Origin of the sequence: Microbacterium sp. (genome assembly GCF_048259935.1) — a bacterium.
In the GTDB taxonomy this organism is placed as follows: Bacteria; Actinomycetota; Actinomycetes; order Actinomycetales; family Microbacteriaceae; genus Microbacterium.
The window spans coordinates 56,227-112,515 of sequence record NZ_JBLXHF010000005.1 but is presented as its reverse complement, the minus strand read 5'-3'; the positions used below and the strand labels follow the sequence as shown (position 1 = coordinate 112,515).

At 64.4% G+C, this 56,289-nt stretch carries 56 protein-coding genes (2 of these 56 cut by a window edge); 12 read left to right on the top strand and 44 right to left on the bottom strand.

Annotated elements, in window-relative coordinates:
* The 7 genes from ACN0RC_RS10190 to uvrB all read right to left on the bottom strand — a co-directional run.
* On the bottom strand, positions 1-1,233 hold the 5' portion of the coding sequence (locus ACN0RC_RS10190; RefSeq protein WP_417511340.1) for a DUF58 domain-containing protein. 33 nt of this gene lie to the left of the window's left edge; only the first 1,233 of its 1,266 coding nucleotides appear in the window; the start codon lies at positions 1,231-1,233; its stop codon lies beyond the left edge, outside the window.
* A complete protein-coding gene (locus tag ACN0RC_RS10185; RefSeq protein ID WP_417511338.1) occupies positions 1,230-2,195 on the bottom strand; it encodes an AAA family ATPase in 966 nt (321 codons plus the stop codon). Before ACN0RC_RS10185 ends, ACN0RC_RS10190 begins: the two co-directional genes overlap by 4 nt.
* Positions 2,192-2,668: a hypothetical protein gene (locus ACN0RC_RS10180; protein ID WP_417511336.1), complete on the bottom strand. Its 477-nt coding sequence runs from the start codon at positions 2,666-2,668 to the stop codon at positions 2,192-2,194. Before ACN0RC_RS10180 ends, ACN0RC_RS10185 begins: the two co-directional genes overlap by 4 nt.
* Positions 2,659-3,345 (bottom strand): DUF4129 domain-containing protein, encoded by a 687-nt coding sequence (locus ACN0RC_RS10175; protein WP_417511334.1) that lies wholly within the window; start codon positions 3,343-3,345, stop codon positions 2,659-2,661. Before ACN0RC_RS10175 ends, ACN0RC_RS10180 begins: the two co-directional genes overlap by 10 nt.
* 65 nt (positions 3,346-3,410) lie before the next feature.
* Positions 3,411-3,830: a MarR family winged helix-turn-helix transcriptional regulator gene (locus ACN0RC_RS10170; RefSeq protein ID WP_417511684.1), complete on the bottom strand. Its 420-nt coding sequence runs from the start codon at positions 3,828-3,830 to the stop codon at positions 3,411-3,413.
* Positions 3,831-4,161: 331 nt separating this feature from the next.
* Positions 4,162-4,509 carry a TfoX/Sxy family protein gene (locus ACN0RC_RS10165; protein ID WP_417511332.1) on the bottom strand — a complete coding sequence of 116 codons (348 nt, stop codon included), beginning with the start codon at positions 4,507-4,509 and terminating at the stop codon, positions 4,162-4,164.
* Positions 4,506-6,581, bottom strand: coding sequence for an excinuclease ABC subunit UvrB (gene uvrB, locus ACN0RC_RS10160; protein WP_417511330.1), 2,076 nt, complete (start codon positions 6,579-6,581; stop codon positions 4,506-4,508). Before uvrB ends, ACN0RC_RS10165 begins: the two co-directional genes overlap by 4 nt.
* Positions 6,582-6,635: 54 nt before the next feature.
* Here uvrB and ACN0RC_RS10155 point away from each other — a divergent pair, with 54 nt between their 5' ends.
* Positions 6,636-7,241, top strand: a complete 606-nt coding sequence (locus tag ACN0RC_RS10155; protein ID WP_417511329.1) for a DUF4126 domain-containing protein — start codon at positions 6,636-6,638, stop codon at positions 7,239-7,241.
* Here ACN0RC_RS10155 and coaE read toward each other — a convergent pair.
* The 5 genes from coaE to rpsA form a co-directional block, all read right to left on the bottom strand.
* Positions 7,228-7,818: a dephospho-CoA kinase gene (gene coaE / locus ACN0RC_RS10150; RefSeq protein ID WP_417511327.1), complete on the bottom strand. Its 591-nt coding sequence runs from the start codon at positions 7,816-7,818 to the stop codon at positions 7,228-7,230. The genes ACN0RC_RS10155 and coaE overlap by 14 nt on opposite strands.
* Positions 7,819-7,849: 31 nt before the next feature.
* Positions 7,850-8,413 carry a CoA-binding protein gene (locus tag ACN0RC_RS10145; protein ID WP_417511325.1) on the bottom strand — a complete coding sequence of 188 codons (564 nt, stop codon included), beginning with the start codon at positions 8,411-8,413 and terminating at the stop codon, positions 7,850-7,852.
* Positions 8,410-9,714: an O-acetylhomoserine aminocarboxypropyltransferase/cysteine synthase family protein gene (locus tag ACN0RC_RS10140; protein ID WP_417511323.1), complete on the bottom strand. Its 1,305-nt coding sequence runs from the start codon at positions 9,712-9,714 to the stop codon at positions 8,410-8,412. The genes ACN0RC_RS10145 and ACN0RC_RS10140 overlap by 4 nt, the downstream gene beginning before the upstream one ends.
* Positions 9,715-9,745: 31 nt before the next feature.
* A complete protein-coding gene (acs, locus tag ACN0RC_RS10135; protein ID WP_417511322.1) occupies positions 9,746-11,779 on the bottom strand; it encodes an acetate--CoA ligase in 2,034 nt (677 codons plus the stop codon).
* Between the two features lie 112 nt (positions 11,780-11,891).
* On the bottom strand, positions 11,892-13,355 hold the full coding sequence (rpsA, locus tag ACN0RC_RS10130; protein WP_417511320.1) for a 30S ribosomal protein S1: 1,464 nt from the start codon (positions 13,353-13,355) through the stop codon (positions 11,892-11,894).
* Between the two features lie 211 nt (positions 13,356-13,566).
* Here rpsA and ACN0RC_RS10125 point away from each other — a divergent pair, with 211 nt between their 5' ends.
* The 3 genes from ACN0RC_RS10125 to ACN0RC_RS10115 all read left to right on the top strand — a co-directional run bounded on the left by ACN0RC_RS10125 (position 13,567) and on the right by ACN0RC_RS10115 (position 15,892).
* Positions 13,567-14,106 carry a hypothetical protein gene (locus ACN0RC_RS10125; protein WP_417511318.1) on the top strand — a complete coding sequence of 180 codons (540 nt, stop codon included), beginning with the start codon at positions 13,567-13,569 and terminating at the stop codon, positions 14,104-14,106.
* 203 nt (positions 14,107-14,309) lie between these two features.
* Positions 14,310-14,912, top strand: coding sequence for a hypothetical protein (locus ACN0RC_RS10120; protein ID WP_417511316.1), 603 nt, complete (start codon positions 14,310-14,312; stop codon positions 14,910-14,912).
* A gap of 44 nt (positions 14,913-14,956) precedes the next feature.
* Positions 14,957-15,892: a 5'-3' exonuclease gene (locus ACN0RC_RS10115; RefSeq protein ID WP_417511314.1), complete on the top strand. Its 936-nt coding sequence runs from the start codon at positions 14,957-14,959 to the stop codon at positions 15,890-15,892.
* A gap of 1 nt (position 15,893) precedes the next feature.
* Here ACN0RC_RS10115 and ACN0RC_RS10110 read toward each other — a convergent pair whose 3' ends face one another.
* Both ACN0RC_RS10110 and trpD read right to left on the bottom strand, forming a co-directional pair.
* On the bottom strand, positions 15,894-16,880 hold the full coding sequence (locus tag ACN0RC_RS10110; protein WP_417511312.1) for a PHP domain-containing protein: 987 nt from the start codon (positions 16,878-16,880) through the stop codon (positions 15,894-15,896).
* A 6-nt stretch (positions 16,881-16,886) separates the two neighbouring features.
* On the bottom strand, positions 16,887-17,951 hold the full coding sequence (gene trpD / locus ACN0RC_RS10105; protein WP_417511310.1) for an anthranilate phosphoribosyltransferase: 1,065 nt from the start codon (positions 17,949-17,951) through the stop codon (positions 16,887-16,889).
* Between the two features lie 143 nt (positions 17,952-18,094).
* Here trpD and ACN0RC_RS10100 point away from each other — a divergent pair, with 143 nt between their 5' ends.
* The 5 genes from ACN0RC_RS10100 to ACN0RC_RS10080 all read left to right on the top strand — a co-directional run bounded on the left by ACN0RC_RS10100 (position 18,095) and on the right by ACN0RC_RS10080 (position 23,049).
* A complete protein-coding gene (locus tag ACN0RC_RS10100) occupies positions 18,095-18,787 on the top strand; it encodes a cytochrome c oxidase subunit 3 (RefSeq protein WP_417511308.1) in 693 nt (230 codons plus the stop codon).
* A gap of 20 nt (positions 18,788-18,807) precedes the next feature.
* The gene (locus tag ACN0RC_RS10095) at positions 18,808-19,611 is read left to right on the top strand and encodes a c-type cytochrome (protein ID WP_417511306.1); all 804 of its coding nucleotides are present in this window, start codon (positions 18,808-18,810) and stop codon (positions 19,609-19,611) included.
* Between the two features lie 36 nt (positions 19,612-19,647).
* Complete coding sequence (locus ACN0RC_RS10090) at positions 19,648-20,724, top strand: Rieske 2Fe-2S domain-containing protein (protein ID WP_417511304.1); 1,077 nt, start codon at positions 19,648-19,650, stop codon at positions 20,722-20,724.
* Positions 20,721-22,532, top strand: coding sequence for a cytochrome b (locus ACN0RC_RS10085; RefSeq protein WP_417511303.1), 1,812 nt, complete (start codon positions 20,721-20,723; stop codon positions 22,530-22,532). The genes ACN0RC_RS10090 and ACN0RC_RS10085 overlap by 4 nt, the downstream gene beginning before the upstream one ends.
* 97 nt (positions 22,533-22,629) lie before the next feature.
* Positions 22,630-23,049 (top strand): rhodanese-like domain-containing protein, encoded by a 420-nt coding sequence (locus ACN0RC_RS10080; RefSeq protein ID WP_417511301.1) that lies wholly within the window; start codon positions 22,630-22,632, stop codon positions 23,047-23,049.
* Between the two features lie 109 nt (positions 23,050-23,158).
* Here ACN0RC_RS10080 and ACN0RC_RS10075 read toward each other — a convergent pair whose 3' ends face one another.
* From ACN0RC_RS10075 to ACN0RC_RS10055, 5 genes are all read right to left on the bottom strand, one after another.
* Positions 23,159-23,593, bottom strand: coding sequence for a cytochrome c oxidase subunit 4 (locus tag ACN0RC_RS10075; protein WP_417511300.1), 435 nt, complete (start codon positions 23,591-23,593; stop codon positions 23,159-23,161).
* A 3-nt stretch (positions 23,594-23,596) separates the two neighbouring features.
* Positions 23,597-25,345: a cytochrome c oxidase subunit I gene (gene ctaD / locus ACN0RC_RS10070; RefSeq protein ID WP_417511298.1), complete on the bottom strand. Its 1,749-nt coding sequence runs from the start codon at positions 25,343-25,345 to the stop codon at positions 23,597-23,599.
* A 5-nt stretch (positions 25,346-25,350) separates the two neighbouring features.
* Positions 25,351-26,259: a cytochrome c oxidase subunit II gene (gene coxB / locus ACN0RC_RS10065; RefSeq protein WP_417511296.1), complete on the bottom strand. Its 909-nt coding sequence runs from the start codon at positions 26,257-26,259 to the stop codon at positions 25,351-25,353.
* A 95-nt stretch (positions 26,260-26,354) separates the two neighbouring features.
* Entirely contained in the window at positions 26,355-26,717 is a 363-nt protein-coding gene (gene erpA / locus ACN0RC_RS10060; RefSeq protein ID WP_417511294.1) for an iron-sulfur cluster insertion protein ErpA, read from the bottom strand.
* Between the two features lie 79 nt (positions 26,718-26,796).
* Positions 26,797-28,200: a dipeptidase gene (locus tag ACN0RC_RS10055; RefSeq protein ID WP_417511292.1), complete on the bottom strand. Its 1,404-nt coding sequence runs from the start codon at positions 28,198-28,200 to the stop codon at positions 26,797-26,799.
* A 45-nt stretch (positions 28,201-28,245) separates the two neighbouring features.
* Between ACN0RC_RS10055 and ACN0RC_RS10050 the strand changes: the two genes are divergently transcribed.
* Positions 28,246-28,809, top strand: coding sequence for a DUF3043 domain-containing protein (locus tag ACN0RC_RS10050; protein ID WP_417511290.1), 564 nt, complete (start codon positions 28,246-28,248; stop codon positions 28,807-28,809).
* Position 28,810: 1 nt separating this feature from the next.
* Here the strand turns inward: ACN0RC_RS10050 and ACN0RC_RS10045 are convergent, their stop codons facing one another.
* The 24 genes from ACN0RC_RS10045 to ACN0RC_RS09930 all read right to left on the bottom strand — a co-directional run bounded on the left by ACN0RC_RS10045 (position 28,811) and on the right by ACN0RC_RS09930 (position 54,518).
* Positions 28,811-29,824, bottom strand: coding sequence for a quinone-dependent dihydroorotate dehydrogenase (locus ACN0RC_RS10045; protein ID WP_417511288.1), 1,014 nt, complete (start codon positions 29,822-29,824; stop codon positions 28,811-28,813).
* 10 nt (positions 29,825-29,834) lie between these two features.
* Entirely contained in the window at positions 29,835-30,311 is a 477-nt protein-coding gene (gene nrdR, locus ACN0RC_RS10040) for a transcriptional regulator NrdR (protein ID WP_417511286.1), read from the bottom strand.
* 4 nt (positions 30,312-30,315) lie between these two features.
* Positions 30,316-31,644: a histidinol dehydrogenase gene (gene hisD, locus ACN0RC_RS10035; RefSeq protein ID WP_417511284.1), complete on the bottom strand. Its 1,329-nt coding sequence runs from the start codon at positions 31,642-31,644 to the stop codon at positions 30,316-30,318.
* Position 31,645: 1 nt separating this feature from the next.
* Positions 31,646-32,683 carry a hypothetical protein gene (locus ACN0RC_RS10030; protein WP_417511282.1) on the bottom strand — a complete coding sequence of 346 codons (1,038 nt, stop codon included), beginning with the start codon at positions 32,681-32,683 and terminating at the stop codon, positions 31,646-31,648.
* An 11-nt stretch (positions 32,684-32,694) separates the two neighbouring features.
* A complete protein-coding gene (gene dnaE, locus ACN0RC_RS10025; protein WP_417511681.1) occupies positions 32,695-36,162 on the bottom strand; it encodes a DNA polymerase III subunit alpha in 3,468 nt (1,155 codons plus the stop codon).
* Positions 36,163-36,265: 103 nt separating this feature from the next.
* On the bottom strand, positions 36,266-37,186 hold the full coding sequence (locus ACN0RC_RS10020) for an RluA family pseudouridine synthase (protein WP_417511280.1): 921 nt from the start codon (positions 37,184-37,186) through the stop codon (positions 36,266-36,268).
* A 2-nt stretch (positions 37,187-37,188) separates the two neighbouring features.
* Positions 37,189-37,782, bottom strand: a complete 594-nt coding sequence (gene lspA, locus ACN0RC_RS10015) for a signal peptidase II (protein ID WP_417511278.1) — start codon at positions 37,780-37,782, stop codon at positions 37,189-37,191.
* A gap of 9 nt (positions 37,783-37,791) precedes the next feature.
* A complete protein-coding gene (locus ACN0RC_RS10010) occupies positions 37,792-38,415 on the bottom strand; it encodes a DivIVA domain-containing protein (RefSeq protein WP_417511277.1) in 624 nt (207 codons plus the stop codon).
* Between the two features lie 107 nt (positions 38,416-38,522).
* Positions 38,523-38,822 carry a YggT family protein gene (locus tag ACN0RC_RS10005; protein ID WP_417511275.1) on the bottom strand — a complete coding sequence of 100 codons (300 nt, stop codon included), beginning with the start codon at positions 38,820-38,822 and terminating at the stop codon, positions 38,523-38,525.
* Positions 38,823-38,825: 3 nt separating this feature from the next.
* Positions 38,826-39,296, bottom strand: a complete 471-nt coding sequence (locus ACN0RC_RS10000; protein WP_417511273.1) for a cell division protein SepF — start codon at positions 39,294-39,296, stop codon at positions 38,826-38,828.
* Positions 39,297-39,337: 41 nt separating this feature from the next.
* Positions 39,338-40,039, bottom strand: a complete 702-nt coding sequence (locus ACN0RC_RS09995; protein ID WP_417511272.1) for a YggS family pyridoxal phosphate-dependent enzyme — start codon at positions 40,037-40,039, stop codon at positions 39,338-39,340.
* A gap of 7 nt (positions 40,040-40,046) precedes the next feature.
* The gene (ftsZ, locus tag ACN0RC_RS09990; RefSeq protein WP_417511271.1) at positions 40,047-41,198 is read right to left on the bottom strand and encodes a cell division protein FtsZ; all 1,152 of its coding nucleotides are present in this window, start codon (positions 41,196-41,198) and stop codon (positions 40,047-40,049) included.
* 166 nt (positions 41,199-41,364) lie between these two features.
* Entirely contained in the window at positions 41,365-42,279 is a 915-nt protein-coding gene (locus ACN0RC_RS09985) for an FtsQ-type POTRA domain-containing protein (protein WP_417511269.1), read from the bottom strand.
* A gap of 3 nt (positions 42,280-42,282) precedes the next feature.
* Complete coding sequence (gene murC, locus ACN0RC_RS09980; protein ID WP_417511267.1) at positions 42,283-43,695, bottom strand: UDP-N-acetylmuramate--L-alanine ligase; 1,413 nt, start codon at positions 43,693-43,695, stop codon at positions 42,283-42,285.
* Between the two features lie 12 nt (positions 43,696-43,707).
* Entirely contained in the window at positions 43,708-44,781 is a 1,074-nt protein-coding gene (locus ACN0RC_RS09975) for a UDP-N-acetylglucosamine--N-acetylmuramyl-(pentapeptide) pyrophosphoryl-undecaprenol N-acetylglucosamine transferase (RefSeq protein ID WP_417511265.1), read from the bottom strand.
* Entirely contained in the window at positions 44,778-45,986 is a 1,209-nt protein-coding gene (gene ftsW, locus ACN0RC_RS09970; RefSeq protein WP_417511263.1) for a putative lipid II flippase FtsW, read from the bottom strand. The genes ACN0RC_RS09975 and ftsW overlap by 4 nt, the downstream gene beginning before the upstream one ends.
* Entirely contained in the window at positions 45,955-47,487 is a 1,533-nt protein-coding gene (murD, locus tag ACN0RC_RS09965; RefSeq protein WP_417511261.1) for a UDP-N-acetylmuramoyl-L-alanine--D-glutamate ligase, read from the bottom strand. The genes ftsW and murD overlap by 32 nt, the downstream gene beginning before the upstream one ends.
* A 13-nt stretch (positions 47,488-47,500) precedes the next feature.
* Entirely contained in the window at positions 47,501-48,610 is a 1,110-nt protein-coding gene (mraY, locus tag ACN0RC_RS09960) for a phospho-N-acetylmuramoyl-pentapeptide-transferase (RefSeq protein ID WP_417511259.1), read from the bottom strand.
* A complete protein-coding gene (locus ACN0RC_RS09955; RefSeq protein WP_417511257.1) occupies positions 48,607-50,019 on the bottom strand; it encodes a UDP-N-acetylmuramoyl-tripeptide--D-alanyl-D-alanine ligase in 1,413 nt (470 codons plus the stop codon). The genes mraY and ACN0RC_RS09955 overlap by 4 nt, the downstream gene beginning before the upstream one ends.
* 30 nt (positions 50,020-50,049) lie before the next feature.
* Positions 50,050-51,828: a peptidoglycan D,D-transpeptidase FtsI family protein gene (locus ACN0RC_RS09950; protein WP_417511255.1), complete on the bottom strand. Its 1,779-nt coding sequence runs from the start codon at positions 51,826-51,828 to the stop codon at positions 50,050-50,052.
* A 21-nt stretch (positions 51,829-51,849) separates the two neighbouring features.
* Entirely contained in the window at positions 51,850-52,437 is a 588-nt protein-coding gene (locus ACN0RC_RS09945) for a hypothetical protein (RefSeq protein ID WP_417511253.1), read from the bottom strand.
* Positions 52,434-53,372: a 16S rRNA (cytosine(1402)-N(4))-methyltransferase RsmH gene (gene rsmH / locus ACN0RC_RS09940; protein ID WP_417511251.1), complete on the bottom strand. Its 939-nt coding sequence runs from the start codon at positions 53,370-53,372 to the stop codon at positions 52,434-52,436. The genes ACN0RC_RS09945 and rsmH overlap by 4 nt, the downstream gene beginning before the upstream one ends.
* 99 nt (positions 53,373-53,471) lie before the next feature.
* Entirely contained in the window at positions 53,472-53,903 is a 432-nt protein-coding gene (mraZ, locus tag ACN0RC_RS09935; protein ID WP_417511249.1) for a division/cell wall cluster transcriptional repressor MraZ, read from the bottom strand.
* A 222-nt stretch (positions 53,904-54,125) separates the two neighbouring features.
* Positions 54,126-54,518 carry a DUF3040 domain-containing protein gene (locus ACN0RC_RS09930; protein ID WP_417511247.1) on the bottom strand — a complete coding sequence of 131 codons (393 nt, stop codon included), beginning with the start codon at positions 54,516-54,518 and terminating at the stop codon, positions 54,126-54,128.
* Between the two features lie 88 nt (positions 54,519-54,606).
* Here ACN0RC_RS09930 and ACN0RC_RS09925 point away from each other — a divergent pair, with 88 nt between their 5' ends.
* Positions 54,607-55,695 (top strand): polyprenyl synthetase family protein, encoded by a 1,089-nt coding sequence (locus ACN0RC_RS09925; protein ID WP_417511245.1) that lies wholly within the window; start codon positions 54,607-54,609, stop codon positions 55,693-55,695.
* Between the two features lie 24 nt (positions 55,696-55,719).
* On the opposite strand, the gene ACN0RC_RS09920 is transcribed toward ACN0RC_RS09925, so the two are convergent.
* Complete coding sequence (locus tag ACN0RC_RS09920; protein WP_417511243.1) at positions 55,720-56,070, bottom strand: Rv2175c family DNA-binding protein; 351 nt, start codon at positions 56,068-56,070, stop codon at positions 55,720-55,722.
* Positions 56,071-56,201: 131 nt separating this feature from the next.
* On the opposite strand from ACN0RC_RS09920, the gene ACN0RC_RS09915 reads away from it, so the two are divergent.
* Positions 56,202-56,289, top strand: the start of a protein-coding gene (locus ACN0RC_RS09915; protein WP_417511241.1) for a LysM peptidoglycan-binding domain-containing protein. Its footprint extends 836 nt past the window's final position; 88 of the gene's 924 nt are visible here — the first part of the coding sequence; it begins with the start codon at positions 56,202-56,204; its stop codon lies off the right edge, out of view.

Below are 56,289 nucleotides of genomic sequence, written 5' to 3'. Positions count from 1 at the left end.
GGTTGCTGCCTCGTCGCTCCAGGCGACGACATCGACGTCGGCTGCGCGCAGATCATGCAGCACGTCCTCTCGCTCCGCGAGCACCGTGCGCAGTGCGATCTGCTGCTCGCGGTTGATCCGGCTGGTATCGAGCGTCGGAAGAACATCGACAGCGATGACCCGGTGACCGGATGCTCGCCACATCAGCGCGATCTCGGATGCGGCTCCCGCGAAGAAAGTCGAGAGAACGAAAACCACCGAGGCGTGCGGCACTGGTGGTGTGCGCAGGAAACGCGCATCCTCCCCCGCCTGCCCCGTCGCGGCGATCGCGGCTTCCACACGTGCCAGGTGCCGTGACCCTGCACCGCTGCGCACAGATCGTCCACCGTGCGTGAGCACATGGAATGCGACGCGGTCGCCTCCGACGATCGATGCCGCTGCGATCGACCGGGCAGCATGACGCGAACGGTCAACGGAGGTGACTCCGCTGCGGACGAGGTCCCCGCTCCCCCACGTCGCCACGACGGTGCCCAGATCGTCTGCGGTATCCATCGCGATGACCATGGTCGCGTCGCTGAGCGTGTTCGTCCTGCGCACCATCAGATCGCCAGGGCGACGTGCCATCCGAGCCGTCGCCTTCCAATCGACCCGACGCAACTCATCCCCCCGGACGAACTGGTGAATGTCTCGAAAGTCGCCGCCCTGTCCGACTCTCCGACCCTCATGACTGCCGTGGGTGCCGGTGAGCCGGGGAGACAACGGCAGCCTCGGCAGTTTCGCCGACCGAGGCGCGATGTTGCGGATCCCTTCGACGACCGCAGTCGACGGCCCGAGGACAGCACCACCGGCATCCGCTCCCCGCGCAGCGGCCCGCACAGCAGCCACTGGCCCTGAGTGCAATGAGCGACTGAGTGAGGTCGCCACCGCTCCATTGGCAGGGACGATCAGTCGCCGCGTGCGCCGCTCTGACTGAACGACCACGAGCTGAGCGAGCTCTGCTTCGCCGGTCACGCGCACATCCGTGCGCAGCATCCCGTCGTCTTCCGCATCGGGAACGCTGCTGAGCTCGATCTCGACGCCTTCGACATCTTGGCGACGGGAGACAGCCACAACGCTGAGAATCGCCAACGGGAGCCCCATGGCGACGATGTCAGCACGAGAGAAGACGAGGCCTGCACTGGCGAGCGCTATCGCAGCGAGGAACCCGAGAACGACTCCGGGACCCCAGCGGCCGCGCACACCGCGGCTGGTCACTCGGGGACGCCCACCGTCGGCGGCACGGGCACCAGCGCGATGACGTTCCGGACGATCTGCTCCGCGCTGACGCCCTGTGCCCAGGCCTGTGGGGTGAGCGTCAAGCGATGAGCGAGGACGGGCACCGCGATCCGCTTGATGTCATCCGGTCTGACGAAGTCTCGGCCGTCAAGTGCTGCGAGGGCTCGGCCGAGCAGCAGGAGCCCGAGCGATCCACGGGGCGACGCGCCGACCGCGACGTTCTGCGCGTGCCGCGTAGCGCGTGCGATCTCGACGCAGTAGCGCGCAATATCCGGATGGACGTGGATCGCTTCGACCGCTCGCTGCACTTCCAGAAGGCGCGCGGTATCGATCACGGGCGCGACGTGGGTGGCCTCCTGCTGGCGGGCCATTCGGTTCAGCAGAATCTGCGTCTCGCCTTCAGTCTCCTGATATCCGACCGCCAGACGCACCATGAACCGATCCAGTTGAGCCTCGGGCAACGCGTACGTCCCCTCGTACTCGATCGGATTCGAGGTGGCGATGACATGGAACGGCGTGGGCAGGGCGAAGCTGTTCCCCTCGACAGTCACCTGCCGCTCGGCCATCGCTTCAAGCATCGCCGACTGGGTTTTCGGGGTGGTGCGGTTGATCTCGTCCGCCAGCAGCAATCCCGCGAAGATCGGCCCTGGGCGGAACACGAACTCGCCGGTATCGGGGGCATACACATAAGATCCGGTCACGTCTCCCGGGAGCATGTCCGGCGTGCACTGCAGACGCCGGAAGTCGAGGCCGAGTGCTGATGCCAGGCTCCGTGCAGCGACAGTCTTTCCGAGACCGGGCACGTCCTCGAACAGCACGTGCCCGCCGGCGAGGATAGTCGCCAGCGCGATCTCAAGGGGATCGTCCATTCCGACAACGACAGTGCGGACCGCCGCGAGAATCTGGGCGCCGGTTTCTGCGATGGAAGTGTCCTGCGTCATTGCTTCTCCTTGTTCGCCGCGAGCGAGTCGATGACCGTCAGCGCTCGCTCGATATCTTGAATCTTCGTACCCGGCCCCGAGAGCCGATCCCAGAGTCCTTCGCCGATGAGCGCATCGATCTGTGCACGATGCACGGGCTCGTCGATATCCAGACCGCGTCTGAGCAGCCGTCGTCTGAGCACACTGCGCACCCGCCTCGTCGCGAGCTCACCAGCCTCGCCAGTGCGAGGGTTCAAGGACCACGCCATACGAGAGACATCAGTGCCACGCTGTTCTCTGCGTATCGGAATGTCTGGCGCGTCGACCCGCGCGTCCTCGGGGATCACAAGCTGCGCGCTGACCACGACCATCCCGGCGATCACGGCCCATGAGAACGCGAAGACCGGCTCAACCCGGAGACCGAACAGCAGGATCAGAGCTGTGCCCGCAGCAACCGCTATCGCTGCGATGATCCGACCGCGCGTCATCGCCATCCCTCCTCGATCGCACGGAGGGCGCTACGGGCACCCGTGCGGTCATCCTCGTCTGCCACATGCCCGCCGAACCGGACACGCTCATACAGCTCAAGCAGCTCCTGCGCGGCAGAACCGATCCCCGCTCGACGCATGATGATGCGCAGCGTGAACTCCGACGGCGTCTCGCTCACCCCACGGGTGAGAGCGGCATCGGCCGCGCTCTCTTCGAGCCCCACCCACGCCGCAATGATCGCATCGGTCGGCTGCGCGCGCTCATCGACCGCGCGCAGCGCACCTTCGATCCCGCGTCGGATAACCGGTGCCGCCGCTTCCTCATCCTGCGGCACATCGTGCGCGCTCAGCTCATAGGCCACCTCGTCACCGCTGCGAATCGCGAGCGGCCGGTTGAGCCAAGCGCGGATCAGGGCCCGCACCAGCACGATTCCGAGTGCGATAAGAATCAATGCGCCGAGGATGAGGAGAACAATGCCGATGACTGCCGTCAGCACATCATTGACGGGCTGGGGCGTCGGCGTACCGCTCGGCGTGCTGGTCGGAAGGGGGATCACGGGCAGAGAATCGTTGATCGGCTGCGTGTCGAGCGGTTCGATCGTCGGCGTTCCCTGCACCGCCGCGGCAAACATCACGATGACGAACAGGCCCACCAGGCTCACAAGGGCGATGCTGCGCCTCATGTCCCGCACCATTTGGAAGACAGGAGCGGCGACGACATGCCTTTCAGACTATGGCGCAGTGCTGGTCATTCGGGGACGCGGCCAGCAAATGGGGATAGCCCATCACGAAGCGCGGCGATCTGTTCCAAGTCCATGTGCACAGCCGCCATCACCTGGCGCGGGACGTCAACCGCTCGATCGCGCAGCGCCCGTCCGGCATCCGTCAGCTGGATGTCGAGCCGTCGCTCATCCTCTTTGCTGCGGGTGCGATCGATCAGTCCGTCCTTCTCCAACCGTTTGACGAGCGGGGATGCCGTCGCTGGGTCGAGAGCCAGGTCCGCGGCAAGGCCGTTCAACGAACGCGGCGACCGGTCCCAGAGCGCGAGCATGACGAGATATTGCGGATGCGTAAGCCCGAGCGGCTCAAGAATGGGCCGATAGATCGCCACAACATTGCGTGCTGCCGTGACCAGCGCGAAGCACAGCTGGTTCTCGAGTTTGAGCATGTCGTCGGTCGTGGTCACGTTCTGATTATAGCTATACGCTAAACATTAGTACGCTAATGATTATGGAGAACGGCGACATGGAGAACGGTTCAGAACGAGCCCCGTTGCGCGCGCGCATCCGCGAGGCAGGCGGTCTGTACAGGTGGTTCAACACCAACTTGATCAAGCTGGCAGGACCTGCCGCTGTCGGCCCTTACGAGGCGACTCCTCCGCCGACCGCCGCGCAGCGCGCGGAGCGGGCGTGTCCTCTCTGCGGCCATGCGATGACTGAGCACGTGATCGACCGGACCGGGCCGAAGCCGCTTATGCACTGCCCTCAGTGACAGGGCGTTCAGCTCTGCGCGCTCTCCCTCGCAGCATCGACCCAGAACATCACTGACTCGTCGTCTTCGAGAGCTGTCGGTGCCACGTCGAGCCAACTGGGACCCATGGTTTTCGCGCCCATCACAGCGATGCTGACTCCCGCTTCGGTCAGCAGTGCGCTGCCCTGTTCATCCGTGACACGCACAAGAAGAGTGCCGCCCTTGCGCGCGCCGACGAGAATCCGACCGTCGAGCAGGAACGCTCGAGTCCCGAACATCTGTTTCTCCTCCAGCCCCGGCTCGGACATCAGCAGCGCGCGAACCCGGTCGGCCAGTTCCGTGGCAGCCGCATCCATACTCGACACGCTCACGCTCACGCGTGGCCTGCTCGCTCCATCGCCCGCAGCTCCTTTTTGAGGTCCTGCACTTCGTCGCGCAGCCGCCCGGCGAGTTCGAATTTCAGTTCCGCGGCTGCAGCGAGCATCTGCGCAGTCAGATCGTCGATCGTCGATTCGAGCTGTTCCGCGCCCTCTGCGGCGATGCCCTCGCGGCGAAGTCGAGGAGTGGGGCTCTTGCCCTTGCCCGACTTGTTATTCCCCTTGCCTCGGAGCATCTCTCGCGTATCGGATGCTTCGCGTGCGAGCACATCGGTGATATCAGCGATCCTCTTGCGCAGTGGCTGCGGATCGATACCGTGCTCTTTGTTGTACGCGACCTGCTTCTCGCGGCGCCGATCGGTCTCCTCGATCGCCTTCGCCATCGAATCGGTCATCTTGTCGGCGTACATGTGCACCTGGCCAGACACGTTTCGTGCGGCACGGCCGATCGTCTGGATCAGTGACGTTCCCGAACGCAGGAAGCCCTCCTTATCGGCGTCCAAGATCGCCACGAGCGAGACTTCGGGCAGGTCGAGTCCCTCACGCAGCAGGTTGATGCCGACCAGCACGTCGTAGATACCGGAGCGCAGCTCGCTGAGGAGTTCGACTCGACGCAGTGTGTCGACGTCGGAGTGCAGGTATCTCACCCGCACCCCGTGCTCACCAAGGAAGTCCGTCAGCTCTTCAGCCATCTTCTTCGTCAGAGTCGTCACGAGCACGCGCTCATTCTTCTCGACACGAATCCGGATCTCTTCAAGCAGATCGTCGATCTGCCCCTTGGAGGGCTTGACGATGATCTCAGGGTCGACGAGGCCGGTCGGACGAATGATCTGTTCGACGATGCCGTCGGCGATTCCCATCTCGTACTTGCCCGGCGTGGCCGAGAGGTACACGGTCTGACCGATGCGGTTCTTGAACTCATCGAATCGCAGCGGCCTGTTGTCCATGGCACTCGGCAGGCGGAAACCATGATCGACGAGCGTGCGTTTTCGTGATGCATCGCCCTCGTACATCGCGCCGATCTGCGGGACGGTGACGTGTGATTCGTCGATCACGAGCAGGAAGTCATCCGGGAAGAAATCCAACAGCGTGTGCGGCGGCTCCCCCGACTGTCGGCCGTCGAGATGGCGCGAATAGTTCTCGATTCCCGAGCAGAACCCGAGCTGCTGCAGCATCTCGAGATCGAACGTGGTGCGCATGCGCAGGCGCTGCGCTTCGAGCAGTTTGCCCTGCCGCTCGAACTCCGCCAGCCGCTCGGCGAGCTCTGCCTCGATCGTGCCGATCGCCCGCTGGATGACGTCAGTACCGGCCACGTAGTGCGACGCGGGGAAAATCGGCACCGCATCGAGCTTCTCGATCACGTCGCCGGTGAGCGGATGCAGCGAGTACAGCCCTTCGATCTCGTCGCCGAACAGCTCGATGCGAATCGCGTGCTCTTCGTAGACCGGGATGATCTCGATCGTGTCGCCGCGAACGCGGAAGTTGCCGCGCGAGAAGTCGACGTCATTGCGGTTGTACTGCATTGCGATGAACTGTCGGATCAGCGCATCGCGGTCGTATCTCTCACCCACCTGCAGCGCCACCATCGCACGCAGGTACTCTTCTGGAGCACCGAGGCCGTAGATGCAGGAAACCGTCGACACTACGACGACATCGCGACGGCTCAGCAGCGAGTTCGTCGTCGAGTGACGCAGACGCTCGACCTCGGCGTTGATCGATGAGTCCTTCTCGATGAAGGTATCGGTCTGCGGTACATACGCCTCTGGTTGGTAGTAGTCGTAATACGAGACGAAGTACTCGACAGCGTTGTTGGGCATGAGTTCGCGGAACTCGTTCGCCAGCTGTGCGGCAAGGGTCTTGTTGTGCGCCATCACCAGGGTCGGACGCTGCACCTGCTCGATCAACCAGGCAGTGGTCGCCGACTTTCCGGTACCGGTCGCGCCCAGCAGGACGACGTCGGTCTCACCCGCGTTGATCCGCGCGGCAAGGTCGGCGATCGCCTTCGGCTGGTCGCCGGCGGGCATGTATTCGCTGACCACTTCGAACGGACGGACGCTGCGGGTGGTTTGCATGAATCCAGCGTAAGCGGAGCATCCGACATTGGGGCCGCGTCCTATAGTGGGGCCGTGATCGAGTTCCTGATCGGCTCCAGTCTTGCGGCATCCGCTGGCCTCAATGCCTGGATGCCGCTGTTCCTGCTGGGGCTGGCCGACCGGTTCCTTCCCGCGGTGAACCTCCCGGCGGGATGGACGTGGATCGGCAGCGACATCGCGCTCTGGGTCCTCGGCGCGCTGCTGGTCCTTGAGATCGTCGCCGACAAGATACCCGCGCTCGATTCGGTCAACGACATCATTCAGAGCGTGCTCCGCCCAGCTTCCGGGGGGATCGCATTCGGCGCGGGGGCGAGCGCGCAGACTGTCGCCGTGGATGATCCCGCGACCTTCTTCTCGCAGAACACGTGGGTGCCGATCGTCACGGGCATCGTCATCGCACTCATCGTGCACGTCACCAAAGCGACCGGCCGGGTCGCTGCGAACACGGTGACCGGTGGGCTCGCCGCTCCCGTACTGAGCACCGCAGAGGATGGCGCATCATTCCTGCTCGCTGCGCTCGCGATCATCGTTCCCGTGCTCGCGGGGCTGCTGCTCATCGGTCTCATCGTGACCGTGGTCATGCTGTTCCGTCGCCGCCGACGCAAGCGGCACGCCGAAACGAGCGTTACGGACGGGTGAGCTCCGCCCAGACGGCATCCGTCTGATCGAGCGTGTGCTCCATGGTTCCGGACGTGTCGATCACGACGTCCGCAATCGCGAGGCGCGCCTCATCTGAGACCTGTGCGTCGATCCGCTCCTGCGCGGCCTCCGGTGCCATCCCCCGCACCTCGACGAGGCGTCGTAAGCGCTCTGACACGGGCGCGTGGGCGACGATGATCATGTCCCAGGGGTCGTCGGCCCTCGCCTCGACCAGCAGCGGCACGTCGTACACGACGAACGCATCCGGGGCGGCCGCGTCGAATCGGCGCTGAGACTCCGCGTGCACCGCGGGGTGCACGATCGCGTTCAGCGTCGCCAGAGCATCCGGGTTTCCGAACACCAGCGCGCCGAGCGCCGCGCGATCGAGTGCCCCCGAAGAATCGATCATGTTGCTGCCGAAAGCCTCGGCGATCGCGCTGAGCACGGGCGATCCCGGCGCCTGCACGTCGCGGACGATCTGGTCCGCGTCGATGATGACCGCACCATGCTCCTGCAGCCGGCGCGCGATCGTGGATTTCCCGGAGGCGATGCCGCCGGTCAAGGCGATGAGTGGCATGCGTCCATCCTGGCACGGGCGCCGGCGCAGCTCAGCGCGCGAGCAGCTGCCTTTTCGCGCTGATCACTCCGGTGTCGAAGCCTGCGAGGTGCAGTCCGCCGTGGAACCGGGCGTGCTCGATCTTGATGCAGCGGTCCATGACGACCGAGAGTCCTGCGGACTCGGCTATCGCAGCCGCCTCCTCGTTCCAGGAGCCGAGCTGCAGCCAGAGGGCCTTCGCGCCGGCGTCGACCGCTTCTTGCGCCACGCCGGGAAGATCATCGTGCTTGCGGAACACGTCGACGATGTCCGGAACCACCGGCAGATCAGCAAGCGACCTGTACGCGGGCTGTCCGAGGATCTCATCTGCCATCGGGTTCACGAAATACACGTCGTACGGTGAGCTCGACAGCAGGTAGGTCCCGACGAAGTACGACGCACGCGCGGGGTTGCTCGATGCGCCGACGATGGCGATCGAGCGCGATCGCCGCAGCAGGGCGAACCTCTCCTGCTGGCTGGGACTCGCCCAGGCCCCCGCAGTCGGCGTCGCCGACGGCAGCTCGCACGCGACAGCTGCGGCCGGAGGTGTGAACTCACATGCGTCATCCGTGCTCATCGGGTGGCTCCTGTCGCTGCGGTGAGGGCCTGGTCGAGGTCCCAGATGATGTCGTCCGCGTCTTCCAGTCCCACCGAGATCCGGATGAGATCGGCAGGCGCTCCGGCAGCGACGAGCTGCTCGGCTGACAGCTGACGGTGCGTGGTCGATGCGGGGTGGATCACAAGCGTGCGAGCGTCACCGATGTTCGCGAGGTGCGAGGCGAGCTGGAGGTTCTCGATCAGCGTCTCCCCCGCGGCGCGTCCGTCGTCGGCTGCCACGCCGAAGGCGAAGACCGATCCGGGGCCGAGCGGCAGGTACTTCGCCGCCCGCTCATGATGCGGGTGCGATTCGAGTCCGGCCCAGGTGACGTACGAGATGCGAGGGTCGGACTCGAGCCATTCTGCGACGATGCGCGCGTTCTCGAGGTGCGCATCGATGCGCTGCGGCAGTGTCTCGATGCCCTGCAGCAGGTTGAATGCGGACTGCGGGCTGAGCGCGGGACCGATGTCGCGCAACTGCTCGGAGCGGAGCTTGGTGAGGAATCCGTATTCGCCGAAGTTGTCCCACCATTTGATGCCGCCGTAAGAGGCGACCGGCTCTGTCATCTGCGGGAACTTCCCGTTGCCCCAGTCGAACGTCCCCTTCTCGATGACGATGCCGCCCAGAGTCGTACCGTGACCGCCGAGGAACTTGGTGACCGAGTGGAGGACGATGTCTGCGCCGTGCTCGAGCGGACGGGCAAGATACGGCGTCGCGAGGGTCGCATCGACGACGAGCGGCACACCCGCGGCATGCGCGACGACAGCGAGCCCCTCGATATCGGCGATCTCCCCGGAGGGATTGCCGATCATCTCGACATAGACGACCTTGGTCTCGGGCCGGATCGCCGCAGCGTAGTCGGCCGGATCCGTGGACGGGACGAACGTCGTCTCGACCCCGAAGCGGCGCAGGGTGACGTCGAGCTGCGTCACCGTGCCGCCGTAGAGCTGCGCGGATGCCACGACGTGGTCGCCCGCGCCGACCAGCGCTGCGAAGGTGATGAACTCTGCGCTCATGCCGGATGCTGTCGCCACCGCACCGATTCCGCCTTCGAGCGATGCGAGGCGCTCTTCTAGGGCTGCGACGGTGGGGTTTCCGATGCGGGAGTAGATGTTGCCGTACTTCTGCAGGGCGAAGAGGTTTCCCGCATCCTTCGCGTCATCGAAGACGAACGAGGTGGTCTGGTAGATCGGTACGGCACGGGCGCCCGTCGCGGCATCCGGTGTTCCTCCGGCATGGAGCGCGCGGGTGCGGAACCCGAAGCGGTGTTCTTCCGTCATGACTTCCTTCATTCGAGTATCGAGTCGAGGTCTAAAAAGCTGCGAGAGCCGCGGCGATGCCGTCCACGGCATCCGGATTCTGGAGAGAGGTCGTGTCGCCTCGCTCCTGCGGTTCTCGGCCGGCGCGGCGGTCCTGTTCGGCTTCCCACAGCTGCGCGAGAAGCCTGCGCAAGATCTTTCCCGAGCGGGTCTTGGGCAGGTCGGGAACGACGACGACATGGCGCGGTTTGGCAACGGGTCCGATCTCGCGGGCGACACGGTCGCGCAGAGCGGATGCCGCGATCTCGCCGTGTCCTGACGGCGTCACGAACGCGACGACCGACTGTCCGGTGAGCGCATCAGAGACTCCGGCCGTGCCAGCCTCCCCCACGGAGGGGTCGGCGACCAGCGCAGACTCGATCTCGATCGTCGAGAGGCGGTGTCCCGAGACATTCACGACGTCATCCAGGCGCCCCAGGATCCACACGTGGCCGTCGGCATCTCGCGTGGCTCCGTCACCTGCGACGTAGTAGCCGCCGTACTCGCCCTTTCCGGCGTAGTCGGACCAGTAGGAGTCGCGATACCGCTGCGGATTTCCCCAGACCGTGCGTGCCATTCCCGGCCAAGGCCGCCTGACCACGAGAGTGCCGGATCGTCCCGCCGCCGTCTCGTCACCGTTCTCGTCGACGACGGCGATGTCGATGCCCGGCAGTGCTACGGTCGCGGACCCCGGTTTGAGCGTGGTCACCCCGGGGAGCGGCACGATCATCGCGGCGCCCGTCTCGGACTGCCACCACGTGTCGATGATGGGAAGCTCGTCCCGCCCGAAAGTGCGGCGAAACCAGACCCAGGCTTCGGGGTTGATCGCCTCGCCGACGGTGCCGAGCAGACGGATGCTGGACAGGTCGTGCCCTGCCGGAAGCTCTTCGCCGAACCAGGTCATGAATGTGCGGATCAGGGTCGGAGCGGTGTAGTAGATCGTCACCCCATAGCGCGCGATGATCTCGAGGTGTCGCTCGCGGTGCGGGCTGTCAGGAGTTCCCTCGTAGATCACCTGGGTGAGCCCGTTCGAGAGCGGTCCGTAGATCTCGTACGTGTGCGCGGTCACCCACGCCAGGTCAGCAGTGCACCAGTGCACATCGTCGGGTTTCGAATCGAAATGGGCCCAGTGCGCCCAACTCGCGTGGGCGAGGTAGCCGCCGGAGGTGTGGACGAGGCCCTTCGGCTTCCCGGTGGTGCCGGATGTGTAGATGATGAAGAGCGGATGCTCCGCCGCAAAGGGCTGCGCCGCATGAGTCTCTGCGGCGATGTCGACGACGTCATGCCACCAGAGGTCGCGGCCCTCAGTCCAAGCCACGTCCTGTCCGGTCCGGCGGACGACGAGGACATGTTCGAGGTCCGGCAGATCAGCAGCCGCGATGTCGGCGGCGGACTTCACCTCAACTGCCGCACCTCGCCGGTACTGCCCGTCACTGGTCACCAGTAGCTTCGCGCCGGTGTCGGAGAGGCGGAATCGCACTGCTTCTGCCGAGAAACCGCCGAAGACAAGCGAGTGCACCGCACCGATGCGTGCGCACGCGAGTGCGATCACGACCGTTTCGATGAGCACGGGCAGGTACACGACGACGCGGTCGCCGGGCACGATGCCGAGAGCAGTCAGCGCATTGGCTGCCTGCGAGACCCTGCGCTGCAGATCGGCATAGCTCACGGCCGTGCGGTCGCCCGGTTCTCCTTCGAAGTGAAGCGCGACCTTGTTTCCGCGCCCCGCTTCGACGTGCCGGTCGACGCAGTTGTAGGCGACGTTCAGCGTTCCGCCATCGAACCATCGTGCCGAAGGGATGGTGTCACCGGTAGGCGGCTGCCAGTCCAGGGCTGTGTGCCACGGGGTCGCCCAGTCCAACCGTCGGGCAGCATCTTCCCAGAATGCGATCGGGTCAGCATCCGCCTGCGCATAGATCTCGTCGGTGACGTTCGCCTGGGCGCGGAACTTCGCGGACGGCGGGTAGATGCGCTCCTCGACGAGTCGCGCTTCTGACACCTGCGATGCCGCCTCTCGATGAGTCGATGCGAGCAGTGCGGAAGTCATCTCCCCATCGTTGAGGAGCGGGGACCGCGAGGCGAGTTGAGTCGTAACCTTCCGTCACACGCGAAACGGGCCGCCACCCCGAAGGGTGACGGCCCGTTTCAGTGAAACGTGCTTACGCGTTGCCGCCCGAGAGCTTCTCGCGGAGAGCCGCGAGAGCCTCGTCGTCGGCAAGGGTGCCAGCGCCCGAAACGTCGCTCGTGAACGACTGACCTGCGGCAGCGCCGAAGTCGTCGCCAGCAGCAGCCTCGGCCTCGGCGGCCTTGATGACGGCAGCCTTGTGAGCTTCCCAGCGCGTCTGAGCAGCAGCGTATTCCTGCTCCCATGCCTCGCGCTGAGTGTCGAAGCCGTCCTTCCACGCACCGGTCTCGGGGTCGAAGCCCTCGGGGTACTTGTACTCGCCGTTGTCGTCGTACTCGGCGAGCATGCCGTACAGGGCCGGGTCGAACTCGGTGCCGTTGGGGTCAACCGACTCGTTGGCTTGCTTGAGCGACAGCGAGATGCGACGACGCTCGAGGTCGATGTCGATGACCTTGACGAAGACCTCTTCACCGACGGACACGACCTGCTCAGCCAGCTCGACGTGCTTGCTGGAGAGCTCGGAGATGTGCACGAGGCCCTCGATGCCGTCTGCAACGCGGACGAACGCACCGAACGGAACGAGCTTGGTGACCTTGCCCGCTGCGATCTGGCCGATCGCGTGGGTGCGGGCGAAGACCTGCCACGGGTCCTCCTGCGTCGCCTTGAGCGACAGGGAGACGCGCTCGCGGTCGAGGTCGACCTCAAGGATCTCGACGGTGACCTCCTGGCCAACCTCGACGACCTCAGAGGCGTGCTCGATGTGCTTCCAGGACAGCTCGGAGACGTGGACGAGACCGTCGACGCCGCCAAGGTCAACGAACGCACCGAAGTTGACGATCGACGAAACCTGGCCCTTGCGGACCTGGCCCTTGTGCAGGTTGTTGAGGAAGTTCGAGCGCGACTCGGACTGCGTCTGCTCGAGCAGGGCGCGGCGCGAGAGAACCACGTTGTTGCGGTTCTTGTCGAGCTCGAGGATCTTCGCCTCGATCTCCTGGCCCAGGTACGGGGTCAGGTCGCGGACACGACGCAGCTCGATGAGCGATGCCGGCAGGAAGCCACGAAGGCCGATGTCGACGATGAGTCCACCCTTGACGACCTCGATGACCGTTCCGGTGACGACGCCGTCGTCTTCCTTGATCTTCTCGACGTCGCCCCAGGCGCGCTCGTACTGTGCACGCTTCTTGGACAGGATCAGACGGCCTTCCTTGTCCTCCTTCTGGAGAACAAGAGCCTCGACCTCGTCGCCGACCTTGACGACCTCGTTGGGGTCGACATCGTGCTTGATGGAAAGTTCGCGGGAGGGGATGACACCCTCGGTCTTGTATCCGACGTCGAGCAGAACCTCATCGCGGTCGATCTTGACGATCGTGCCTTCGATGATGTCGCCGTCGTTGAAGAACTTCAGCGTCTTCTCGACCGCGGCCAGGAAGTCCTCAGCAGATCCGATGTCATTGATGGCGACCTGCTTGGTGGCCGGGGCGGTCGTTGCGGTAGTCATGTAGTGGGTTGTCCTTGTGGGTGGAAACTCGGGCTGCTTCGCCGCGCGCATGTGCGATCGCGATGAAGAAGCGAATGGATTGTTGTTGAGTGTCGCCCTGGCGCGCGTATGTACACGCCACGAGTGACACTTCAGAATATCAGAGAATCGCACTTTGTCGTGCTGTGGATAACTCCGGCGGCATTCTGCGGCATCACGTTAGCGTGAACGGGTGACGATCCTGCGAACGAAGACGAGCCGAGTTCGGATGCTGGCAGTGCTGGCTGTGACCGGAGCGATGCTGAGTGCCTGCTCCCCCAGCCCCGCCCCCTCGCCCACTCCTACGGCCGCGTTCGCCAGTGAGGACGAGGCCTTCGCCGCGGCGGAAGAGGTCTATCGCGCCTACAACGATGCGTACAACCGCGTGGACTTCAGCGACCCTTCGTCTTTCGATCCGCTGGATTCGTTTACAACAGGGACGTATCAGTCGAGTGAACGCGAAGGTCTCTCTGAGTTACATGCCACGGGAGCAGCGCGATCTGGGCAGGCATCAGTTGTGTGGGTGCACGGCATCGATATGGACATCTCCACCGTGACCGTGCGCGTCTGCAAGGACCTCAGCGACGTCGAAATACTCGATGCTGGAGGGAAATCTCTTGTCTCTCCAGATCGTCCAGATTTCTCCGCAGTGGAACTGACGCTCGAGATCGCCGGATCTGAACTCTTGCTCGCAGGGTCTCAGGCGGTCGAGGACGAAGCATGCGTGCCTTAAGCGCATTGCTACTACTCGGGAGCCTGATCGCTTTCCCTGCAACGGTCGCCTCAAGTAACGCTTGCCCTCAATGGCAAGAGGAGCTTGGAAACTGTGGCGTTGATAACACGGGTACCGACCTTGTCATCGACGGCACTCACGAAACTGATGGCACCGACGGCACCGAGACAGGACCCGACGATTGGCAGGAACCGATCGGTCCTGTGACCCCGCAGGGGCCTTCCGACCTCGACACCTGTCTTGAGGATTGGGAGTCCGACAAGAACTGCTTCGAGCCGATCGAGGAGAACGAGGAGGAAGAGGAAGAGGAAGATCCGGGCATCCCGCCCGTGACGATCACCGATCTTGTGCGGTTCGCGCCGGCAGGCTCAGTGCTGACTGGTGAACCGAACAATGTCGGTGTTGCAGGGCTTCCCACCAACTTCGTGACCGCGGCCTCGACGCAGACTGTCGCTGGCGAGCTGTTCGGCTTCCCGCTCTCGGTGCGGTTCACACCCGTTGCCTACGACTTCATCTACGGCGACGGCGCCACCTCGACCAGCACAACGGGAGGAGCTTCCTGGGTCGATCTCGCGCAGGCTCAGTTCACGCCGACCGACACGAGCCACGCTTATCGGGAGCGCGGAACCTACATCGCGCAGGTCAATGTTCGATACAGCGCGGAGGTCGATTTCGGCACCGGCTGGTTCCCGGTCGCCGGCCAAGTGACCGCAAATGGAGCTCCCCAGGAGATCCGCATCTTCGAGGCGCACACCGCGCTGGTTGCGTTCACCTGCGCCGAGGCGCCGCACTCCCCTGGCTGCTGATCGATGAGGATCCCGATGTCGACGCCGTGTGACAAGCTGACTCCATGAGCGACAAGCTGATGCTCCTCGATACCGCGTCCCTCTACTTTCGGGCCTTCTACGGTGTCCCCGACAAGGTCAAAGCACCCGACGGTTCGTCAGTCAATGCAGCGCGCGGCCTGCTCGACATCATCGCCAAGCTCGTCACCCTCTACGAGCCCACGCACATCGTCGCGTGCTGGGATGACGACTGGCGTCCGCAGTGGCGCGTCGACCTCATTCCGAGCTACAAGACGCACCGCGTCGTCGAGATCGTCGAAGCAGGGCCCGACGTCGAAGAAGTACCCGACCCGCTCGAAGCACAGATCCCCCTCATCCGCCGGACGCTGACAGCCCTCGGCATCCCGATCATCGGCGTCGCAGACCACGAGGCAGACGACGTGATCGGCACTCTCGCAAGCCGCGCCACCATGCCCGTCGACATCGTCACGGGCGATCGCGACCTCTTTCAGCTGATCGACGATGGCCGCGGCATCCGCCTCATCTACACCGCACGCGGCATGAGCAACCTCGAAGTCATGACAGACGAGACCGTGGTCGCCAAGTACGGTGTGCTCCCCACGCAGTACGTCGATTTCGCCACCATGCGCGGCGACGCGTCAGACGGACTACCCGGCGTCGCCGGAGTCGGAGAGAAGACCGCTGCGACCCTTCTGCAGACACACGGCGATCTCGAGAGCATCCGCGCGGCAGCAACAGTCGGCGAAGGCATGAGCGCGCGTATCCAGTCCAAGATCCTCGACGCGTCCGCATATCTTGATGTCGCGCCCACTGTTGTCGAGGTCGCACGCGGTCTCGATATCGTGCCGCCGATCACGCCAGTGCATCCTCTCGACTTCGAGAAGGCGGATGCCGCGACCGCACTTGCCGAGCAGTGGAACCTCGGCGGCTCCATGCAACGTGCCATCGCCGCTCTCCGCATCCCCCGAGGCGGCAGCTGACTCACTCCGCCCAGGCCCTCAACCGATCAAGTCCCCAGGTGGTGACGATGCGCTCTGCGGGCACGCCTGCTTTCTCCGCTCGCTCGGCCCCATGATCGATCAATGACAGTTGCCCTGGCGCATGGGCATCCGAATCAATCGAGAACAGACACCCCGCTTCCAAGGCGATTGCAATCAGCTCATCAGGCGGATCCTGACGCTCTGGACGCGAGTTGATCTCGACAGCGACACCATTCTCTGCACAGGCCTCGAAGACCGCTCCCGGATCGAACTGCGACGGGGGTCGCGTGCCGCGCTCCCCCTTCACGAGTCGGCCGGTGCAGTGGCCGAGCACATTCACGCGCGGATTCGACACTGCCGCGATCATGCGCGCGGTCATCGCACGAGACTCCATACGCAGTGCGGAATGAACGGATGCCACGACGATGTCGAGCTCGGCAAGGAGTTCATCTTCCTGATCGAGCGTGCCGTCTTCGAGGATGTCCACCTCGATGCCGGCGAGCATCGTGAGTTGCGGCGTGTATTCCGCCCGCACCTGTGGGATCTGTTCGCGGAGTCGCTCGGCGGAAAGCCCACGTGCCACACGCAGCCGCGGCGAGTGATCAGTCACCGCCAGATACTCGTGTCCGAGTGCCCGCGCAGCATCCGCCATCGCATTTATCGGAGTCGTGCCGTCAGACCAGTCGGTGTGCGCGTGCAGGTCTCCCCGCAGCGTCGCGCGCAGGGCAGAAGTGCGTTCGGGCTCCACCTCTCCTCGCAGGTCGACGAGATACTCCGGCACTGCCCCTTCGAGCGCCTGCTGAATCACCGCGAACGTCGAAGCACCGATGCCCTTAGCCGCTCGCAAGCGCGTAGGGTCGGTGCGCACCTCGTCCGGAAGCGTTCTCAGAGTCTCGGCAGCCTGCCGGAAGGCCTTGGCCCGGTAGCGGGAGGCGCGTTCCCGCTCAAGCAGGGACGCGATCTCGAGCAGCGCGGCTACCGGATCCATGTCATTTCAGGCGGTGGCGAGCTCGCGCGTCGCGCCGACCCAGGCATCGAGCTTCGCCGCTGCGCTGCCGTCGTCGACTGCGGCTTCTGCACGTTCGAACGCTTCGCCGAGGCGCTCGAGGATCGGGCGCGTCACCTGCGTCGCGTCCTGCGACAGCTCGAACGCGACGATTCCAGCAGCAGCATTGAGCAGCACGATGTCGCGAACAGCGCCCTTGGTGCCGACAAGCGTGTCGCGCAGCACCCCGGCGTTGTGTTCGGGAGAGCCGCCGAGCAGGTCGGCGAGTTCTGCTGTCGGGATGCCGAGATCACGGGGGTCGAGGTCATGCTCGTGGATGTCACCGCGCGAGACCTCCCAGATACGGCTGTGGCCGGTGGTGGTCAGTTCATCCAGACCGTCGTCGCCGCGGAACACCAGCGCAGTGGCGCCGCGGGTGCGGAACACCCCGGTGATGAGCGGAACACGCTCGAGCTGCGCGACGCCTACCGCGTTCGCTTCGGCGCGCGCAGGGTTGCAGAGTGGCCCCAGCATGTTGAACACCGTCGGCACGCCGAGATCTGCGCGAGCCGCGCCCGCGTGCTTGAAGCCGGGGTGGAACGCTGCAGCCCACGCGAACGTGATGCCGGTTCGGTCAAGAACGGATGCGACGTCATCGGGCGAGAGGGACAGCTGCAGTCCGAGCGCTCCGAGTACATCGGAAGAACCGGATGCTGAGCTCGCAGCCCTATTGCCGTGCTTGACGACGGGGATCCCCGTCGCTGCGATGATGACAGCCGCCGTCGTCGACACGTTGACGGTGCCTACCCGATCGCCGCCTGTCCCCACGATGTCGAGAACGTTGGAGGAGACCGGAAGCGGCACTGCTGATTCGAGGATCGCATCGCGGAAGCCGACGACCTCGTCGATCGTCTCGCCCTTCGCGCGGAGCGCGATGAGGAAACCAGCGAGCTTCGCATCGGACACATTGCCCTGCATCACTTGCCGCATCGCCCACGTCGACTCCCACACGCTGAGGTCGCGGCCCTCCAGAAGGGCGGTGAGGACATCGGGCCAGGTCAGGGATTCAGCCATGACAGTGATCCTATCGGCGAGAATAAATTCCCCGCGCCCCGGTGTAACGACGGGACTTCATGGTTTTCCCTTGAATTCACCGGGAATTCGCAGTGTTTTCTTAGGGTCCCCTAAGTAAGAGGTCAGCGAAACGGGTTCGACCGATGCAAGAATCACACCCGGGGATCGGCCATAATGGAGAGGTGACCACCTCAGCGACCTATGCCCCGGCGGCAAGAACGATCAAGCGCCCGAACCCGGTAGCTGTCGGCACCATCGTGTGGCTCGGCAGCGAGGTGATGTTCTTCGCGGGACTGTTCGCGATTTACTTCACCCTCCGCAGTACCTCACCAGAACTGTGGGCCGACCGCACCGAGCTGCTGAACGTTCCGTTTGCCGCAGTCAACACCGCCGTCCTCGTCTTCTCGTCTGTGACATGCCAGATGGGTGTGTTCGCGGCAGAAGACCTGCAGTCCTACCGCATCAAGAAGGGCCAGGTGAACGGCGCAGGCCGTCGCCGCCTCTTCGGATGGGGAATGGTCGAGTGGTTCTGGGTCACCTTCGCCCTCGGCGCGATCTTCGTCTCGGGCCAGGTCTGGGAGTACGCGCAGCTCGTCGCTGAAGGCCTGCCGATCCAGGCCGACGCCTACGCATCGGCGTTCTACATCACCACGGGCTTCCACGCCCTCCACGTCACCGGCGGACTCATCGCGTTCCTCCTCGTCATCGGACGGGCGTACGCGGTCAAGAACTTCACGCACAAGGAGGCGACTTCCTCGATCGTCGTGTCGTACTACTGGCACTTCGTCGACGTCGTCTGGATCGTGCTGTTCTTCGTCATCTACTTCCTGAAATAAGAGCGGAGCTGACCTGCGAAATGGCACGAGAGAAGAAGCGTCGCTCAAGCGGACGCCGTAGCCCCCTGGCCGCTGCGGCTCTGATCGGAGCGGGACTCCTGATCACTGGCGGTATCTACGCCGGAGCATCGGCAGCGATGGCCGCAACCGAAACACCCACATCGGCGAGCACCCAGCTCACCGTCGACGATGGCAAGAAGCTGTTCCAGGCGAACTGCGCCACCTGTCATGGTCTTGACCTGCAGGGCACAGCAGAGGGCCCGAGCCTTTACGGCGTGGGCGAGCTGGCCGTCGAGTTCCAGGTGGCAACTGGTCGCATGCCGCTGCAGATGCAGGGACCGCAGGCACCCCAGAAGCCCGTGCAGTTCACGCACGACCAGATCGATGCCATGGCGTCCTACGTCCAGAGCATCGCTCCCGGCCCCTCCTACCCTGCAGACGAGATCCTCGACGGCGAAGGCGACGTCGCACACGGCGCCGAGCTGTTCCGCGTCAACTGCGCGATGTGCCACAACGTCGCAGCCGCAGGTGGTGCTCTCACCGAGGGCAAGTACGCCCCGGCTCTGACGGGCACGAGCGCACTGCACATCTACGCCGCCATGGTCACCGGCCCGCAGAACATGCCTGTCTTCAGCGACATGAACCTGTCCGACACCGACAAGCGCGACATCATCTCCGCTCTGCTCTTCCAGCAGCAGGAGGTTCAGATCGGTGGCTTCACGCTCGGCTCACTCGGCCCGGTTTCGGAAGGTCTGTTCATCTGGATCTTCGGCATCGGCGGCCTTGTCGCTGTCACCGTGTGGATCACGGCGAAGTCCAACTGACGCATATTCATCGAAGAGGAACGTACGAGGAGCACCATGGCACACGACGACGACTCGCAGGCCCTTGACAGGGCCTACCAGCCCTCCCCTGGGCTGGGCGTCGCAGTCAACGATCCCGTGCAGAATCCGGGTCTGCCGCCGCATCGCGAGCGGATGACGGACAAGGACCCGAAAGCAGAGAAGCGCGCGGCACGAACCGTCTACACGCTGTTCTATCTGTCGCTGGCGGGCAGCATCTGGGCGGTCGCCGCCTACATGCTGTTCCCGATCGAAGATGGTTCGCTGACGTCAATCCGCAACAACAACCTCTTCATCGGTCTGGGCATCGCCCTGGCTCTGCTCTCCATCGGAATCGGCGCGATTCACTGGTCCAAGGCGCTCATGAGCGACAAGGAGCACATCGAGTACCGCCACCCGACCCGCGGCAAGGACGACACGCGTGAAGCGGCCATCCAAGTCTTTGCTGACGCGAATGAGGAGTCCGGCTTCGGTCGCCGCACGATGATCCGCAACTCGCTGATCGCCGCGCTCGTTGCCTCCATCGTTCCGGGTGTCGCGCTGTTCCGCGGCCTGGCACCGCACAGCACGCCTGATGACCCCATCGCCGGCGACCCCGTCGCACTGCTCAAGCAGACGATGTGGGACAAGGGCCAGCGTCTGGTCCGAGACCCGGACGGCACACCGATTCGCGCGGCGGATGTCACGCTGGGATCCGCGTTCCACGTGATCCCCGAGGATCTCGCCACGCTCTCCCACCACGATGGCTACCTCGAAGAGAAAGCCAAGGCGATCGTGCTGATGATGCGCCTCCGCCCGGAGCAGCTCATCGAGGCAGAAGACCGCAAGGACTGGTCCTACGACGGCATCGTCGCCTACTCCAAGGTGTGCACGCACGTCGGATGCCCCGTCGCCCTCTACGAGCAGCAGACGCATCACCTGCTGTGCCCCTGCCACCAGTCGCAGTTCGATGTCACCGATCACGCCAAGGTCATCTTCGGCCCGGCTGCGCGCCCACTGCCGCAGTTGCCGATCACGGTCGATGATGACGGCTACCTCGTCGCGCGCAGCGACTTCACTGAGCCTGTTGGCCCGAGCTTCTGGGAGCGCCATTGAGCACCGCAACGCTGTCTAAAGAGGACAACGACAACAAGGCGCCCCTCGGCGGCCGCTTCGTCGGAGCGACCGCGAACTACATCGACGAGCGCACGAGCCTTTCCGGCTTCGTCAAGGAGCTGGGTCGGAAGATCTTCCCCGACCACTGGTCCTTCATGCTCGGCGAGATCGCTCTGTGGAGCTTCGTCGTCGTCTTCATCTCCGGATCGTTCCTGACGTTCTTCTTCGATGCGTCGATGGTCGAGACGCACTACACCGGTGCGTACGCTCCGATGCGAGGCATCGAGATGTCGGCCGCGCTCGAGTCGACGCTGCACATCTCGTTCGACCTGCGTGGCGGACTGCTGGTCCGTCAGATCCACCACTGGGCCGCTCTGGTCTTCGTCGCTGGAATCGGCATCCATATGCTCCGCGTGTTCTTCACCGGTGCATTCCGCAAGCCCCGCGAGCTGAACTGGGTAATCGGCTTCGTGCTGTTCATCCTGGCAATGGCTGAGGGCTTCACCGGTTACTCGCTGCCTGACGACCTGCTCTCGGGTAACGGTCTGCGCATCATCGACGGAATGATCAAGGGTCTCCCCCTGATCGGCACGTGGACCTCGTTCCTGCTGTTCGGAGGCGAGTTCCCAGGAACCGACATCGTCGGACGTTTGTACACGTTGCACATTCTGCTGCTGCCGTTGCTCGTGATCGGTCTGATCGTCGTTCACCTGATGCTGATGATCGTCAACAAGCACACTCAGTTCGCCGGCCCCGGCCGCACGAACGACAACGTCGTCGGCTTCCCGATGATGCCGGTGTACATGTCGAAGATGGGTGGATACCTCTTCATCGTCTTCGGTGCGATCGTGCTCATTGCGACCTTCTTCCAGATCAACCCGGTCTGGAACTACGGCCCCTACGACCCCTCCCCGGTGTCTGCGGGAACGCAGCCTGACTGGTACATCGGCTTCGCCGATGGCGCGCTGCGTCTTGCGCCGCCGCACCTGGACGTCGTCTTCCTGAACCACACCTGGTCGTTCGGCATCCTGATTCCGGTCGCCATCCTCGGACTGTTCATCGTCGCCGTGGCCATCTATCCGTTCATCGAGGCCTGGGTGACCGGCGACAAGCGCGAGCACCACATCGCTGAGCGTCCGCGCAACGCCGCGACGCGTACCGCGATCGGTGTCGCTGGCGTCATCTTCTACGCAGTGATGTGGGCCGCGGCATCGTCTGACCTCATGGCGACGCACTTCCACCTCACGATGGAAGGTGTGATCCACTCGCTGCAGGCGCTGCTGTTCGTCGGCCCGATCCTCGGCTACTTCGTCACCAAGCGCATCTGCATCGCGCTGCAGAAGAAGGACCGCGAGATCGTTCTGCACGGCTACGAGTCCGGTCGTATCGTCCGCCTTCCCGGTGGCGAGTACATCGAGGTTCACCAGCCGGTCGACCAGTACGACCGTTGGAAGCTCATCGACGTCGAAGGCTACGAGCCCCTCGTCGTGCGCCCCAACGCCAAGGGACGCATCCCGTGGACGCAGAACCTGCGTTCCTCGATGTCTCGCTGGTTCTACGAAGACCGTCTCTCACCCCTCACCCAGGCCGAGATCACGGCTGCAGACGCCCACCAGCACCATGTGTCCGCCGACGTGGCGGAGACCGAGGCAGCCGAGATCCAGGGCGCTCACGAGCGTGCTGGCGCTCCGGATGCCCCGCTGCAGCCTGACGCCGAAACGCACATCGGTGAAACGCCGAACACTCCGAGCTCGGTCATCGCGACTGACCCGGTGAAGAAGCCGAAGAAGAGTGAGAGCGACAAGTAGCCGCCCGCTCCCCCAGCAGAAGGCCCCGTCCAGTTTGGATGGGGCCTTCTGCGTTACACCAGCGCCTGATGCCGCCACGCGGGAATAGGCTGGGGCCATGATCGATCGCGCCGAATTCTTCACCGCCAAGCTCTCCTACGAGACCGACGCCAGCGACGTGTACGCCGCCCAGAAGGCAGGAGAAGACGTCGTGGTCATCGATGTCCGCTCCGACGAAGCATGGGCGCAGGGGCGCGCCTCAGGAGCCATCCACATGCACTACAGCGAGATCGCCACGCGTGCGCCGCAAGAGATCCCCCGCGAGGCCCGTGTTGTCGTCTACTGCTGGAGCCCCGGCTGCAACGCCGGTGCCAAGGGTGCGCTGGAGTTCGCCAAGCTCGGCTACGACGTCCGCGAGATGATCGGCGGGTTCGAGTACTGGGCGCGCGAAGGCTACCCCGTCGAGGATCACGATGGTGTGCACCGCCGCCCCATCGACCCGCTCACCGGAGTCCCCCGCATCCGTACCCGCGCCTGACACCTCCGCCCGGAGAGCAGCGAAGCGGCAGTCATCGCGCCTCATCAGCGCACGAAGAAACGCCCCGGAGAAATTCTCCGGGGCGTTCTCTCTGTCTTACGGGACTGACTCAGCGAGCGAAGTGTCCGCGGTAGTACTCGTAGACCCATCCGACGATCGCGACGAGGAAGATCGCCACACCGATCGGGAGCAGGAACTGTCCGACGGCCATACCGACCAGGAACACACCTGCTGACGCAGCCAGCACCATCGGCCACCAGGACCACGGGCTGAACTCGCCGAGCTCCGGGTCACCGTCATCGATGTCAGCGGTCAGGATGTCCTCGGGCAGCTCGCCGCCCTGTGCCTTGTACGTGCGGTCGAGGTAGACCCCGATCATCGCGGACATGAAGGCGATGAACAGAAGCGAGATCGTACCGACCCACTCCACCTTCGCTGCACCGACGAGCTCGGGATACGCGAGAACGTGCCACACCGTGTAGGCGGCCGAGACCACCAGGAAGAAGACGGCGAGGATCCACCAGACGACAATATTCGAGCGCATGGCTTACTTGGCCTCTCCGTTCGCACCGGACATAGCAGGCTCCGCAACACCGACCGGGTGCTCTGCAGCCTCGGGGTGGTTCAGGTCGAACGCCGGACGCTCGCTGCGGATACGCGGGATCGACGTGAAGTTGTGGCGCGGCGGCGGGCAGCTGGTCGCCCACTCGAGCGATCCACCGTAGCCCCACGGGTCGTTGACCGTGACCTTGGGCGCCTTACGAGCAGTGATCCAGACGTTCAGGAAGAACGGCAGCATCGAGGCACCGAGGAGAATCGCACCAATAGTGGAGACCTGGTTCCCCCATGTCCAGCCATCAGCTGCGGAGTAGTCCGCGTAACGACGCACCATGCCATCGACACCCAGCCAGTGCTGGATGAGGAACGTCATGTGGAAGCCGATGAACAGCATCCAGAAGTGCACGTAGCCGAGTCGCTCGTTGAGCATGCGTCCCGTCCACTTCGGCCACCAGAAGTAGAAGCCGGCGAACATGGCGAACACAACGGTTCCGAACACGACGTAGTGGAAGTGCGCCACCACGAAGTACGTGTCGCTGATGTGGAAGTCCAGCGGCGGCGAGGCGAGGATGACACCGGTCAGGCCACCGAACACGAACGAGACCAGGAAGCCGAGCGAGAACACCATGGGCGTCTCGAACGTGACCGAACCTCGCCAGAGCGTTCCGATCCAGTTGAAGATCTTCACACCGGTCGGCACTGCGATCAGCATCGTCATCAGCGCGAAGAACGGTAGCAGCACGCCACCGGTCACGTACATGTGGTGAGCCCACACAGAGACCGACAGAGCTGCGATCGAGATGGTCGCGTAGATCAGCGTCTTGTACCCGAAGATCGGCTTGCGACTGAACACCGGGAAGATCTCAGAGACGATACCGAAGAACGGCAACGCGATGATGTACACCTCTGGGTGCCCGAAGAACCAGAACAGGTGCTGCCATAGGAGCACACCACCATTGGCCGGGTCATAGACGTGCGCACCGAGGATGCGGTCGGCGGCGGCGGCGAAGATCGCTGCGGCGAGCACCGGGAAGGCCATCAGGATCAACAGGCTGGTGATCAGCGTGTTCCACGAGAAGATCGACATGCGCCACATGGTCATACCCGGTGCACGCATCGTGATGACGGTGGTGATGAAGTTCACGGCTCCGAGGATCGTTCCGAAACCGGACATTCCGAGGCCGACCATCCACAGGTTTCCACCTGCGCCTGGCGAGAACGATGCATTAGCAAGCGGCTGATAAGCGAACCAGCCGAACGAAGCCGCACCCTGCGGGGTGAGGAAGCCGGCGACCGCGATGATCGAGCCGAAGCCGAAGAGCCAGAACGCGAAGGCGTTCAGTCGCGGGAACGCCACGTCGGGCGCGCCGAGTTGAAGCGGCAGAATCGCGTTCGCGAAGCCTGCGAACAACGGCGTCGCGAACATCAGCAGCATGATCGTGCCGTGCATCGTGAACAGCTGGTTGTACTGCTCCTTGGTGGGAACGATCTGCATTCCAGGAGCGAACAGCTCGGCACGGATGACAAGAGCCATCACACCACCGAGGAGGAAGAACAGCACAGAGCTGATCAGGTACATGTACCCGATCGTCTTGTGGTCGGTGGACGTGAGCCACTTTACGACGATGTTGCCCTTCTGCTCAGTTCGAGACGAACTCAGCAGAGCGGCCTGACGGGCCGGGAGCGCAGTGGGGCGAGCACCAGCCGGCTGGCTGGGTGCCTCAGTGGTGGTAGTCATGAGGATTACTCTCCCTCTTCCTCGGAGTCCGTACCCGGAGCACCAGTGCCCGGGAGGTTGCCGAGTCGGTCATACGCGTTGTTGATGTCGCCGACGTTGCCCTCATCACGGAGGTCTTCGATGTAGGCGTCGTACTCATCCTGCTCGACGACCTTGACGTTGAACATCATCATGGAGTGGTATTCGCCGCACAGCTCGGCGCACTTGCCGTCGTACTCGCCGACACGAGTCGGGATGAAGGACCAGGAGTTGTCCTTGCCGATGAACATGTCCTTCTTGTAAAGGAAGTCGATGATCCAGAACGAGTGAGCGACATCGCGCGACTGAAGGCTGATCTGCACCTTCTGGTCGACGGGGAGAACGAGCGTCGGAAGCGCTTCCTTGTCGATGTTTCCGTCGGTGTCGGGCTGAGCCTGGACACCCATGGTCCACACGGCGTCAGAGAGATCGTCATCGTCGCCCGCGTACATGAAGTCGAACGCCCACTGCTTGCCGATCGCGGTGATCTGCACATCGGCGTCGTCACCCCACTGCGTCTCGATCTCGGCCTGGTCTCGCGCGGTGAAGAAGAACATCGCACCGACGAGGATCAGCGGGATCACCGTGTAGAAGATCTCGATCGGCATGTTGTACCGCATCTGGACCGGAAGGCCGGTCTGGCCTTTACGGCGGCGGTATGCGATCGCGGCCCAGCCCATGAGGCCCCAGGTGATGAGACCGACGACGAGAAGCACGATCCACGAGTTCACCCAGAGCGACGCGACACGGTCGGTCTGGTTCGTGGCGGCAGTGCCGTCTTCTACAAAGCCCGGGAGGAATCCGTGAAGCTCGGTGGGAGAACATCCCGCCAGGGCCACGGCTGCCGCAATTCCTACAGGAATAGCGGCCCAACGAAGGCGGCGTTTCGAGGGCACGATGCACCTTTCAAGATCGCGGACAGGGCTCACCCAGTCTAGGGCAAGCTCACACCTGATTCATGCCAACCACGCAGGCTGGACACGGCTTATGTTCAGTGGAAGCTGTCGCCGCAGGCGCAGCTGCCAGCCGCATTGGGGTTGTCGATCGTGAAACCCTGCTCGGAGATCGTGTCCTTGAAGTCGATGGCAGCCCCATCGAGATACGGAACGCTCATGTTGTCGACGATGACCTCTACGCCGTCGAAGTCAATGGTCTCGTCGCCGTCGAGGTAGCGCTCGTCGAAGTAGAGCTGGTAGATGAGCCCTGAGCATCCGCCGGGCTGGACTGCGACGCGCAGACGAAGATCATCGCGGCCCTCCTGCTCCAGAAGGTTCTTCACCTTCGTCGCAGCGGCAGAGGTGAGGGTGACGCCATGGGGAGTCTTGGTCTCGGAAGTGATGGTCGTGTCGCTCATGTCGCTCCTTATGACAGGCCGCGCGTACGCACGGCTGGCTTATCTGTGATTCTACCGCCGGGTGCCGAAGAAGGCTCCTTCAGCGCGCATTCATCCGGGTGAGCATGAGCGCTTCGGTCAGCACCGCGTGGCGGAACGTCTCGAGGTGCAGAGATTCGTTCGGGCTGTGCGCTCTCGAATACGGGTCTTCTACCCCGGTCACGAGGATCTGCGCCTCGGGGAACTCGCGAACGAGGTCGGCGATGAACGGAATGGAGCCGCCGACGCCGAGATCGACCGGTTCGGCGCCGTAGCCGTCTGCCATCGCCTGGCGGGCCATCGATACTGCCCATCCGCTGGTGTCGACGAGGAACCCGTTGCCGAGATCGACGTCGGAGAACGTCAGCTGCGCGCCGAACGGCTCATTCTCGCGAAGGTGCTTCTCCAAAGCTGCATACGCCTCCTCACCGCTCTGTCCCGGTGCAACGCGAGCGCTGATGACCACAGAGACCTCGGGAAGCAGAGTGTTGGATGCCGCTTCCACACTCGTCGCGTCGATTCCGATGACCGTCACGGACGGCTTGTTCCAGATACGGCTCAGAATGCTGTCGCGACCGATCGGGGTGACACCGGGAAGCAGGCCGGTCTCGTCGCGCAGGGTGGCTTCGCCGTACTCGGGCGTCGGCGCATCGCGTTCAGTCAGACCCGCCACAGCGACGGCGCCGTCAGCATCCCACAGCGTCGACAGCAGCCGCACGGTTGCCATCATCGCGTCGGGCACCGCTCCCCCGAACATCCCGGAGTGGGATGCGTGATCCAGCGTGCGCACCGTGAGCGTGAATCGTGCGTTTCCTCGCAGCGAGACGGTGAGCCCCGGGGTGGTCGAGTCCCAGTTACCCGAGTCCGCCACGACGATCGCGTCGGCACGCAGGGCATCGGCGTTGTCGCTGAGGAACTGAGTGAACGAGCGTGAGCCGTATTCTTCCTCACCTTCGATGAACATCGACACGCCGAGATCGAAGTCACCGCCGAGCACTTCGCGCACTGCGCGCAGAGAAGCGATGTGCGACATGATGCCCGCTTTGTCGTCTGCCGCACCGCGACCATAGAGCCGCCCGTCGCGCACAGTCGGCTCGAATGGCGAGGTCTCCCACAGCGCGTCATCTCCCGGAGGCTGCACATCGTGGTGGGCGTAGAGCAGAATCGTGGGCTTGCCGTTGCGCGCAGCGCGCGTAGCGAGAACGGCCGGCTGGCCCATCTCATCAGTCCCCGGCACAGCGGCGCGCAAGACGCGCACCTCATCGAAGACGCCTGTTTCTCTGGCGAGTTCGGCGACGCGCTCCGCGCTGCGCTCGAGCTGCGTCTGGTCGAATGATGGCCAGGCGATGCCCGGGATGCGCACAAGATCACCAAGGTCTGACAATGCGCTCGGGATGCCGAGGTTCACCGCCTCGGTGACAGCGGATTCGGTATCGGGGCCAGCTGTGGGCGGGACAGAAGTCATGCGAGTAATCTTAAGGCTTCACCGCATTCTGATTCGAGGAGTTCCGTGGCCACTTCCACCCCATCGACGAACGACGAGTCCCCCGAGGCCCCGGTCGCCGGCAAGGGACGGCCGACGCCGACTCGTGCGGAGCGCGAAGCCGCTCGCCGCCGCCCACTCGTCGCCGACACCAAGGAAGCACGCGCTGCCGCCAAGGTGCAGCTGCGCGAGCAGCGGGATCGAGCGCAGGCAGGCATGGCCGCGGGCGAGGACAAGTACCTACCTCCCCGCGACAAGGGCCCGCAGCGCCGCTGGGTGCGTGACTACGTGGATGCTGGCTGGCATCTGTCCGAATGGGTGATGGCACTGATGGTCGTCGTCATCCTCGTCTCGCTCGTACCGGACCCGACGTTCTCGTTCTACGCCTTCATCGGACTCTGGGCCTTCATCGTGCTCGCCGTGCTCGGCATGGTCATCCTCGGTGGGCGCGTGAAGAAGAAGGCCGCCGCGAAGTTCGGCAAGGACCGTCTCGAGAAGGGCCTTGGCTGGTACGCAGCGATGCGCTCACTGCAGATGCGCTTCATGCGCCTGCCCAAGCCTCAGGTCAAGCGCGGCCAGTACCCCGCCTGATTCACAGCCCTCGGTTGATCTGCCGCGCCCACAGTGGGCCGCGGTAGAGGAAGGCCGTGTATCCCTGAACGAGGGTGGCGCCGGCATCCAGTCGTTCGCGAACGTCGGATGCTGTCTCCACTCCCCCGACGGAGATCACACAGAACTCGCTCGGGACGGCTTCGCGGACGACGCGCAGCACCTCCAGCGAACGTTCACGCAGCGGGGCGCCAGAAAGCCCGCCTGCGCCGGCTGCTTCGACGACCGCTGGATCGGTCACAAGCCCCTCGCGACCGATCGTCGTATTGTGAGCGATGATGCCGTCGAGACCCTCGGCGACGGCGAGTCGCGCGATTGCGGCGATCTCGTCGTCGGAGAGATCTGGGGCGATCTTCACCAGCAATGGCGTTCCGCCCGCTGCTGCCTTCACCGCTCGCAGCAGGGGCGCGAGGGTCTCAACGGCCTGCAGACCGCGAAGGCCTGGGGTATTCGGTGAGGAGACGTTGACGGCGAGATAGTCAGCCAGCGGCGCGAGCTTCGCAGCGCTCTCGACATAGTCGGCTGTCGCGTTCTCGACGTCGACGACCCGGCTCTTGCCGATATTGACGCCGATGATCGTCTTCGGGCGACGGCGCCGCAGCTTCGCAAGCCGTTTCGCCGCGGCATCCGCACCTGCGTTGTTGAAGCCCATTCGGTTGATCACGGCACGGTCGGGCACGAGGCGGAACAGGCGCGGTTTCGGGTTGCCATCCTGTGGGATGGCCGTCACGGTGCCGATCTCGACATGACCGAATCCCAGAGCCCCAAGGCCACGCACGCCCACTGCGTTCTTGTCGAAGCCGGCCGCTACTCCGAACGGCGAGTCGAAGGCAAGACCGAGCGCATGAACCTGCGCTCCCGGAGCCGGCGCACACAGCGCACGTGCAGCCCACGAGAATGGCGGGGCACCGAGGACTCGGATGACAGCCATCCCGGCGTGGTGCGCGAACTCAGGATCGAAGCGCGACAGAACGGTGCGAAAGAGGAAGGGATACATCCCTGCCAGATTACCCGTCGGCGGCTGTTGCCTCTGACCTCGCGTGGTCGGCCCGCAGATCAGTGATCGCCGTCTCGAAGTCCTCCAGCGACTCGAAGGCCTGGTAGACCGAAGCGAACCGCAGGTAGGCGACCTCATCGAGATCGCGCAGCGGCCCGAGAATGGCCAGGCCGATCTCGTTGGCATCGAGCTGTGAGACACCGGTCTGACGCACGGCCTCTTCTACCCGCTGCGCGAGGACGGCGAGGTCTGCCTCTGTCACGGGGCGCCCCTGGCAGGCCTTGCGCACTCCCGAGATGACCTTCTCACGGCTGAACGACTCCATGACCCCGGAGCGCTTGATCACGTTGAGGCTCGCGGTCTCGGTCGTAGTGAATCTGCCACCGCACTCCGGGCACTGCCTGCGCCTGCGGATCGAAAGTCCGTCATCGCTGGTACGAGAGTCGATCACACGAGAATCAGGATGGCGGCAGAAGGGACAGTGCATGGTGTTACAGCGTAGTCGCTGCGCCGTCGCCTTCCTGGAAGCGCGCTTCGATTGCCTCGCCGTGAGCGGGGAGCACCTCAGCGTTCGCCAGCGCGACGACGCCTTCACGCACCGCTGCGAGGGCAGAGTGGTTGTACGAGATGACCTGCTGGGGACGCAGGAAGGTATAGGCACCGAGCCCGGGCGCATAGCGCGCCTGTCCCCCGGTCGGCAGCACGTGGTTGCTCCCCGCCATGTAGTCTCCGAGGCTCACCGGTGTCTGATCGCCGACGAAGATCGCTCCCGCACTGGTAAACGTTCCCGCTGCTTCCTGCGCATCTTCGAGGTGCAGCTCGAGGTGCTCCGGCGCATAGGCGTTGCTGAATGCCGCAGCCATCGCGCGATCGTCGACGAGGACGATCGCGGACTGCGGACCCGACAGTGCAACGTCGACACGCTCGGCGTGCTTCGTCGCTGCGGCGAGCTCTGCGAGGTGAGCGGTGACGCGCTCGGCAAGAGACGCATCGTCGGTGACGAAGACGGCGGATGCCTGCTCATCGTGCTCGGCCTGGCTCACGAGATCGGCAGCGATGAGTCGCGCGTCTGCGGCACCATCGGCGACAATGAGGATCTCGGTCGCTCCAGCCTCGGAGTCCGTTCCCACGACGCCTGCCACTGCGCGCTTGGCCGAGGCGACGTAGTTGTTGCCCGGACCGGAGACGACATCAACGGGATCCAGATCGAGATCGGCCACACCATGCGCGAAGGCGCCGATTGCGCCCGCACCGCCGATCGCGTAGATCTCGGTGATCCCCAGCAGCCCGGCCGCAGCAAGAATCGTCGGGTGGATGCGACCGTCTTGATCTGCCTGCGGCGGTGAAGCCAGCGCGATCTGCTGCACCCCTGCGACCTGCGCGGGCACGACGTTCATGATCACGCTCGACGGATAGACCGCTTTGCCTCCGGGAATGTACACACCGACCCGGTTCACCGGCTGCCAGCGCTGCGTAATGAGCGCGCCGTCGCCGATCTGCGTCACACGGGTATCAGGCACCTGCGCTGCGGATGCCTGGCGCACGCGGCGAATCGCCTCTTCGAGTGCTGCCCTGATCTGCGGAGTCAGCGACTGGACAGCATCCTGGATGTGCTGCGCGGGCACGCGGATCTCGTGCCCAGTGACGCGATCGAATTTCTCGGCCTGAGCGCGGAGAGCTGCCTGCCCATCGGTGCGAACGTCTTCAACGATTCGCACCGCGGTCTCGAGCGCTTCTGCGCGCGCCTGAGCTGCGCGCGGGACGGCTGCGAGCATGTCTGCCGGCGAGAGCTGCTGCCCTCGAAGATCGATCGTGCGCACGTCAGCCTTTCGTGATGTCTGCGATTTCGTGGAGGTAACCGATGCGTCCGTCATCATGTCGGATGACGTAGGCACCTCCTCGATCTTCGACGACGAGAGCCCAGGCATCCGGACCGATGCGGAACAGCGGTTCCCCCTGCTCATCGACGACGTCGCGCTCGGTGGGAGCGAGCGCCCAGAACGGCTGAGGCTGGCGGTTTTCTGCCTCGATAACCGGGTCATCCTCGATGACGAGCGTCTCGTTGGAAGAACGACGGTAGGTGGGAACGTAGTCGTCGTCGAGATCGATGGCCGCACCGATCGCCCCACCTGAGGCGTGCTCGGTCAGCGGGATGCTGCCTCCGAGATCCTGCTGCTCGACGGTCTCATGAGTGATCTCGTCGACCGACTCCTCATCGAATGAGTCGGCGATCTCAGCGTCGAGCTCAACGCCATCGGCGATCGCTGCCGCGGTCGTGGTGCGCTGCGTCGTGCGCTCAGGACGAGGACGGGCGACCACAGGACGCACGGGGTTGGCGTTGCGGTGCGCGAGAGTGACAAGGCGACCGCGGAAGTCTTCACGGAGCCCCGGGATGATCGGGGCGAAGACGGTGACGACGACGAGCATGACGAGCGCTGCCAGCTGCACCCACGGCACCCAGATCACCCCATACGAGCCGTTGAGCACGGAGGCCGAGACGAATTCCCAGATGACCTGGACCCACCAGAGGGCGGCGATCGAGAACACCACCGAGGCGAACTGGTCTATTCCCAGTGATCCCACTCTGCGGATCCCCTCAGGCGAGAACCGACGGAGAACGACCAGGAAGACAGCGACGGTCGGCAGACCGAGCGGGATGATCCAGCTGATGCCCTGCAGCCACAGCGCGGAACCCCATCCGACAGGGATGAACGAGACGACGAACAGCACCAGCCATGCGGCGACGATGAGCAGTTCACGCAACGTGAACCCCAGTATGCCGGGTTGAGGGATGACCTGTTCGGCGTAGAGAACGCCGTCCTCGTCGGAGAAGAGCTCTTCCGGTGCGTCCGTACTCATGGGTCTCGATACTACCCGAGGCAGGTTGGGCCGAGCAGCGATTTCAGGTCACCGAACAGATCCGCAGAGACTTTCACCGGCATCGGCACATCGAACACCTTCGCCGTCTGCCCACGATGCACGCGCAGCACGACCTCAGTTTCACCGTTGTGCCTGCGCAGCACCTCGGCGAGTTCGTTCATCACATGTTCCGTCGCGCGTTGCTCTGCCAGCAGGAGCGAGAGCGGCCCGGCAGTGTCGAACGAGCCGACGTCGGGAGCGAACGCGGATTGGGCATGCAGATTCAAGCCGTCGTCGCGTCGTGACACACGACCGCGGACCGCGAGGATGGCGTCTTGCTGCAGCGTGTGCTGGAACTCTGTGTAGGTCTTGCCCATGAACATCACAGTGACCTCGCCATTGAAGTCCTCGATCGTGATCATGCCGTAGGGGTTTCCACTGGCCTTCGCGACGCGGTGCTGAACGCTCGTGACCAGCCCCGCGACGGTCACCTGGTCGCCATCCTGGAGATCTTCTGATGCGAGCAAGTTGTGAATGGAGATGGACGCGTGCTTCGCCAGCGGAACCTCCAAACCTGCCAGCGGATGATCCGAGACGTAGAGCCCGAGCATCTCGCGCTCGAAGGCGAGCTTGTCCTTCTTGATCCACTCAGGCCGATCCGGGACCTTCGCCGGCGGCGCCTCCTGTGCATCGTAGAGGCTGTCGAAGTCGAATCCGATCGCGCCCTGCGCCTCATTGCGCTTCTGGTCGACCGCGGCCTCTGTGGCATCCTCATGGATCTCCATCAGCGCCCGGCGCGTGTCGCCCATGGAATCGAATGCACCGGCTTTGATCAGCGACTCGACCGTGCGCTTGTTCGAGACATGCAGCGGAACCTTCTTCAGGAAGTCGTGGAAGGAGTCGAAGTTGTCTTTCTCGCGCGCTGCGATGATGCCATCGACGACGTTGCTGCCGACGTTGCGCACCGCTCCGAGACCGAAGCGGATATCCTCGCCCACTGCGGCGAAGTAGTTGATCGACTCGCGGACGTCGGGCGGCAGCACCTTGATGCCCATACGGCGACACTCGTTGAGGTAGATCGCCATCTTGTCTTTGGAGTCGCCGACGCTCGTGAGCAGCGCCGCCATGTACTCAGCGGGGTAATGCGCCTTCAGATACGCGGTCCAGTACGACACGAGTCCGTATGCCGCCGAGTGCGCCTTGTTGAATGCGTAGTCCGAGAACGGTAGCAGGATGTCCCACAGCGCCTTGACTGCCGCATCACCGAAACCGTTCGAGCGCATTCCGCCGTGGAAGCCCTCGTACTGCTTGTCGAGCTCTGACTTCTTCTTCTTGCCCATCGCACGGCGCAGAATGTCTGCCTGACCGAGCGTGAAGCCAGCGACCTTCTGCGCGATGGCCATCACCTGCTCCTGATAGATGATCAGGCCGTAGGACTCCTCGAGGATCTCTTTCAGAGGCTCTTCGAGCTCGGGGTGAATGGGACTGATCGGCTGCAGACCGTTCTTGCGCAGCGCGTAGTTCGTGTGCGAGTTCGCTCCCATGGGACCAGGGCGGTACAGCGCGATGAGAGCCGAGATGTCACCGAAGTTGTCTGGCTTCATCAGCCGCATCAGTGAGCGCATCGGACCGCCGTCGAGCTGGAAGACTCCCAGCGAATCGCCTCGGGTCAGCAGGTCGTACGAGGGGCGGTCATCGAGTTCGAGATGCTCGAGATCGACCTCTTCCCCTCGGTTCGTGCGGATGTTGTCGAGCGCGTCAGAGATGATCGTGAGGTTTCGCAGCCCCAGGAAGTCCATCTTGATCAGACCGAGTGCCTCGCACGACGGGTAGTCGAACTGCGTGACGATCTGGCCGTCCTGCTCACGCTTCATGATGGGGATGATGTCGAGCAGCGGCTCAGACGACATGATCACACCGGCCGCGTGCACGCCCCACTGGCGCTTCAGCCCCTCAAGACCGATCGCGCGGTCGAACACCGTCTTCGCTTCGGGGTCGGTCTCGATGAGCGCCCGGAACTCGCTCGCCTCTTTGTAGCGAGGGTGCTTGCTGTCGAACATGCCGTCCAGCGGCATGTCCTTGCCCATGACCGGTGGCGGCATGGCCTTGGTCAGACGCTCTCCCATGCTGAAGGGGAAGCCGAGCACGCGTCCGGCGTCCTTGAGCGCCTGCTTGGACTTGATCGTGCCGTAGGTGACGATCTGTGCAACGCGTTCTGAGCCGTACTTCGCGGTGACGTAGTCGATCACCTCGCCGCGGCGCCGGTCATCGAAGTCGACGTCGAAGTCGGGCATCGAGACACGGTCAGGGTTGAGGAAGCGCTCGAAGATGAGACCGTGCTCAAGCGGGTCGAGGTCAGTGATCTTCATCGCATAGGCGACCATAGATCCCGCTCCAGAACCACGGCCGGGCCCGACACGGATGCCGTTGTCCTTGGCCCAGTTGATGAAGTCGGCGACGACGAGGAAGTAGCCGGGGAACCCCATCTGCAAAATGATGCCGGTCTCGTACTCGGCCTGTTTGCGAACCTGGTCCGGGATGCCGTGGGGATAGCGGTGGTGCAGCCCGAGCTCGACCTCTTTGACGAGCCAGCTGTCTTCGGTCTCGCCGTCGGGAACCGGGAAGCGCGGCATGTAGTTCGCCGCCGTGTTGAACTCGACTTCGCACCGCTCGGCGATGAGGAGAGTGTTGTCACACGCCTCGGGATGATCACGGAACATCTGGCGCATCTCCTGCGCCGTCTTGATGTAGTAGCCGTCACCGTCGAACTTGAACCGGTTCGGGTCGTCCATCGTCGAGCCGGACTGCACGCACAGGAGCGCTGCGTGCGCATCGGCCTCATGCTGGTGCGTGTAATGCGAGTCGTTCGTCGCGACCAGTGGAATGTTCAGGTCCTTCGAGATCTTCAGCAGATCGCTGATCACACGGCGTTCGATCGAGAGCCCGTGGTCCATGATCTCGGCGAAGTAGTTCTCTTTGCCGAAGATGTCCTGGAACTCAGCGGCGGCGGCGCGCGCGGCGTCGTACTGACCCAGGCGCAGACGGGTCTGGATCTCACCGGAGGGGCACCCTGTCGTCGCGATCAGGCCCTTGCCGTATTTCTGCAGCAGCTCGCGGTCCATCCGGGGCTTGAAGTAGTACCCCTCGAGGCTCGACAGTGAGCTCAGTCGGAAGAGGTTGTGCATGCCCTCGGTGCTCTGGCTCCACATCGTCGTGTGGGTGTACGCGCCGGAACCGGAGACGTCGTCGCTCTTCTGATCCGGAGAGCCCCATGCGATTCGGGACTTGTCGCTGCGATGGGTGCCGGGGGTGACGTACGCTTCGAGGCCGATGATCGGCTTGACGCCCGCGTTCTTGGCCGCGTTGTAGAACTCGAAGGCTGCGAAGGTGTTGCCGTGGTCGGTCACGGCGATGGCTGGCATGCCGTAATCGGCGGCCGCCTGCGTCATCGCGTTGATCTTCGCGGCACCATCGAGCATCGAGTATTCGCTGTGAACGTGCAGGTGTACGAAAGAGTCAGATGCCACGCCTTCGAGTCTACGTCGAGGGCCAGACACCGGGCCCCCGCCCACCTGAAACCCGTCAGTCTCCGCGCAGAATCCCGAGGGCATGCTCGAAGTCGGCCGGATAGCCGGACTCGAACTGCACCCACTCCCCTGTCGCCGGGTGCGTGAATGCGAGCTTGTGCGCGTGCAGCCACTGCCTCGTCAGCCCCAAGCGCGCAGAGAGAGTCGGGTCTGCCCCGTAGAGCGGATCGCCGACGCACGGATGCCGGTGTGCGGCCATGTGCACGCGGATCTGATGCGTGCGCCCCGTCTCGAGGTGAATCTCCAGCAGCGAGGCCCCGGGGAACGCCTCGAGCGTCTCGTAGTGGGTCACCGACGGCTTGCCATCGGGAATGACGGCGAACTTCCAAGAGTGATTCGGATGCCGCCCGATCGGGCCCTCGATCGTCCCTGCCAACGGGTCCGGATGCCCCTGGACCACTGCGTGATAGATCTTCTCGACCGTGCGCTCTTTGAACGCGCGCTTGAGCGCCGTGTACGCCGACTCGGTCTTTGCGACCACCATCAACCCGCTCGTGCCGACATCGAGCCTGTGGACGATGCCAGCACGCTCGGCCGCACCGCTGGTGGCGATCCGGAACCCTGCTCCGGCGAGAGCGCCGAGAACTGTCGGTCCCTCCCACCCCACGGACGGGTGGGCTGCAACGCCTGTCGGCTTGTCGATGACGACGATGTCGTCATCGTGGTAGACGATGCCGAGCTCTGGCACTTCGATCGGAATGATCACCGGCGCCTGCTTCGGCTGCCATTCGACATCCAGCCATCCGCCGCTGCGCAGGCGGTCGGATTTGTCGAGAACCGCGCCATCGAGACGCACTCCGCCTGCGGAGATCACGTCAGCGGCGAAGGTTCGCGAGAAGCCGAGCATCTTCGCAAGCGCCGCATCGACGCGTGCGCCCTCAAGCCCGTCCGGCACGGGCAACGACCGTGATTCCACGATCAGTTGCCCTTCTCAGTGGCCTCGGCCTCGGAGATCCCAGATTCGGCAGTCTCGGACTCGAGAGCCTCGGACTCGACGTGGTCCTTCTCGCGCGTGCCGTCGAAGCGGATGCCGAGAATCACCAGCAGCGCGACCGAGATCATGCCGCACACGATGAAGATGTCGGCGACGTTGAAGATCGCGGGCATCATCCACGGCATCGAGATCATGTCGACGACGTGGCCTACGGCGAAGCCCGGCTCCCGAAAGAGCCGATCTGTGAGATTGCCGAGCACACCGCCGAGCAGGCACCCGAGAACAATGGCCCAGAGCCTGGACTGTAACCCGAAGGCCTTCCAGACGATGATCGCTGCGACAACGGTGAGGGCGATCGTGAAGATCCACGTCACCTCGCTGCCGAGCGAGAACGCTGCGCCGGAGTTGCGAATGTAATACAGCTGGAAGAACTCGCCGATCACGGGGACCACCTCGTGGAGAGGCAGGTTCTCGACCGTGAGGTACTTCACAAACTGATCGGCGGCCAGCACCACCACCGCGAGAATCGCGACGATGATGCCGGCCGCCGACCGACGAATCGGACGATGTTCGACCAAAGGGCTGACCTACAGCCCGATCGCCGAAACCGGTGTCGAGTCGGTCGAAGTCGACTTCTCGTCGAGGTCGCGGAGCTGGCCCTCGATGTAGCTGCGCAGCTGCGTGCGGTAGTCGCGCTCGAAGTTGCGGAGTTCCGTGATCCGAGCCTCGAGCGTGTTGCGCTCGCGCTCGAGACGAGCCGACTCTTCACGCTGCTTGACCTGAGCTTCACTCTGGATGCGGTCGACCTCGGCCTGAGCCTCGGAGATGAGCTGGCTCTTCTTCGCCTCGCCCTCTGCGACGTGCTCATCGTGCAGGCGCTGGGCCAGCTCGATGATGCCGGCAGTGGCGGTCGTGGAGCCGGTTGCGGTCTCGACAGGTGCTGCCGGGACTGCAGCGACGGGAGCCGGAGCTTCCTCGATAACAGCGGCCTGCTCGGCGGCCGGAGCCGCTGCGGCGGGAGCCTCGGCGGGTGTCTCACCGGACTCGTAGGCGGCGAGCTTCGCCTTCAGCTCAGCGTTCTCTTCCAGCGTCTTGCGCCACTCGACGACGATTTCGTCGAGGAAGTCATCGACCTCGTCCGGGTCGAAGCCGTCCTTGAAACGAACGTGCTGGAACGACTTGGTGACGACGTCATCCGGGGTCAGTGCCATTATCTCGGCTCCTCTTTCGATGAGTTCTGTTGCCAGTGTCTGAAGCATGGCGTGTTATTGATGAGGCGCGTACCCGGGGCGCGCGCCTCGTGACAGCATAGTCCCGATCAGATGAATTGCCGCACGATGGACATCAAAATCAGCACTGCGAGCATGGTGAAAGTGAACCCGAAATCGAGTGCCAACGTTCCGATTCGCAGTGGAGGAATGAAGCGTCGGAACAGCCGGATCGGCGGGTCAGTGACCGTGTAGACCGCCTCAGCAGCTACGAGACCAGCACCCTTGGGTCGCCAACCGCGATTGAACAGCGGAATGTAATCAAGAATGAGCCGCGCGAACAGCACGAAGATGTAGATCAGCAGGATCAAGTGAATGATCGATGCGATCCAGGAGACCACCCCGGCCACGGATCAGGACTGGTCGAAGCCCGCGGACTCCGGGTCAGCGCTTGCGATGCCGCCGTGCCCCGAGACAGCGATGTTCTCGGGCGAGAGCAGGAACACCTTGCTGGTGACGCGCTCGATCCGGCCGTACAGTCCGAGGGACAGACCGCTCGCGAAGTCGATCAGACGGCGTGCATCAGCATCCGACATCTGCGACAGGTTGATGATCACCGGAATGCCCTCGCGGAAACTCTCGGCGATCAGCTGCGCGTCACGGTACTGCTTGGGGTGCACAGTGAGGATCTCGTTGACCGCACCGGCCGACGGCTGGCGCACGGCGACGGGGCGACGCAGCGGGGTGACAGGTGCCGGAGCGGGTTCGCTCTGGTCACGCTCACGCTGCGCGCGTGCGGGTGCCGGAGCGAGCTGCTCCTCGTAGGCCTCTTCCTCATCGGCGAGTCCCAGGTACACCATGGTCTTCTTCAGCGGGTTTCCCATCGTGTCCTCCGTGTTCGAACGTGGGCTGATCTGTTTCGAGGTTAACCCCGGTCTGGCCGGGGTCCCGTGATTGCGGAGCCGATCCGCAGGTGTGTCGCACCTGCGGCAATCGCCTCAGTGAAGTCGCCGGTCATGCCGGCGGAGATCCAGGTGGCATTCGGCTTGCTCAGGCGGACGACGTCTGAGACGCCACGCAGCCTTTCGAAGGCTGCCGCCGGCGGCTCATCCAGTGGAGCGACTCCCATCACTCCACGCAGCCGCAGCGAGGGCAGCGTGAGGATGTGGTCAGCGAGCTCTGCCGCGGCATCCGGCTCGATTCCCCCGCGCCCCTCATCCTGTGTGAGATTGACCTGCAGGAGCACGTCGAGCACTCGCTGGTCCGCTGAGTCAACGGACTGCGCCGCCCGATGCAGCGAATCGGCGAGTTTCGCACGATCGACCGAGTGCACGGCATCCGCACCTCGCCGTATGACGCCGGCCTTCTTCGTCTGTGCCTGGCCGATGAAGTGCCAGCGCAGTTCTGCGAGGTCGTCAGCGATCTCGGCGCGCTTCGCGGTGAGCTCCTGCTGCCGGTTCTCCCCCACGTCGCGCACGCCGAGTGCGTACAGGTCGCGTACGAGAGAAGCCGGGTGGAACTTGGTCACCACGATGCGCGTGATCTCGCCGGGGTCTCTGCCCGCCGAGCGTGCGGCGTCTGCGATCTGCTCATCGATCGCAGACAGCCGCTGCGCCAGTTCACCCAAAACGGGCCTACTTCAGGAACTCGGGAATGTCGATGTCATCGTCAGTGAAGGCCGGCTCGAGGCTCGTCGATGCCGCGCGAGGCGCAGCCGGTCGCTCAGCGGACTCCGTCGCGCTCTTCGGAGCCTCGGCCTCTTCGTCGGAGAGAGTGACCTCAGGAAGCGATGCGGGCTCCGGACGCGAGACGATGATCGGGTCAAGACGCTGCGAGGGCTCACCACCGTCGAAACCAGCGGCGATAACCGTCACGCGTACCTCGTCGCCGAGGGTGTCGTCGATGACGGTACCGAAGATGATGTTCGCTTCGGGGTGCGCCGCTTCCTTGACGAGGTCAGCAGCATCGTGGATCTCGAAGATGCCGAGGTTCGATCCACCCTGGATCGAGAGCAGCACACCGTGCGCGCCCTCGATGGATGCTTCGAGCAGCGGCGACTCGACGGCAAGCTCGGCCGCCTTGATCGCACGGTCGGCGCCGCGAGCGGAGCCGATGCCCATGAGAGCCGAGCCCGCACCCTGCATGACCGACTTCACGTCGGCGAAGTCGAGGTTGATGAGACCCGGCGTGGTGATGAGGTCGGTGATGCCCTGCACACCGGCAAGGAGCACCTGGTCGGCCGTGGCGAACGCCTCGATCATCGAGATGCCGCGGTCGCTGATCTCCAGCAGACGGTCGTTCGGCACGACGATGAGAGTGTCGACCTCTTCCTTCAGCTTCGCAACGCCCTGCTCGGCCTGGCTCTGACGACGGCGACCCTCGAACGAGAACGGCTTCGTGACGACACCGATCGTCAGCGCGCCGATCGACTTCGCGATCCGTGCGACGACGGGGGCACCACCGGTACCGGTGCCACCACCCTCACCCGCAGTGACGAAGACCATGTCGGCGCCCGTGAGCGCCTGCTCGATCTCTTCTGCGTGGTCTTCGGCTGCACGGCGTCCGACCTCGGGGTCGGCTCCTGCGCCGAGTCCTCGGGTGAGCTCGCGGCCCACGTCGAGCTTGACGTCAGCGTCACTCATCAGCAGCGCCTGCGCGTCGGTGTTGACAGCGATGAACTCGACGCCTCGAAGGCCGAGATCAATCATGCGGTTGACGGCGTTGACGCCGCCACCGCCGACGCCGACGACCTTGATCACGGCGAGGTAGTTCTGGTTCTGGCTCATGGCCGGCCTCCGATAGTTCGAGCCTGGAAAGAAGGTGAACCTTAAACCTCAACTAGAGGTGTAAAGTATTTCCCGGTATTGCGTTCTCAAGATCGAAGGTATGCGCGATCCTGGCGTGTGCGCGCAGCGACACGGGTGTGTCGGGTGTTCCGGTGCGCAATCGCACTCAACCGGCGACAACCACGTCCGGCGAAGAGACATCGATCGTGCCAGCCGCCGGATTCGCCAGCATCGTCGAGGTCAGAGCGCGCGCTTTCTCGACCGATTTCTCCGCGCTCCCCCAGAAGACGGTCAGTCCGCTCGAGAGCTTCAGCGACACGTCGTCCAGAGTGCTCGCCGAAGCCTCGACGAGCGATCCGCGCACGTCAGCGGGAAGCGAGCGGATCACGAGTCCGACCGACTCGAATGCGTCGGACTCGACCCCAGGTTCCACGCGCAATATCGGCTGCCCCTCAGGAACCTGCGCAGTGGTCGACAGGGCGACTCCCGCGGCATCCACAAGCGTGTAACCGGCATCGGATTCGATCACGCCGATGGGTGTGCGCTCGACGATCCGAACCGTCAGATCATGCGGCGGCTTCGCCCCCAGCGCATAGCTCTCGATCAACGGATATGCCATCAGCGCGGCTTTCACGTCGCTCTCATCCACGAGAGCGAGCGGCGTGCCGATCTGGTCGGCCAGTGCGGCCTGGATCTGTGCGGGGTCGATCGTGGAAGCCCCGACGACATTGATCCGTTCGACCGCGAACAGCGGACTGTACGCCGCGATCGCGCTACCCCCGACCAGCACAATCAGTGCACCGAGGACGCTGAGCCAGATGATCCGGCGCCTGCGAGATCGCTGAGTGAACCGGCGGATCTCGGCGCGCAGACGCTTACGGCGCGCACGAGCGGCCCGCCACACGTCTTTTGCGGTGAGGTCGTCCCACGACTCCGGTTCGGCCTGCGAAATATCGGCGTCGAGACCAGCGGCGCTGGAATGCAGCTCGACTGGCTCGACCGGCTCGTCGGTGAGACGCCGGCGCGCTGGTGCGGCGTACGCCTCCCCCGGTGGAGTCGGAAGCGGTGCCGGGCGGCGCATCGATCAGGCCTCTGCGCCGGGCGCCGGGCGCTGTCGGAGCGATTCGAGCACCTGCGGGATGATCAGGTACACATTGCCGCAACCGAGCGTGATCACGTAGTCGCCCTCTTGCACGATCGATGCGGTGTAATCAGCGGCCTTCTGCCAGTCCGGCACGTAGTGCACGTGATCAGGGTCGGTGAACGCACCGCTGACCAGCTCACCCGTGACTCCAGGCACCGGATCCTCTCGTGCCCCGTAGACGTCGAGCATGACCGTGTGATCGGCGTAGGCCTCGAGCACCTCTGCGAACTCGCGATACATGTGCTGTGTGCGCGAGTACGTGTGCGGCTGCTGGATGGCGATGAGTCTTCCCTCGCCGACGACGCCTCGCGCTGCCTCGAGCGCCGCCTTCACCTCGGTCGGGTGGTGAGCATAGTCATCGAAGACGCTCACCCCGCGCTCCACGCCGTGCAGCTCGAATCGGCGCACGGTGCCCGCGAAGCTCTCTACAGCGCGCACAGAATCGGCGAACGCATGGCCGAGAGCGAGGAGTACCGCCACTGCGCCTGCGGCATTGATCGCGTTGTGCGCACCGGGGACGACCAGCTGCATCCGCTCGCTCGCACCACCGTGGCTGATCGTCGCTGAAACAGGGCCTGACGTGGAGATGTCGGTAAGGCGGACGTTAGCGTCGGCGGCAGTGCCGAACGTGATCACGTTCTGGTGCGAGAGCCCAGCTTTCACGCGCAGTGCACCAGGATCGTCGCTGGAGATCACAACGGCCTCGCCGGCAGCATCCGCGAACTGCACGAATGCGTCGTGGAATGCCTCATCCGATCCGTAATGGTCGAGGTGATCAGGATCGACATTGGTGATGAGAGCGATGGCCGTGTCGTAGAGCAGGAACGTTCCGTCGGACTCATCGGCCTCGATGACGAACAGATCATCGGTTCCCGAGGAGCTCGAGACGCCGAGCTGCTCGATCACTCCGCCGTTGACGAAGTTCGGGTCAGCGCCCAGGGCTTGCAGTGCCGTCACGATCATGCCCGTGGAAGTCGTCTTGCCGTGCGCGCCGGCGACGGAGACGAGCCGGTGCCCGCGAATCAGCCAGTGCAGCGCCTGCGAACGGTGGATGACGTGCAGACCGCGTTCCTTGGCGGTGACGAACTCGGGGTTCTCCGGCCAGATCGCGCCGGTGTGCACGGCGGTGTCGGCATCGCCGAGGTGGGCGGCATCGTGACCGACGTGCACGGTCGCGCCGGCTGCCGCGAGAGCACGGAGGTTATCGCTGTCCGCGCGGTCTGAACCGGACACCCGGATGCCGGCATCGAGGAACATCTTCGCCAACCCGCTCATGCCAGAGCCGCCGATCCCGATGAAGTGGGCGGCGGTGATGGAGTCCGGAATCGGGAGAGAGAGGTCAGGCGTGATCATGTCCCCTCCATCCTAATTCGTGAGAGCGCTGTCGATCATGGCAACGACGTTCTGCGTGCCGGTGCGCGTGCCGACGTGCGCGGCCGCCTCAGCCATGCGATCGATGCGTGTGCGATCGGCGAGCAGCGGGAGGAGCTCCTCGCGCACCTTGTCGCCGGTGAAGGTGCTGTCCTCGATCAGCAGCGCGGCTCCCGCGGCGACCGCCGACGCCGCATTCAGACGCTGCTCGCCGTTGCCGACGGCGTAGGGCACGTACACCGCGGGGATGCCGAGAGCACTGATCTCGCTGACGGTTGCAGAGCCTGCGCGCGAGACGATCAGATCGGCCAGCGCGAATGCGAGGTCCATCCGGTCGACGTAGCGACGCATCGCGTACCCGGGCACTTCCGGATCGACGAGGTCGCTGCGCTCCCCCGTGACGTGCAGCAGCTGCCACCCGGCGGCGAGCACATCGCCCCAGGAATCGGCCAGTGCCTCGTTCAGTCGGTGCGCACCGAGCGACCCGCCGAACACGAGCAGCACGGGGCGGGCAGGGTCGAGTCCGAAGGCTGCAGCGGCCTCTGCGCGCGATGCCGCGCGATCGAGATCGACGATCTCGTGGCGCAGCGGCATCCCGACGACCTCTCCCCGCTTGAGCGGGGTGCCCTCGAAAGCGACACCTACTCCGGCGGCGCGTCCCGCACCCAATCTGTTCGCCAGCCCCGGCCGGGCGTTCGCCTCATGCACGACGTACGGAACTTTCTCGCGGCGCGCGGCGACGTAAGCGGGGGCTGAAGCGTAACCGCCGAATCCGACGACGACATCGACATCGTGCTCACGGATGTGCGCGCGCACCTGCGCGATCGCCGTGCGGAACCGTCCGGGGAAGGCGATGGCCGCCCGATTCGGGCGTCGAGGGAACGGCACCTTGTCGACGATGAGCAGCTCATAGCCACGAGCGGGCACGAGCCTCGCTTCCAGCCCCTCCTTCGTCCCGAGTACCAGGACGGACGCGTGCGGGTCGCGCTCGCGCAGAGAGTCAGCGACAGCGAGCAGAGGATTGACGTGGCCGGCAGTGCCGCCACCTGCGAGGAGGTACGAGGTCACCTCGTGACCTTACCCCGCTCAGTTGCAGGAATCGTGCGAGCGAACGCGAGGAGCACGCCGCACGCCAACAGCACGGCGAGCAGGGCGGTACCACCCTGCGACATGAACGGCAGCGGCACGCCCAAGACCGGGAGCACGCCGATGACGACGCCGATGTTGATGAGCGCCTGGCCGAGGATCCATACGGTGATGCCACCGGCTGCGACGCGGATGAACGGGTCATCGGTCTTGCGCATCACGTGGAAGGCGCCGACCGCGAAGAAAGTGAACAGCGCCAGCACGACGAGGCAGCCGATGAGTCCCAGCTCTTCGCCGACGATTGCGAAGATGAAGTCGTTCGAGGCTGCGGGGAGCCAGCCGTACTTCTCTTGGGAGTTGCCGAGGCCGAGGCCGAAGATCCCGCCGTTGGCCATGCCCCATACAGCGTGGATCGACTGGTAGCAGTCATGCTCGTAATTGCTCATGTCAGAGCACACAGCGGTGATCCGTCGCATGCGGTCGGGGCTTGCGATCGCCAGAGCGATGACACCGACGACTCCGAGCAGAACGGGGAGGATGAACAGGCGCAGCTTCACGCCGGCGAAGAACAGGCAGCCGAGCAGGATGAGCACCAGCACCATTGCGGTACCGAGGTCGCGACCGGCCATCACGGTGCCGAAGACGAGCAGCCCGACCGGGATGACCGGGATGAACACGTGCCGCCAGATGCCCAGCAGCGCGCGCTTGCGCAGCAGCACGTAGGCGACCCACAGTGCGAGCGCGAGTTTCAGAAACTCTGATGGCTGCATCGTGAAGCCGGCCAGACGGATCCAGTTGCGGTTTCCCGCGTCGGTGACGCCCAGAGGGGTGAACACCAGCAGCTGCATCAGGGTGGCTGCGATGAGCAGCGGCCAGGCCATCTTCTTCAGGAATTTGATCGGCAGTCTGCTCACGAGGAACATCAGTGGGATGCCGATGGCGGCGAACATGCCCTGCTTCAGTGCCGTGTCCATGACGCCGGATTCGGTCGCGCTGGTAGCGGAGATCACCATCACGAGCCCGAATACCGTCAGCAGCAGAGCTGTGGATGCGATCAGCAGGAACTCGCTCGAGGGCGGGGTGAAGATCCGTCCCAGTGAAACACGAGCGGCAAGGCCGCGTGAGTCGGAGTGCGAGGAGTCGGCGACCGCGTGGTCAGTGCGCGACGGGCGGGCTGCCTGCGTCATCGGCACTCCCCCGGTCGATCCACTTCTGCACCGCGTCGGCGAAACGGTGGCCACGATCCGCGTAGCTCTCGAACTGATCGAAGGATGCCGCGGCGGGTGCCAGTAGAACTGTGCCCCCGCCAGTGGCGATCCCGGCGGCCAGTTCCACCACGCGGGTCATCACATCTTCAGTCTCACCAGTGGCGACCTCATAGACGCGCACGTCGGGCGCGTGTCGCGCGAATGCCGCCAGAACCTCGCCGCGCTCTGCGCCGATGACAAGGGCTGCGCTCGCTGTGCGGCCAGCACCTGCCACGAGTTCAGAGACGTCGACACCCTTCAGATCGCCGCCCACGACCCAGACGGCCCCGGGGTACGCCCGCAGCGAGGACGCAGCCGCATGCGGGTTGGTGGCCTTGGAGTCATCGATCCAGGTGACGCCAGCGTGTCGTGCCACGACCTGGATCCGGTGCTCATCGAGACGAAAGCGCTCCAGTGCGCGGCGGATTGCCGCGGGCTCCGTGCCGAGGGCCCGCGCCAGAGCGCTGGCGGCGAGAATGTTCTGCACGATGTGCGGTGCGGCAAGCCCTGCCTGCTCGAGCTCAGCGATCGTCGTCAGCTCGAGAGCATTGTTGCGACGATCGTTGAGAAAAGCACGATCGGCGAGAATGCCATCGACCACGCCGACATCGCTGGGACCGGGGATCCCGAGGTCGAATCCGATCGCTCGGGCGCCGTCTGTGACGTCAGCCTCTTCCACCATGGCCCTGGTCACCTCATCGGCCTTGTTGTAGACGCAGGCGACGCGCGTATTGCGATAGACGAAGGACTTCGCCTCGCGATACGCCTCGGCGCTGCCGTGCCACACGAGGTGGTCGTCAGCGAGGTTCAGGCAGACCGCCGAATGCGGCACGAGCTGTCCCTCTGGCGCACTCTGACCGATGTACCAGAGCTGGTGGCTGGAGAGCTCGACGACGAGCACATCGAATCCGGCGGGATCTCGAATGGCATCCAGTACGGGGACGCCGATGTTTCCGCAGGGAGCGGCACGAAGCCCTCCCTCGACGAGCAGCGACGCGGTCAGCTGCGTGGTCGTCGTCTTGCCGTTGGTGCCGGTGATCAGCACCCACTCCGCCGGTGTTCCATCGGCGCGTACGACCTTGTCGCGCACGCGCCAGGCCAGTTCCACATCGCCCCACAGCGCGATGCCCGACGCGACCGTCCAGCGGATGATCGGGTGCGAGGGCGCGAATCCCGGGGATGCGACGACGACGTCAGGCGCGAACTCCACAAGTTCTGACAGAGCCTGATCGAGTGGCCCGAGCACGAGGTGCGCACCGATCACGGGGACGAGGCGCTCATAGTCCTCGGATGCCTCCTCGGAGAGGACGAGCACCTCTGCGCCGAGCTCAGTGAGCGTGTCTGCAGCAGCGAACCCCGTCACGGACAGGCCCAGCACGGCAACGCGCAGCCCCTTCCAGTCGGCGTGCCAGCTGGTGAGGGCTTCTAATCGTTGTGTCATTTCACGCGCCAGGTCATATCAGGGTGAGCCATTCCACATAGAACAGCCCGATCGCCCCGATTGCGAGAAGACCCGCGATGATCCACAGGCGGACGACGATCGTCACCTCTGGCCAGCCGCGCATCTCGAGGTGGTGATGGAACGGGCTCATCAGGAACAGTCGCTTGCCGCGAGTGATCTTGAAGTACAGCCGCTGCAGGATCACCGATCCGGACGACAGCACGAAGATGCCGGCGATCACGAACAGGAGGAGCTCGGTGCGGGTGAGGATCGCCATGGCGGTGATCACACCGCCGATTGCCATCGAGCCGACATCGCCCATGAAGACCTTGGCCTTGGGAGCGTTCCACCACAGGAATCCGATGAGACCTGCCGCGAACGAGGCTGCGACGATCGCGAGGTTGAAAGGATCGCGCACCTCGTAGCAGGCATCCAGTGCGGCAGGATCGACGCCAGTGCCCGCGCAGGATTGCTTGAACTGCCAGAAGGAGATGAGGCTGTAGGCGCTGACGACGAAGACGCCTGCGCCAGCTGCGAGGCCGTCAAGACCATCGGTGAGGTTCACGCTGTTGGAGGTCGCGATGCCGATCACGGCGATCCAGATCAGGTAGACGATCCAGCCGATCACCACGCCGAAGGCGAAGAGGTCGAGCCACGGGATGTCACGGAACAGCGAGATCGATCCGCTGGCCGGAGTCTGACCGTACTGGTTCGGGAAGTTCAGCCCGATGATTCCGAACGGGATCATGACGAGGAGCTGGCCGAGGACCTTGCGCCACCCGGAGAGGCCGAGGCTGCGCTGCGAGCGCACTTTCATGTAATCATCGATGAACCCGACTGCGCCGAAACCCACCATGAGCCACAGCACGAGGATCGCCGACAGCGCCGGGGTGCTGCCGCCGGCGTAGACGCCGGTGAAGTAGCCGACGATGGTGCCGAGGATGAAGATCACGCCGCCCATCGTGGGAGTGCCGCGCTTGGCTTCGTGGCTGGGGTTGGCGACGTCTTCAGGGGTCCGGATGACCTGTCCCCAGCCCCAGCGGCGGAACAGGCGGAGGAAGACCGGAGTCAGGAAGAGCGTGAAGGCCAGCGATATCGCCGCAGCCATGAGGAGTGATCTCACGAGAACAATTCTCCCAGACGGTCACCGAGATGCCGGAGCCCCACGGAATTGGATGATTTCACGAGCACACGATCGCCGTCGCGCAGCTCGGTTCGCAGATACTCGAACGCGGCGTCCTGATCGGGCAGATGCACCGCTTCGCTGTCCCACGAGCCCTCGCCGACAGCGGAGAGGTAGAGCCTGCGGGCCTCCGGCCCGACGACGACGATGCGTCGGATGTTCAGACGCACGGCGAGCAGACCGATGCGGTCATGCTCCTCTCCCGCGCTCTCGCCGAGTTCGCTCATCGCGCCGAGGACGGCGACCGTGCGCTCCTGTGGACCGGTGATCTGCGCGAGCGTACGCAGAGCCGCGGCCATCGAATCTGGGCTGGCGTTGTACGCGTCGTTGATGATGCGCACGCGGTCGCTTCCCATCGGCTGCATCCGCCAGCGCTCAGCGACCTCGACGGTCTCGAGCCGCGCGATCGCGTGCTCGGTGCTGACTCCCAGCACGCGGGATGCGGCGATAGCAGCGAGCGCGTTGGAGATGTGATGTGCACCGAGAACCTTGAGGTGCAGCGGACGACTCTCCCCATCGATGGTGATGAGTGCGCGCGTGCCGTCCGCCGCGACGTGGACGTCAGATGCGCGAACCTGCGCTGATTCGCCCTGGCCGAAGCCGACGACCGTCATACCGCGGCCTTCAGCGCTCTCGCGCATAGCCCAGACGCGCGGGTCATCGCTGTTGAGCACAGCGATGCCGTTCGGACGAGATGCCGCAATCAGCTCTGCCTTCGCTTTCGCCGTGCTCTCGATACCACCGAAACCACCTGCGTGGGCCAATCCGACCATCAGGATGATCGCGACGTCGGGCTCGATGAGGCCTGCCAGGTGGGCAATGGATCCGGACTCCGATGCGCCGAACTCGCAGACGAGGAAGCGAGTGTCGTCAGTCACTCTGAGCATGGTGAGGGGCGCGCCGACTTCGTTGTTGTACGAGTCGATCGGCGCGACCGTCTGGCCCTCGTCCTGAAGGATGCGGGCGATCAGGTTCTTCGTCGTCGTCTTGCCATTGGACCCGGTGATGCCGACGATCTTCAGTTCGCCGCTGGCACGCACTTTCGCGACGACTGCACGAGCGAGCACGGCCAGTGCTGCGACAGCATCCGGCACGACGATCTGCGAAACTGCGACATCGACGGCGTGCTCGACCAGCGCGAGAACTGCACCGCCCTCGACCGCCGCCCCGACGAAGCGGTGACCGTCCGTCTCGGCCCCGGGCTTGGCGATGAAGATCCCACCGGGAGTCATCTTGCGCGAATCGGTGTCCACCACCCCGTTCACGACGGTATCGGTCGTGTCAGCACCGACGACTCGCAGATCGCCTCCGGTGATGGCAGCGATCTCAGCGAACGACAGAGCGATCATGTGGCGTCTCCATGCGCGGCACAATGCCGGCTAATTGAACTTGGGGAGCCACTCGTCCATCGGTACGGTGGACGGCGAGACTCGATATGTCTTCAGCACCTGCGTCATAGCCTTCTGGAAGGCGGGTGCGGTGGCGGCGGACGATACAACCTTAGTCGGCTCATCGAGAGTCACCAGCACGACGTACTGCGGGTCATCGACAGGAGCGAACCCGGCCAAGCTCGTAGAGTAGCGCCCTTCGATGTACCCGCCTTCCCCTGCCTTCTCTGCGGTACCGGTCTTGCTCGCCACCCGATAGCCGGGCACTTCGAGCTGTTTGCTGAGACCGCCCTGCACCGTGACGTTCTCGAGAATGCGCGATACTTCGGCCGCGGTCTCCTGGGAGATGATCTGCTTACGTTCGGGCGCATCGGGCTTGATGACTGTTCCATCGCCTCGAGTGCATGACTCGATCAGCGACAGGTCGATCTTCTCGCCGCCGTTGGCGATGGCCTGATACGCGCCCGCGACCTGAGGAGCCGTGACTGTAAGAGCTTGACCGAAGGTGGTCGTGTACAGCGTCTGGCTGTCCCAGTTCTCGTAGGGATGCAGGACCCCCGCCTCTTCGCGCGGGAAGCCGATCGTCTTCTCTCCGACTCCGAACTTCTGGATGTAGTCGTATCGTGTCTTCGCATCGATCAGCGTGCCGAACTTCGACAGCGCAATGTTCGATGAGTCGATCATGGCTCCGGCGAGCCGATACTGGTAGTTCTCGTGACGGAACGGATCATTGACCACCGCTCCGTTCGGGAAGGTCTCGCGGTCGTCTGCGGAGACGATGGTGTTCATGTCCGCGCCACCGGCATCGAGCACCGCGGCAGCGGTGATCGCTTTGAACGTCGACCCTGGCTCGAACGTCGCACCGAAGACCTTCGTGCCCCAGTTCTCCGGAGAAGAAGCGTTGAGGTCGTTGGGGTCGAGCGAGGGCCATTCGGCCGCCGCACGGATCTTGCCGGTCGTGACTTCGACGACCGTCACGGTGCCCGAATTGGCACCCATCCGCTGTGCTTCCTCAGAGATCATCTGCTGCAGGTACCACTGCAGGTCGCTGTTGATGGTCAGCTGTACGGAGCCGCCATTGACGGCTTCTTTGACCCGTTCGCTGCCGGGAATGATGTTGCCGTCTTTGCCGCGGAGGTACGTGCGCTCACCGTTGCTGGGGGCGAGGCACGTTCCTTCCATCTGCTCGATGCCCGCTTGTCCCTGCCCCGCGTTGTCGACGTAGCCGACGACGTTTCCGGCGACCGCGCCGTTGGGATAGACCCGCGTCTCACGCGCATCGGCGTGCAGGTAGACCAGGTCGAGATCGCGCAGTTCGATGTACTTCTCAGTGCTCAGACCGTTGGCGAGCTGGTAGTACTGCGAGCTGGGGTCGTTCTCGAGGTTCTGCGCGACGCCGGATCGCAGTTCTTCGGCGTCTTGACCCGTGATCGCAGCGATCTTCTCGGACGCGTCGCTCCACGGCACCTTCGGCGGCTTCTCGGTGTCGTTCTCGAGCTGCATGATCAGGCTCGGGCTCAGCTGCGCGTCGTAGACTTTCACGCTCGAAGCGAGCGTGATGCCGTTCTGGTCGAGGATCGTCCCTCGATCCCCCTCCAGCGTCACGGTGCTTCCGAGCTGGCCGACGTTGAGCGAATCTGCAACGTGATCGTTCGCGCTCACGACCTGGATATCGACCAGGCGGACCACGAACGCCGAGAGTACGGCGAGGATCACCGCGAGGGCGACGACCGTCCGGCGGCGCGGGCCGCGGGTTGCTCGAGTCGTCATACTGCGTGCTCCGTGTCCGTGTCAGCGGGTAGTCGGGCTGGGGAGGCCATCGGTGATCGGTGGGGGGAGGTTCGGATCGGGCGCGTCGCCCGCTGTCTGGTCTGCTGCCGCGTTCTCTGCCGCCGCAGCCTCGAGCGCGGCGTGGTCGAGCAGGGCGTTGTGCACCGCACCGCTGCCCTTCGGATCGACTGTGGATCGCCAGTCGGCACCGGTGTTCGCACCGATCACGGCCGAGTCGCTCAACCGCAGGTAGGACGCGGATCCCGCCACGACCATTCCGAGTTCGGATGCTTTCGTCGCCAGCAGCTGGGGCGATTCGATGCCGGCGAGCTCATCCTGGAGGGCGCTGGCCTGCAGATTCAGCTCGCGCTGCTGGGATGTGAGGTCGGCGAGCACGAAGGAGTCGTTGGTGATGGCGAGTGACAGCCCGATCTGAGCGGCGCCGATGAGCGCTGCCCCGCCGAGAGCGGCCAGTGCGTAGACGAGCTTCGGCCGACGGCGAGGAACGGGAGCGACGACCGTGCGCAGCCGACGACCGGTGCTTGCCGGCTTCGACGGTGAGGTCGGTGCGGTCGTCGGCAGCAGGGCTGCGGCGGTGGCCCGGCTCATACTGCTGCCCTTACTCGTTCGGCTGCGCGCAGGCGCACCGGAATCGCACGCGGATTGCGCGCCCTCTCTTCGTCGCTCGCGAACTCGGCACCCTTTGTCAGCGTGCGGAAGCGGGGGGCGTGCTCGGGGAGCTCGACGGGGAGGCCCGCGGGGGCAGTCGATGCGGATGCCGCAGCGAACGCCTGCTTGATGAGGCGGTCCTCGAGCGACTGATAGCTCATCACGACGATCCGGCCTCCGACGGTCAGAGCCTCCATGGCGGCGGGGATCGCGTCGGCGAGAACACTGAGCTCGGAGTTGACTTCAATGCGCAGGGCCTGGAAGACCCGCTTGGCTGGATGCCCGGCTCGCTGCACGGCCGCCGGAGTCGCTGCCTGCAGCAGGTCGACGAGATCCTGTGAGCGAACGAGCGGCTGCGCCTCGCGCGCCTGCACGATGAAGCGCGCATAGCGGGCGGCCAGCTTCTCTTCGCCGTACCGCTCGAAGATGCGCCGCAGGTTTCCCTCGCTGTAGGTGGCGAGGACTTCAGCCGCGGTCACACCCTTGGTCTGATCCATCCGCATATCCAGCGGAGCATCCTTCGAGTAGGCGAACCCGCGCTCTGCCTCATCGAGCTGCAGCGAGGAGACGCCGAGGTCCATCAGGATGGCGGATGCACCCTGCGCGTGCAGACCGATCTCGTCATACACCGTGTGCACGAGCGTGAGCCGGTCGGCGAATCGTGCCAGCCGCTCGCCTGCGATGCGCAGCGCATCGGTGTCACGGTCGAGACCGATGAGTCGGATGTTGTCGAACCGCTCGAGGAGTGCTTCGGAATGGCCGCCCATACCGAGGGTGGCATCGACCACGATCGCACCATCGTGCTTGATGGCCGGGGCCATCAGCTCGATGCAGCGATCAAGGAGTACGGGGGTGTGGATGTCGCGAAGGTTCATGAGCCTGTCCGGTGACCTGGGCCCTGATCCCCCTCCGCTTCTCGACCCGGCACCGGGGAAGTGTGTCGGGGCGGGAGCGGCGGGGCATCACAGCCGAGGTCAGAAGAGTCCGGGAATCACCTCCTGCTCCAGTTCTGAGTAGTTGTCCTCGCCAGCAGCGAGATAGTCGTTCCAGGCCGCGGCATCCCAGATCTCGGCGTGCGCGCCGACGCCGGTGACGATGAGCTCTTTCTCGAGCCCCGCGTACTGACGGAGATGACTGGGGATGGTGATGCGGTTCTGGCTGTCGGGCATCTCTGCGCTTGCCCCGGAGAGGAACATGCGCAGGAAGTCACGGGCCTGCTTGTTGCTGAGCGGTGCTTGCCGGATCCGCTCGTGCATCGCCTCGAACTCGGCAGTGCTGAACACGTAGAGACAGCGCTCCTGGCCACGGGTGACCACGATGCCTCCGCCGAGATCCTCACGGAACTTCGCTGGCAGGATGACTCGACCTTTGTCGTCGAGCTTCGGTGAATGCGTTCCCAGCAACATCGGCCATCACCCCCTCTGCAACCGGCCAATTCGAGGTTGCCCCCACTTTACTCCACTTTCCTCCACATTCATATGGTGACGCAGGAAAAGAGTGCCATACGGCGCGAGAAATAACCTCTATTCCGCCGTAATTCCGGGGCGCAGCGAAGTGGAGGAGAGAATCACCCAGAAACGCAAAAAGACCCGGATGCACGAGGCATCCGGGTCAGAAGTGGAGAGGTGTCAGTGGCCGTCTTGGCGACGATCCCAACGATCGTTCATGCGATCCATGAACGAGGAGGAGTTCTGTGGAGTCTTCGGCGAAGCGCTCGGCGGGGTGGGTGCTGATCCGCCCACGCGGCGGACAGGGGTCACCGCGAGAATAACGCCGACGAGCATTGCCGCGAAGCCGACGACTCCGATGATGATGCTGACGACTGCGCCGAGCTGGCTGCCAAGGGCGACTCCGGCGACGAGCGCGCCGATTCCAACGAGCAACAGAACTGCGCCGTAGACGAGATTGCGGTAGCTGAGTGTGCGATCTCCGGACGGCGCACTCACAATGTCAGCGTCGTTATGCAGGAGATGGCGTTCCATCTCATCGAGCAGACGCTGCTCCTGTTCAGACAGTGGCATGACGCCCCCCTCGGGTTCGATATGTCCCAGTCTACGCGCAACCAGAGCACGGAGGCTAGGTTTCGGCTGAGAACCTAAGCTGATTATCGTGCCCCTCTCCAGCCAAGTCCAGCAGGCCGTCGCCGACCGCCTGGAACGCTTCATCTCAGCGATGCGTTCCGAGGCCGCACCGTACGGTCCGGATGCCGCGCTCCTCCTTGATGCGGCGGTTCAGACGCTGCATGGCGGCAAGCGGCTGAGGGCGCGATTCTGCCACTCCGGCTGGACCGCGGTGGCGCGTTTCGCCGACAATCGAGCCCAGGCGACAGACCCCCTGTGGGACCTCTGCGCGGCCGTCGAGATCTTCCAGTCCGCGGCGCTCGTCCACGACGACCTGATCGACAACTCCGACACGCGTCGCGGCCGCCCGGCCGCACACCGCGCGCTCCAACAGCTGCACGGCGAGCAGCACTGGGCCGGTGACGCGGATGCGTTCGGACGTTCGTCCGCGATCCTCCTCGGTGACCTGCTCATCTCGTGGAGCGATGACCTCTTGGAACAGGCTCTGACAGAGCATCCGCACGCGGCATCCGTGCGGCGCGTATACGCACGCATGCGACGCGACGTGACGACCGGACAGTTCCTCGACATCGCCGAGGAATCCGCGTGGCGGGTCAGCCCAGACGCCGAGCACGCGGAGCGCGCGCTGCGCGTCGCCTCGCTGAAGTCAGCGCGGTACAGCGTCGAACAGCCACTCGCTCTCGGTGCCGCACTCGCCGGAGCGGATGCCGATCAGCTGGCTGCCCTGCGCGCCTTCGGCCACCCGCTCGGAATGGCATTCCAGCTGCGCGATGACGTCCTCGGTGTCTTCGGCGACCAAGCGGTGACCGGCAAGCCGACCGGAGATGACCTGCGCGAGGGGAAGCGCACGGTGCTCATCGCACTCACGCGTGAGAATCTTGATGCTTCTGCTCGTCGAGTGGTCGATGATCTCCTCGGCGATCCTGACCTCGAGGATGCCCAGGTGGCGGCGCTGCAGGCGACGATCTCCGACTCGGGAGCGCTGGATCAGGTCGAGGAGATGATCCGCGCCTATGCCTCGGAGGCCGACCGAGCGCTCATCGGCGCACGACTTGATAATGCGGCTGTCGGGGATCTGCGCGATCTCGCACGTGCCGCAACTGTCCGCACCGCCTGACGCTCAGTCCGGGTGTTTCGCGGCTTACGCGAGTGTGCGTGCGATCCGGCGCACGGAGCTCTTGTGTCCATCGAGGAGAGCAGCGATGGGCGTGCGACCGAGTTCGGCTTCTTCGGTGAACAGCCAGTCGATGGCTTCGTCATCGCTGAGTCCGGCATCCGCGAGGGCCATGATCGTGCCGCGCAGCGATGCCAGCGGACGGCCGTCGACGATGAAGATCGATGGAACGGCGAATGGACCGTTCCGCGTCGAGCCGACCAGGTACTGCTCCGCGATGAGCCGACGGACACGGCCGAGCGGTTCACCGAGAACCTCGACGAGATCGGGGGTGGTCAACCATTCGGTGGCGAGCTCGCCAGCTGTTTCATCAGACACATTCTGACTATCTCACTTCCCACGCGGCATCACACAACTGAGGCTGTGTGGTTCCAGTCACTCTCTTCACTTTGGTTGACATGTGCCTCACGTCGTGTCAGCGTTTCAAGGGTTCAGAAAAGGGGGGAACCTTGAAGATCACCGCGACTGCACTGCGAGAGAAATACGTTCACATCGGTGCGCCGGCTGCCGCTCTCGGCGTGCTGGCGAGCACTCTGG

What these genes read in the sequence shown, in the direction of transcription:
- ctaD (WP_417511298.1), bottom strand. Translation starts at nt 25,345, where the DNA reads ATGACTACCACCACTGAGGCACCCAGCCAGCCGGCTGGTGCTCGCCCC.
- ACN0RC_RS09945 (WP_417511253.1), bottom strand. Translation starts at nt 52,437, where the DNA reads ATGAGCCGGGCCACCGCCGCAGCCCTGCTGCCGACGACCGCACCGACC.
- ACN0RC_RS10055 (WP_417511292.1), bottom strand. Translation starts at nt 28,200, where the DNA reads ATGACTTCTGTCCCGCCCACAGCTGGCCCCGATACCGAATCCGCTGTC.
- ACN0RC_RS10095 (WP_417511306.1), top strand. Translation starts at nt 18,808, where the DNA reads ATGGCACGAGAGAAGAAGCGTCGCTCAAGCGGACGCCGTAGCCCCCTG.
- ftsW (WP_417511263.1), bottom strand. Translation starts at nt 45,986, where the DNA reads ATGACGCAGGCAGCCCGCCCGTCGCGCACTGACCACGCGGTCGCCGAC.
- rsmH (WP_417511251.1), bottom strand. Translation starts at nt 53,372, where the DNA reads ATGAACCTTCGCGACATCCACACCCCCGTACTCCTTGATCGCTGCATC.
- ACN0RC_RS10185 (WP_417511338.1), bottom strand. Translation starts at nt 2,195, where the DNA reads ATGACGCAGGACACTTCCATCGCAGAAACCGGCGCCCAGATTCTCGCG.
- ACN0RC_RS09985 (WP_417511269.1), bottom strand. Translation starts at nt 42,279, where the DNA reads ATGCGCCGCCCGGCACCGCTTCCGACTCCACCGGGGGAGGCGTACGCC.
- murD (WP_417511261.1), bottom strand. Translation starts at nt 47,487, where the DNA reads ATGACACAACGATTAGAAGCCCTCACCAGCTGGCACGCCGACTGGAAG.
- ACN0RC_RS10075 (WP_417511300.1), bottom strand. Translation starts at nt 23,593, where the DNA reads ATGCGCTCGAATATTGTCGTCTGGTGGATCCTCGCCGTCTTCTTCCTG.
- ACN0RC_RS10000 (WP_417511273.1), bottom strand. Translation starts at nt 39,296, where the DNA reads ATGGGAAACCCGCTGAAGAAGACCATGGTGTACCTGGGACTCGCCGAT.
- trpD (WP_417511310.1), bottom strand. Translation starts at nt 17,951, where the DNA reads ATGGCTGAATCCCTGACCTGGCCCGATGTCCTCACCGCCCTTCTGGAG.
- murC (WP_417511267.1), bottom strand. Translation starts at nt 43,695, where the DNA reads ATGATCACGCCTGACCTCTCTCTCCCGATTCCGGACTCCATCACCGCC.
- ACN0RC_RS09930 (WP_417511247.1), bottom strand. Translation starts at nt 54,518, where the DNA reads ATGCCACTGTCTGAACAGGAGCAGCGTCTGCTCGATGAGATGGAACGC.
- ACN0RC_RS10110 (WP_417511312.1), bottom strand. Translation starts at nt 16,880, where the DNA reads ATGGATCCGGTAGCCGCGCTGCTCGAGATCGCGTCCCTGCTTGAGCGG.
- ACN0RC_RS09955 (WP_417511257.1), bottom strand. Translation starts at nt 50,019, where the DNA reads ATGATCGCTCTGTCGTTCGCTGAGATCGCTGCCATCACCGGAGGCGAT.
- ACN0RC_RS10140 (WP_417511323.1), bottom strand. Translation starts at nt 9,714, where the DNA reads ATGACGGAAGAACACCGCTTCGGGTTCCGCACCCGCGCGCTCCATGCC.
- rpsA (WP_417511320.1), bottom strand. Translation starts at nt 13,355, where the DNA reads ATGACTACCGCAACGACCGCCCCGGCCACCAAGCAGGTCGCCATCAAT.
- dnaE (WP_417511681.1), bottom strand. Translation starts at nt 36,162, where the DNA reads ATGCTCGATGGTGCCGCGAAGATCAACGCGATGACGCAGGCGGCCGCC.
- ACN0RC_RS10045 (WP_417511288.1), bottom strand. Translation starts at nt 29,824, where the DNA reads ATGTATCCCTTCCTCTTTCGCACCGTTCTGTCGCGCTTCGATCCTGAG.
- ACN0RC_RS10145 (WP_417511325.1), bottom strand. Translation starts at nt 8,413, where the DNA reads ATGAGCACGGATGACGCATGTGAGTTCACACCTCCGGCCGCAGCTGTC.
- erpA (WP_417511294.1), bottom strand. Translation starts at nt 26,717, where the DNA reads ATGAGCGACACGACCATCACTTCCGAGACCAAGACTCCCCATGGCGTC.
- ACN0RC_RS10180 (WP_417511336.1), bottom strand. Translation starts at nt 2,668, where the DNA reads ATGGCGATGACGCGCGGTCGGATCATCGCAGCGATAGCGGTTGCTGCG.
- mraZ (WP_417511249.1), bottom strand. Translation starts at nt 53,903, where the DNA reads ATGTTGCTGGGAACGCATTCACCGAAGCTCGACGACAAAGGTCGAGTC.
- nrdR (WP_417511286.1), bottom strand. Translation starts at nt 30,311, where the DNA reads ATGCACTGTCCCTTCTGCCGCCATCCTGATTCTCGTGTGATCGACTCT.
- ACN0RC_RS10115 (WP_417511314.1), top strand. Translation starts at nt 14,957, where the DNA reads ATGAGCGACAAGCTGATGCTCCTCGATACCGCGTCCCTCTACTTTCGG.
- ACN0RC_RS10100 (WP_417511308.1), top strand. Translation starts at nt 18,095, where the DNA reads ATGCAAGAATCACACCCGGGGATCGGCCATAATGGAGAGGTGACCACC.
- ACN0RC_RS10090 (WP_417511304.1), top strand. Translation starts at nt 19,648, where the DNA reads ATGGCACACGACGACGACTCGCAGGCCCTTGACAGGGCCTACCAGCCC.
- ACN0RC_RS10030 (WP_417511282.1), bottom strand. Translation starts at nt 32,683, where the DNA reads ATGAGTACGGACGCACCGGAAGAGCTCTTCTCCGACGAGGACGGCGTT.
- ACN0RC_RS10170 (WP_417511684.1), bottom strand. Translation starts at nt 3,830, where the DNA reads ATGCTCAAACTCGAGAACCAGCTGTGCTTCGCGCTGGTCACGGCAGCA.
- coaE (WP_417511327.1), bottom strand. Translation starts at nt 7,818, where the DNA reads ATGCCACTCATCGCCTTGACCGGCGGCATCGCCTCCGGGAAATCCACG.
- ACN0RC_RS10080 (WP_417511301.1), top strand. Translation starts at nt 22,630, where the DNA reads ATGATCGATCGCGCCGAATTCTTCACCGCCAAGCTCTCCTACGAGACC.
- acs (WP_417511322.1), bottom strand. Translation starts at nt 11,779, where the DNA reads ATGACTTCCGCACTGCTCGCATCGACTCATCGAGAGGCGGCATCGCAG.
- ftsZ (WP_417511271.1), bottom strand. Translation starts at nt 41,198, where the DNA reads ATGAGCCAGAACCAGAACTACCTCGCCGTGATCAAGGTCGTCGGCGTC.
- ACN0RC_RS09950 (WP_417511255.1), bottom strand. Translation starts at nt 51,828, where the DNA reads ATGACGACTCGAGCAACCCGCGGCCCGCGCCGCCGGACGGTCGTCGCC.
- uvrB (WP_417511330.1), bottom strand. Translation starts at nt 6,581, where the DNA reads ATGCAAACCACCCGCAGCGTCCGTCCGTTCGAAGTGGTCAGCGAATAC.
- ACN0RC_RS10010 (WP_417511277.1), bottom strand. Translation starts at nt 38,415, where the DNA reads ATGGCACTGACCCCGGATGACGTCGTCACCAAGTCGTTCCAGCACGTT.
- ACN0RC_RS10175 (WP_417511334.1), bottom strand. Translation starts at nt 3,345, where the DNA reads ATGAGGCGCAGCATCGCCCTTGTGAGCCTGGTGGGCCTGTTCGTCATC.